General features: G+C 66.8%; 54 protein-coding genes and 1 tRNA gene (2 of these 55 cut by a window edge). 23 read left to right on the top strand and 32 right to left on the bottom strand.

The features are described 5' to 3' along the window. The 5 genes from ACG3SL_RS14480 to ACG3SL_RS14460 form a co-directional block, all read right to left on the bottom strand. A protein-coding gene (locus ACG3SL_RS14480) for a peptidylprolyl isomerase (RefSeq protein WP_448661878.1) crosses the window boundary here: on the bottom strand, positions 1-299 show its beginning. It extends 388 nt beyond the left edge of the window; only the first 299 of its 687 coding nucleotides appear in the window; its start codon is at positions 297-299; its stop codon lies off the left edge, out of view. An 81-nt stretch (positions 300-380) separates the two neighbouring features. After that, positions 381-881 (bottom strand): pantetheine-phosphate adenylyltransferase, encoded by a 501-nt coding sequence (gene coaD, locus ACG3SL_RS14475; protein WP_448665136.1) that lies wholly within the window; start codon positions 879-881, stop codon positions 381-383. 2 nt (positions 882-883) lie between these two features. After that, positions 884-1,234 (bottom strand): hypothetical protein, encoded by a 351-nt coding sequence (locus ACG3SL_RS14470; RefSeq protein WP_448661877.1) that lies wholly within the window; start codon positions 1,232-1,234, stop codon positions 884-886. Beyond that, positions 1,231-2,130 (bottom strand): polyprenyl synthetase family protein, encoded by a 900-nt coding sequence (locus ACG3SL_RS14465; protein WP_448661876.1) that lies wholly within the window; start codon positions 2,128-2,130, stop codon positions 1,231-1,233. The genes ACG3SL_RS14470 and ACG3SL_RS14465 overlap by 4 nt, the downstream gene beginning before the upstream one ends. A gap of 14 nt (positions 2,131-2,144) precedes the next feature. Next, positions 2,145-2,390, bottom strand: coding sequence for an exodeoxyribonuclease VII small subunit (locus tag ACG3SL_RS14460; protein ID WP_448661875.1), 246 nt, complete (start codon positions 2,388-2,390; stop codon positions 2,145-2,147). A 118-nt stretch (positions 2,391-2,508) separates the two neighbouring features. On the opposite strand from ACG3SL_RS14460, the gene ACG3SL_RS14455 reads away from it, so the two are divergent. Further along, positions 2,509-3,900 (top strand): NAD-dependent succinate-semialdehyde dehydrogenase, encoded by a 1,392-nt coding sequence (locus ACG3SL_RS14455; RefSeq protein WP_448661874.1) that lies wholly within the window; start codon positions 2,509-2,511, stop codon positions 3,898-3,900. 301 nt (positions 3,901-4,201) lie between these two features. Here the strand turns inward: ACG3SL_RS14455 and ACG3SL_RS14450 are convergent, their stop codons facing one another. The 5 genes from ACG3SL_RS14450 to ACG3SL_RS14430 form a co-directional block, all read right to left on the bottom strand. Next, positions 4,202-5,881, bottom strand: coding sequence for a long-chain-fatty-acid--CoA ligase (locus ACG3SL_RS14450; RefSeq protein WP_448661873.1), 1,680 nt, complete (start codon positions 5,879-5,881; stop codon positions 4,202-4,204). A gap of 31 nt (positions 5,882-5,912) precedes the next feature. Beyond that, positions 5,913-6,098 carry a hypothetical protein gene (locus ACG3SL_RS14445; protein WP_448661872.1) on the bottom strand — a complete coding sequence of 62 codons (186 nt, stop codon included), beginning with the start codon at positions 6,096-6,098 and terminating at the stop codon, positions 5,913-5,915. 77 nt (positions 6,099-6,175) lie between these two features. Continuing rightward, on the bottom strand, positions 6,176-7,864 hold the full coding sequence (locus ACG3SL_RS14440) for a sensor domain-containing diguanylate cyclase (RefSeq protein ID WP_448661871.1): 1,689 nt from the start codon (positions 7,862-7,864) through the stop codon (positions 6,176-6,178). Between the two features lie 175 nt (positions 7,865-8,039). After that, positions 8,040-10,367, bottom strand: coding sequence for an ATP-dependent Clp protease ATP-binding subunit ClpA (gene clpA, locus ACG3SL_RS14435; protein WP_448661870.1), 2,328 nt, complete (start codon positions 10,365-10,367; stop codon positions 8,040-8,042). 133 nt (positions 10,368-10,500) lie between these two features. Next, a complete protein-coding gene (locus ACG3SL_RS14430; RefSeq protein ID WP_448661869.1) occupies positions 10,501-10,698 on the bottom strand; it encodes a DUF1192 domain-containing protein in 198 nt (65 codons plus the stop codon). Between the two features lie 78 nt (positions 10,699-10,776). Here ACG3SL_RS14430 and ACG3SL_RS14425 point away from each other — a divergent pair, with 78 nt between their 5' ends. From ACG3SL_RS14425 to ACG3SL_RS14395, 7 genes are all read left to right on the top strand, one after another. Beyond that, positions 10,777-11,775, top strand: a complete 999-nt coding sequence (locus ACG3SL_RS14425; protein WP_448661868.1) for an NAD(P)H-quinone oxidoreductase — start codon at positions 10,777-10,779, stop codon at positions 11,773-11,775. Between the two features lie 28 nt (positions 11,776-11,803). Then, positions 11,804-12,427: a glutathione S-transferase family protein gene (locus tag ACG3SL_RS14420; RefSeq protein ID WP_448661867.1), complete on the top strand. Its 624-nt coding sequence runs from the start codon at positions 11,804-11,806 to the stop codon at positions 12,425-12,427. A gap of 86 nt (positions 12,428-12,513) precedes the next feature. After that, complete coding sequence (locus ACG3SL_RS14415; protein WP_448661866.1) at positions 12,514-13,389, top strand: UDP-2,3-diacylglucosamine diphosphatase; 876 nt, start codon at positions 12,514-12,516, stop codon at positions 13,387-13,389. A 23-nt stretch (positions 13,390-13,412) separates the two neighbouring features. Then, a complete protein-coding gene (locus ACG3SL_RS14410) occupies positions 13,413-14,435 on the top strand; it encodes a glycosyltransferase family 4 protein (protein ID WP_448661865.1) in 1,023 nt (340 codons plus the stop codon). A gap of 115 nt (positions 14,436-14,550) precedes the next feature. After that, positions 14,551-15,228 (top strand): DUF1013 domain-containing protein, encoded by a 678-nt coding sequence (locus ACG3SL_RS14405; protein ID WP_448661864.1) that lies wholly within the window; start codon positions 14,551-14,553, stop codon positions 15,226-15,228. Between the two features lie 100 nt (positions 15,229-15,328). Beyond that, positions 15,329-16,189, top strand: coding sequence for a dienelactone hydrolase family protein (locus ACG3SL_RS14400; protein ID WP_448661863.1), 861 nt, complete (start codon positions 15,329-15,331; stop codon positions 16,187-16,189). Positions 16,190-16,249: 60 nt separating this feature from the next. After that, positions 16,250-16,876, top strand: a complete 627-nt coding sequence (locus tag ACG3SL_RS14395; protein ID WP_448661862.1) for a glutathione S-transferase family protein — start codon at positions 16,250-16,252, stop codon at positions 16,874-16,876. A gap of 6 nt (positions 16,877-16,882) precedes the next feature. Here the strand turns inward: ACG3SL_RS14395 and ACG3SL_RS14390 are convergent, their stop codons facing one another. The 3 genes from ACG3SL_RS14390 to ACG3SL_RS14380 all read right to left on the bottom strand — a co-directional run bounded on the left by ACG3SL_RS14390 (position 16,883) and on the right by ACG3SL_RS14380 (position 19,384). Then, on the bottom strand, positions 16,883-17,098 hold the full coding sequence (locus ACG3SL_RS14390) for a DUF1289 domain-containing protein (protein WP_448661861.1): 216 nt from the start codon (positions 17,096-17,098) through the stop codon (positions 16,883-16,885). A 120-nt stretch (positions 17,099-17,218) separates the two neighbouring features. Continuing rightward, entirely contained in the window at positions 17,219-18,796 is a 1,578-nt protein-coding gene (locus ACG3SL_RS14385; protein ID WP_448661860.1) for a DEAD/DEAH box helicase, read from the bottom strand. A 132-nt stretch (positions 18,797-18,928) separates the two neighbouring features. After that, positions 18,929-19,384, bottom strand: a complete 456-nt coding sequence (locus ACG3SL_RS14380) for a hypothetical protein (RefSeq protein WP_448661859.1) — start codon at positions 19,382-19,384, stop codon at positions 18,929-18,931. A gap of 74 nt (positions 19,385-19,458) precedes the next feature. Here ACG3SL_RS14380 and ACG3SL_RS14375 point away from each other — a divergent pair, with 74 nt between their 5' ends. The 3 genes from ACG3SL_RS14375 (at position 19,459) to ACG3SL_RS14365 (ending at position 22,680) form a co-directional block, all read left to right on the top strand. Then, positions 19,459-20,907, top strand: coding sequence for an FAD-binding oxidoreductase (locus tag ACG3SL_RS14375; RefSeq protein ID WP_448661858.1), 1,449 nt, complete (start codon positions 19,459-19,461; stop codon positions 20,905-20,907). A gap of 47 nt (positions 20,908-20,954) precedes the next feature. Then, the gene (locus tag ACG3SL_RS14370; RefSeq protein ID WP_448661857.1) at positions 20,955-21,728 is read left to right on the top strand and encodes a SapC family protein; all 774 of its coding nucleotides are present in this window, start codon (positions 20,955-20,957) and stop codon (positions 21,726-21,728) included. 370 nt (positions 21,729-22,098) lie between these two features. Then, the gene (locus tag ACG3SL_RS14365; protein ID WP_448661856.1) at positions 22,099-22,680 is read left to right on the top strand and encodes a hypothetical protein; all 582 of its coding nucleotides are present in this window, start codon (positions 22,099-22,101) and stop codon (positions 22,678-22,680) included. 39 nt (positions 22,681-22,719) lie between these two features. On the opposite strand, the gene ACG3SL_RS14360 is transcribed toward ACG3SL_RS14365, so the two are convergent. Then, positions 22,720-23,565, bottom strand: a complete 846-nt coding sequence (locus ACG3SL_RS14360; protein ID WP_448661854.1) for an N-formylglutamate amidohydrolase — start codon at positions 23,563-23,565, stop codon at positions 22,720-22,722. A gap of 116 nt (positions 23,566-23,681) precedes the next feature. On the opposite strand from ACG3SL_RS14360, the gene cpdR reads away from it, so the two are divergent. From cpdR to ACG3SL_RS14340, 4 genes are all read left to right on the top strand, one after another. Beyond that, positions 23,682-24,056: a cell cycle two-component system response regulator CpdR gene (gene cpdR, locus ACG3SL_RS14355; RefSeq protein ID WP_448661853.1), complete on the top strand. Its 375-nt coding sequence runs from the start codon at positions 23,682-23,684 to the stop codon at positions 24,054-24,056. A gap of 61 nt (positions 24,057-24,117) precedes the next feature. After that, positions 24,118-24,192 (top strand) — tRNA-Val (locus ACG3SL_RS14350). A gap of 123 nt (positions 24,193-24,315) precedes the next feature. Next, positions 24,316-27,297, top strand: a complete 2,982-nt coding sequence (locus ACG3SL_RS14345; RefSeq protein WP_448661852.1) for a TonB-dependent receptor — start codon at positions 24,316-24,318, stop codon at positions 27,295-27,297. After that, complete coding sequence (locus ACG3SL_RS14340; protein WP_448661851.1) at positions 27,297-28,331, top strand: alginate lyase family protein; 1,035 nt, start codon at positions 27,297-27,299, stop codon at positions 28,329-28,331. The genes ACG3SL_RS14345 and ACG3SL_RS14340 overlap by 1 nt, the downstream gene beginning before the upstream one ends. On the opposite strand, the gene ACG3SL_RS14335 is transcribed toward ACG3SL_RS14340, so the two are convergent. Next, positions 28,328-29,752, bottom strand: a complete 1,425-nt coding sequence (locus ACG3SL_RS14335; RefSeq protein WP_448661850.1) for a hypothetical protein — start codon at positions 29,750-29,752, stop codon at positions 28,328-28,330. The genes ACG3SL_RS14340 and ACG3SL_RS14335 overlap by 4 nt on opposite strands. Positions 29,753-30,031: 279 nt before the next feature. Between ACG3SL_RS14335 and ACG3SL_RS14330 the strand changes: the two genes are divergently transcribed. Further along, positions 30,032-31,909: a methyl-accepting chemotaxis protein gene (locus ACG3SL_RS14330; RefSeq protein WP_448661849.1), complete on the top strand. Its 1,878-nt coding sequence runs from the start codon at positions 30,032-30,034 to the stop codon at positions 31,907-31,909. Between the two features lie 75 nt (positions 31,910-31,984). On the opposite strand, the gene lpdA is transcribed toward ACG3SL_RS14330, so the two are convergent. Genes lpdA through ACG3SL_RS14305 form a run of 5 tightly spaced genes read right to left on the bottom strand, consistent with a single transcriptional unit; the run spans position 31,985 to position 35,960 of the window. Continuing rightward, a complete protein-coding gene (gene lpdA, locus ACG3SL_RS14325) occupies positions 31,985-33,385 on the bottom strand; it encodes a dihydrolipoyl dehydrogenase (RefSeq protein WP_448661848.1) in 1,401 nt (466 codons plus the stop codon). A 6-nt stretch (positions 33,386-33,391) separates the two neighbouring features. Continuing rightward, on the bottom strand, positions 33,392-34,051 hold the full coding sequence (locus ACG3SL_RS14320; protein ID WP_448661847.1) for a hypothetical protein: 660 nt from the start codon (positions 34,049-34,051) through the stop codon (positions 33,392-33,394). Then, positions 34,044-34,433 carry an acyl-CoA thioesterase gene (locus ACG3SL_RS14315; protein ID WP_448661846.1) on the bottom strand — a complete coding sequence of 130 codons (390 nt, stop codon included), beginning with the start codon at positions 34,431-34,433 and terminating at the stop codon, positions 34,044-34,046. Before ACG3SL_RS14315 ends, ACG3SL_RS14320 begins: the two co-directional genes overlap by 8 nt. Next, positions 34,426-34,653 carry a hypothetical protein gene (locus tag ACG3SL_RS14310; RefSeq protein WP_448661844.1) on the bottom strand — a complete coding sequence of 76 codons (228 nt, stop codon included), beginning with the start codon at positions 34,651-34,653 and terminating at the stop codon, positions 34,426-34,428. The genes ACG3SL_RS14315 and ACG3SL_RS14310 overlap by 8 nt, the downstream gene beginning before the upstream one ends. A 14-nt stretch (positions 34,654-34,667) precedes the next feature. Next, positions 34,668-35,960 carry a pyruvate dehydrogenase complex dihydrolipoamide acetyltransferase gene (locus ACG3SL_RS14305; RefSeq protein WP_448661843.1) on the bottom strand — a complete coding sequence of 431 codons (1,293 nt, stop codon included), beginning with the start codon at positions 35,958-35,960 and terminating at the stop codon, positions 34,668-34,670. Positions 35,961-36,095: 135 nt separating this feature from the next. Between ACG3SL_RS14305 and ACG3SL_RS14300 the strand changes: the two genes are divergently transcribed. Continuing rightward, on the top strand, positions 36,096-36,551 hold the full coding sequence (locus ACG3SL_RS14300) for a universal stress protein (protein ID WP_448661842.1): 456 nt from the start codon (positions 36,096-36,098) through the stop codon (positions 36,549-36,551). A 115-nt stretch (positions 36,552-36,666) separates the two neighbouring features. On the opposite strand, the gene ACG3SL_RS14295 is transcribed toward ACG3SL_RS14300, so the two are convergent. From ACG3SL_RS14295 to ACG3SL_RS14270, 6 genes are all read right to left on the bottom strand, one after another. Beyond that, the gene (locus ACG3SL_RS14295; protein WP_448661841.1) at positions 36,667-37,584 is read right to left on the bottom strand and encodes an RcnB family protein; all 918 of its coding nucleotides are present in this window, start codon (positions 37,582-37,584) and stop codon (positions 36,667-36,669) included. A 109-nt stretch (positions 37,585-37,693) separates the two neighbouring features. After that, the gene (locus ACG3SL_RS14290) at positions 37,694-38,182 is read right to left on the bottom strand and encodes a GAF domain-containing protein (RefSeq protein ID WP_448665135.1); all 489 of its coding nucleotides are present in this window, start codon (positions 38,180-38,182) and stop codon (positions 37,694-37,696) included. 268 nt (positions 38,183-38,450) lie between these two features. Further along, positions 38,451-38,852 carry an alternative ribosome rescue aminoacyl-tRNA hydrolase ArfB gene (arfB, locus tag ACG3SL_RS14285; RefSeq protein ID WP_448661839.1) on the bottom strand — a complete coding sequence of 134 codons (402 nt, stop codon included), beginning with the start codon at positions 38,850-38,852 and terminating at the stop codon, positions 38,451-38,453. Next, a complete protein-coding gene (locus tag ACG3SL_RS14280) occupies positions 38,845-39,495 on the bottom strand; it encodes an RluA family pseudouridine synthase (RefSeq protein ID WP_448661837.1) in 651 nt (216 codons plus the stop codon). Before ACG3SL_RS14280 ends, arfB begins: the two co-directional genes overlap by 8 nt. A 240-nt stretch (positions 39,496-39,735) precedes the next feature. Continuing rightward, positions 39,736-40,338: an NAD(P)H:quinone oxidoreductase gene (wrbA, locus tag ACG3SL_RS14275; protein ID WP_448661836.1), complete on the bottom strand. Its 603-nt coding sequence runs from the start codon at positions 40,336-40,338 to the stop codon at positions 39,736-39,738. Positions 40,339-40,415: 77 nt separating this feature from the next. After that, positions 40,416-41,111 carry a pirin family protein gene (locus ACG3SL_RS14270; protein ID WP_448661834.1) on the bottom strand — a complete coding sequence of 232 codons (696 nt, stop codon included), beginning with the start codon at positions 41,109-41,111 and terminating at the stop codon, positions 40,416-40,418. Between the two features lie 119 nt (positions 41,112-41,230). Here ACG3SL_RS14270 and ACG3SL_RS14265 point away from each other — a divergent pair, with 119 nt between their 5' ends. The 3 genes from ACG3SL_RS14265 (at position 41,231) to ACG3SL_RS14255 (ending at position 44,096) form a co-directional block, all read left to right on the top strand. Next, entirely contained in the window at positions 41,231-42,175 is a 945-nt protein-coding gene (locus ACG3SL_RS14265; RefSeq protein ID WP_448661832.1) for a LysR family transcriptional regulator, read from the top strand. 220 nt (positions 42,176-42,395) lie between these two features. Then, positions 42,396-43,103: a response regulator transcription factor CtrA gene (gene ctrA, locus ACG3SL_RS14260; protein WP_448665134.1), complete on the top strand. Its 708-nt coding sequence runs from the start codon at positions 42,396-42,398 to the stop codon at positions 43,101-43,103. A 171-nt stretch (positions 43,104-43,274) separates the two neighbouring features. Further along, positions 43,275-44,096, top strand: a complete 822-nt coding sequence (locus tag ACG3SL_RS14255; RefSeq protein ID WP_448661831.1) for an SPOR domain-containing protein — start codon at positions 43,275-43,277, stop codon at positions 44,094-44,096. An 18-nt stretch (positions 44,097-44,114) separates the two neighbouring features. Here the strand turns inward: ACG3SL_RS14255 and ACG3SL_RS14250 are convergent, their stop codons facing one another. Beyond that, positions 44,115-45,776: an amidohydrolase gene (locus ACG3SL_RS14250; protein ID WP_448661830.1), complete on the bottom strand. Its 1,662-nt coding sequence runs from the start codon at positions 45,774-45,776 to the stop codon at positions 44,115-44,117. Between the two features lie 69 nt (positions 45,777-45,845). Here ACG3SL_RS14250 and ACG3SL_RS14245 point away from each other — a divergent pair, with 69 nt between their 5' ends. Both ACG3SL_RS14245 and ACG3SL_RS14240 read left to right on the top strand, forming a co-directional pair. Beyond that, on the top strand, positions 45,846-47,090 hold the full coding sequence (locus ACG3SL_RS14245) for a threonine ammonia-lyase (protein WP_448661829.1): 1,245 nt from the start codon (positions 45,846-45,848) through the stop codon (positions 47,088-47,090). A 316-nt stretch (positions 47,091-47,406) separates the two neighbouring features. Then, positions 47,407-48,192, top strand: coding sequence for an arginyltransferase (locus tag ACG3SL_RS14240; protein WP_448661828.1), 786 nt, complete (start codon positions 47,407-47,409; stop codon positions 48,190-48,192). A gap of 9 nt (positions 48,193-48,201) precedes the next feature. Here the strand turns inward: ACG3SL_RS14240 and ACG3SL_RS14235 are convergent, their stop codons facing one another. The 4 genes from ACG3SL_RS14235 to ACG3SL_RS14220 all read right to left on the bottom strand — a co-directional run bounded on the left by ACG3SL_RS14235 (position 48,202) and on the right by ACG3SL_RS14220 (position 53,565). Next, positions 48,202-49,011, bottom strand: coding sequence for a transglutaminase family protein (locus ACG3SL_RS14235; protein WP_448661827.1), 810 nt, complete (start codon positions 49,009-49,011; stop codon positions 48,202-48,204). Continuing rightward, entirely contained in the window at positions 49,011-49,946 is a 936-nt protein-coding gene (locus tag ACG3SL_RS14230; RefSeq protein ID WP_448665133.1) for an alpha-E domain-containing protein, read from the bottom strand. Before ACG3SL_RS14230 ends, ACG3SL_RS14235 begins: the two co-directional genes overlap by 1 nt. Positions 49,947-49,956: 10 nt before the next feature. After that, entirely contained in the window at positions 49,957-51,459 is a 1,503-nt protein-coding gene (locus tag ACG3SL_RS14225) for a circularly permuted type 2 ATP-grasp protein (protein WP_448661826.1), read from the bottom strand. Between the two features lie 102 nt (positions 51,460-51,561). Then, positions 51,562-53,565, bottom strand: coding sequence for a protein-disulfide reductase DsbD family protein (locus tag ACG3SL_RS14220; RefSeq protein ID WP_448661825.1), 2,004 nt, complete (start codon positions 53,563-53,565; stop codon positions 51,562-51,564). A 469-nt stretch (positions 53,566-54,034) separates the two neighbouring features. Here ACG3SL_RS14220 and ACG3SL_RS14215 point away from each other — a divergent pair, with 469 nt between their 5' ends. Next, entirely contained in the window at positions 54,035-55,687 is a 1,653-nt protein-coding gene (locus tag ACG3SL_RS14215; RefSeq protein ID WP_448661824.1) for an alkaline phosphatase family protein, read from the top strand. A 161-nt stretch (positions 55,688-55,848) separates the two neighbouring features. On the opposite strand, the gene ACG3SL_RS14210 is transcribed toward ACG3SL_RS14215, so the two are convergent. Continuing rightward, positions 55,849-56,141 carry the 3' end of a right-handed parallel beta-helix repeat-containing protein gene (locus ACG3SL_RS14210; RefSeq protein WP_448661823.1) on the bottom strand. Its footprint extends 634 nt past the window's final position, so the window shows 293 of its 927 coding nt (coding positions 635-927); its start codon lies off the right edge, out of view; the stop codon is at positions 55,849-55,851.

Genomic DNA, 56,141 nt, shown 5'->3' with positions numbered 1-56,141 from the left:
CCGTCGATCACGCGGTGAAACGCCAGCCCGTCATAGAATTTGCGGCGCGTGAGCGTCTTGACCTGCTCGACCATCTTGGGCGCGACATCGGGGCGCAGGCGAATGGTGACGCGCCCGCCGGTGCTGAGATCGAGGACCCAGGTGTTCTCCGGATCGGCTGCAACCTTTACCGGCACGATCGCTTCCTCGCCCGCAGCGACGCCCTTGAGCGGCTGAATCTCGGGCTTTGCCTTCTGGGCGACAGCGGGGGCGGCGACAAACATGGCAGCCATGGTGGCCAGAGCGGCAACGAAACGCATCAACATCCCCGATCGAGAAACGAAAACTTGGGTCTTGGCGGCGGGTCTAGAACAATCGCGCGGCGGCGGGAAGCCTGAGACTCAGCTGCCCTTGCGGCCGATCTGCGCAACGCGCGCGCTCACTTCGGCCTCGACGCGCTCGGGCACGAACTTGCGGATCGCGCCGCCATAGAGGGCGATTTCCTTGACCAGCCGGCTGGCGATCGGCTGGAGCGAGACATCGGCCATCAGGAAGACCGTTTCGATCCGGTCGTTCAGCTGCTGGTTCATGCCCGCCATCTGATACTCATATTCGAAATCGGCGACCGCGCGGAGCCCGCGCACGATCACGCTGGCACCCTGGCGCTCGGCAAAGTCCATGAGCAGCGAATCGAAGCTGACGACCTGGATGTCGCCTTCGATCCCCGCCGTCTCGCGGAGCACCATCGCCATGCGCTCCTCGACGGTGAACATCGGGTTCTTCGACGGATTGGTGGTCACGCCGATGACCAGCCGGTCGACCAGCTTCGCGCCGCGCCGGATGATGTCCATATGGCCGCGCGTGATCGGATCGAAGGTGCCGGGATAGACCCCGGTGCGAATGGTCATGTCAGCGACCACAGATAAACCACAGCTTTGTCGTTGGCGTGCATGGTAATGCTGCTCCCGCTATTGTCGTTGCCACATTGCATGGCGTTGGGCCCGTGCGTGCAGGAGCGCCGCATCGCCTTGGTCCATCGCGCCGCGCAGTCTTTGGTCAGGGATACCTCGACGGTGATGCCGCTGCCTTGCCAGCCGCCGCCCGCCGCGCGGGACACGAAACGCGGCATGGCAGCATCGCATCCGGGAAACGCCGCTTGCTCGCGGAGCATGGCCAGCATCGCGGGTTCGGACGGTTGATCGCTGCACCCGGTTGCCAGAAGCGCAAAGCCAGCCAGACCCGCCAGCGGCTTCACCGATCGCGTTCCAGCGTGAAACGGGCGATGTCGCGCAGCAGGTCTGCCTCTGCGCCATAGGAATGGAGGTGCTCGATCGCCTGATCGACCAGCAGCCGCGCCTGTGCGCGGGCGCGGTCGAGGCCGAGCAGAGTGAGGAAGGTTTCCTTGCCCTGGCCCACATCTTTGCGCAGCTTCTTGCCCGCCAGTTCCTCGTCGCCCTCGGCATCGAGGATGTCGTCGGCAATCTGGAACGCCAGCCCCACGTCGCGGGCATAGCCGCGCAGCCCGGTGCGTGCCTCGGGCGCGACCTTGCCCAGGATGGCGCCCGATTCGACCGCGCAGCTGATGAGCGCGCCGGTCTTGAGCGCCTGGAGCCGCGTGACCGTCTGGAGATCGAAGCTGGCGCGTTCGGCCTCCAGGTCCATCATCTGCCCGCCGGCCATCCCGGCGGGGCCCGAGGCGCGGGCGAGTTCGGCGATCAGCTCGACCCGCACGAACGGATCGGCATGCGTCGCCTCGTCCGCCAGGATCTGGAACGCCAGGTCGTGCAGGCAATCGCCCGCGAGGATCGCGGTGGCTTCGTCGAACGCCTTGTGCACCGTGGGCTTGCCCCGGCGCATGTCGTCATCGTCCATCGCCGGCAGATCGTCATGGATCAGCGAGTAAACGTGGATGCATTCCAGCGCCGTGGCGACGCGCGCCGCGCAGCTGCGGTCCACGCCGAACAGCCGCGCCGTGGAAAAGACCAGCAACGGGCGCAGCCGCTTGCCCCCGCCGATCGCGGCGTGGCGCATCGCGCGGTACAGCCCGGCGCGCGGATCGTCCGGCACCGCGAGCAGCTGGTCGAACTGGCGGTCGATCTCGACCGATACGTCGCGAAGTGCTGCCTGGAGCGGGAGGGACGCATCGGCCATCGTCGCCACGCCGATCAGGCTGCAGCGAAGGGCGTGGTGCCCGCCGCGCGGCCATCGGCATCGGTGCGAATCGCCTCGATCCGGGCCTGTGCCGCGTCGAGCCGCGCGGCGCATTGCCGGCGCAGCTGGTCGCCGCGCTCGTACAGGTCGATCGCCTCCTGGAGCGCGGCCTCGCCGCTCTCCAGCCGCCCCACGATCCGTTCCAGTTCCTTCAGCGCTTCCTCGAAGGAAAGCGCCGCGATGTCCGCTTGGTCTGCCATGGCCCTGCTATGCGGCAGGGCAGGGCGCGATGGCAACATACCCGCGTCTAATTTGCGCGGGCGGCATCGAAACCCTAGCTTTGGCGTTCAAGCGGCACCCCTTTCCAGGAGACGTCCCATGTTCACCAGCATCAACCCCGCCACCGGCGCGCCCGGCGAACCCATCCCGGAACTGGATGATGCGGGAGTCGAGCTGGCGCTGACGCGGGCGCAGACGGCGTTCCGGGCGTGGCGCGACAGTCCGCTCGATCGGCGCACCGCGCTGCTGCACGCCATCGCCGACCAGTGGCAGGCGAACCGGCAGCATCTGGCGGAGGTGGCCGTGCGTGAAATGGGCAAGACGCTGGCGAGCGCGCTGGCCGAGGTGGACAAGTGCGTCGCGGGCTTCCGCCATTATGCCGAGCATGGCCCCGGCTATCTGGAAACGCGGGAGGTCAGGACCGTGACGGGCCATGCCCAGGCGCGCTGGCTGCCGATGGGGCCGGTGCTGGCAGTGATGCCGTGGAACTTCCCCTATTGGCAGGTCGTGCGCTTCCTCGCCCCGACGATCATGGCGGGGAATGTCGGGCTGTTGAAGCACGCCTCCAGCGTGCAGGGCTGTGCCGCCCTGATCCAGCAGATGGCGACCGCCGGCGGCGCGCCCGACGGGCTGTTCCAGAATCTGGCGATCGGTTCGGACAAGGTGGCCGGGATCATTGCCGACAAGCGCGTGGTCGCCGTCACGCTGACCGGCAGCGAAGGCGCGGGTGCCAAGGTCGCGCAGGCGGCGGGCCGCGCGCTGAAGAAAGTGGTGCTGGAACTGGGCGGATCGGACCCGTTCATCGTCATGCCCTCCGCCGATCTGGACAAGGCCGCCAAGACCGCCGTGACTGCGCGCGTGCAGAATGCCGGGCAGAGCTGCATCTGTGCCAAGCGGATGATCGTCCATGCCGATGTGTATGATGCGTTCCTGGAGCGGTTCATGGCGGGGATGCGCGCGGTGAAGATCGGCGATCCCATGGCCAACGACACCGTGATGGGGCCGCTTTCCAGCGTGCAGCAGCGCGATACCGTGCTGGAGCAGGTGGAGCGTGCCGTCGCGGCGGGGGCAACGCTGGCGCTGGGCGGCGAGAAGATCGAGCGCGAGGGCGCGTGGATGACGCCCGGCGTGCTGACCGACCTCGACCCCGAAAGCGATGTGGCGAAGGAGGAAATCTTTGGACCCGTGGCGGCGGTGTACAAGGTGGCCGACATCGACGCGGCGATCGCGCTGGCGAACGACGTACCCTATGGCCTGGGCTCGTCGGTGTGGACGCAGGACGAGGCGGAGATCGACCGCTTCGCGCGCGATATCGACAGCGGGATGACCGTCGTCAACGCGCTGCTCGCGTCGACGCCGGAGGCGCCGTTCGGTGGCGTGAAGCTATCGGGCCATGGCCGCGAACTGGGGCCATGGGGAATGCACGAGTTCATGAACCTGAAGGCAGTGATGTTCACCGGCGAGGGCAAGGCACCGACGCCGGGGGATTGAGGGAGTCGCCGCGCATTGCATCCGTCGATTGGGCCCAAAGCGCGGCGAGCCGGAAATACTGGATGTCGATGATGTGAAGGGCCGACGCTCACACGGTCTGCCTGGGGCAACTACCCCTCCACCGGCTGCGCCGGTCCCCCTCCCCCTCCGGGGGAGGATTTGCGGGGATGCCGGAGATTGAGGGCGCCGGCGGGTCAGCTCGCGCAGGGAGGAGAGGGCATCGGCTTCTACCCCTCTCCCGCCTGCGGGAGAGGGAGGGAGGCGCGAAGCGCCGGAAGGGTGAGGGCGACTCGAGGCGAAATCACCGCTCGGCCCGCACCTCCGCCAACAAATCCTTGCGGCTGAGCTTGCCGATCATCGTCTTGGGAAGACTGTCGCGCACCACGACTTCGGCGACGCGCTCGTGCTTGCCGAGCTGGGCGTTGAGCCAGGTGGCGAGTTCCACCGGATCGGCTTCCTGCCCTTCGGCCAGCGTGACATAGGCGTGAGGCAGTTCGCCGTGATACGAGTCCGGCAGGCCGAGGACGAGCGCCTCCTTCACCGCAGGATGCTTGTACAGCACCGCTTCGATCTGGCTCGGGAACACCTTGAAGCCGCCGACGGCGATCATGTCCTTCAGTCGATCGACGATGCGGATATAGCCGTCCTCGTCGATCAGCCCGACATCGCCGGTGCGCAGCCAGTGGCCATCGACGAACACAGTCGAATCGGTATCCGGGCGGTTCCAGTATCCCTTCATGATCTGGGGGCCGGACACCACGATCTCGCCCGGCTCGCCCTCGGGCGGGGGGCGGGTGGGGTCTTCCTTGTCGACCAGCCGGACGCGGGTGCCGGCGATAGGCTGGCCGATCGTACCCGACTTGTTCAGCCCGACATAGGGATTGGCCGAGACGACGCCCGAAGTTTCGGACAGGCCATAGCCCTCGATCACGCGGGCGCCGGTCACTTTCTCGAACACCGTCTTGATCTGTTCGGGCAGCGGCGCACCGCCGGAAACGCAGAAGCGCAGGCTGCTGAAATCGTCGGGCTTCATGCCCGGCGCGTCGAGCAGCGCCTGGTACATCGTCGGCACGCCGGGTAGCGAGCGGGGGCGGGTGCGGCGCAACTCGGCCAGCGCCTGCTTCGCGTTGAAGCGCGGCAGCATCACGATCTCGCCGCCGGTCAGCGCGGTGCGGTTGAGCACGCAGGTGTTGGCGAAGACGTGGAAGAACGGCAGCACGCCCAGGATGCTGTCCGGCGCCTTGCCGAAATCGGGGTCGAGCCGGGCGACCTGGCGGGCATTGGCCGACAGGTTCTGGTGCGTCAGCATCGCGCCCTTGGGGACACCCGTCGTGCCGCCGGTATACTGGATCAGCGCCAGATCGTGCTCGGGGTCGATCGGCGGCGTGACGCACGCGCCATCGTTATGGATGAGCTGCGAAAAGGCGAGGATGCGCGGATCGTGCGGGCGCGGCGTGACCTCTGCGCTGCGGAACCAGCGATAGAAGAGCGACTTGGCCGGCGGCAGCGCGCCGGCGATCGACCCGACCACCAGCCGCTCCAGCGCGCTTTGCTCCAGCACCTTGAGCGCCGTCGGCAGCAGGGCGGAGGCGGACAGGGTGAACAGCAGGCGGGTGCCCGAATCGGCGACCTGCGCCATCAGCTCGTCCACCGAATAGAGCGGCGAGAAATTGACGACCGTCGCGCCCAGCTTGAGGACACCGTAATAGGCTGCGACATAGTGCGGCACGTTGGGCAGGAACAGGCCGATGCGGTCGCCCCGGCCGTACCCCAGCGCCGCCAGCCCGCACGCGACTCGCGCGGCACCGTCCAGCGTTTCGCCATAGCTGTACTTGCGGCCCATGAAATCGAGCAGCGGGGCATCGGGGTGCGCGCGCGCGCTGGCGTCGAACAGCTCGACCATGGAGAGGGGCGGGAAGCTGTCGTCCCATTTGCCCGGATGCTGATACGCGGTACGCCAGATGGCTTCAGGATCGATCATTTACAAAAGTGTAAGCAGCCTTACGTAAACGTCAATAGGCCAGCCGGCGGCTCCAGGTGACCAGCACCGAAACGGCGACCAGGCCCAGATCGACTGCCGCGCGAACCTGGCGCGGGGCGACGTCGTCGGGTTGATGCGTCAGGATTTCGATGTTGGCATGCGGGTGCTGCGCCGTCAGCGCGCCAATCCCCAGCACAATGGCGGCCGCCAATAGCATTGCACGATTGCGCCCTGGCATGCCCGGTTCCCTCATGGGCCGAAGGATAGGCGCGCAGGCCGGGCCACGCAAGGGCGTCAGGCGGCGCGGCGCAGCGCGGCGCGGGCGCGGTCGCGCCCGGCGGACTTGGCATCGAACAGCGCCGAATCCGCGCCCCGATACAGCGCCTTCCAGTCGACATCATTCTGGATCGGCCCCCGGCACACCCCGATGCTGGCGGTCACCTTGAGATCGAACGGCATGTGCGCCGCGCGGAGCCGGGCGAGCAGCAGATCGGGCTCCACGGTCTGTTCGGCGGTGGTGAGGATCGCGAACTCTTCGCCCCCCATGCGCGAGACCAGCGCCTGTGCGGGCACGGTGCTGCGCAGGATGCGGGCGAATACGCGCAGCACTTCGTCGCCGCCGTCATGCCCCAGCGTCTCGTTGACGCGCTTGAAATGGTCGAGATCGGCGATCAGCAGCACCTGCTCGCCGGGGCGCCCGATCGCACGGTCCAGGAACGCGCGGCGATTGAGCAGGCCGGTGAGCGGATCGGTATCGGCCAGGCGGCGGGCCATGACTTCGCTGGCGATCGCATCGTCGCGCTCGTCGCGGAGCAGGCGGATGCGATAGGCGATGGCGACCGCCGACATCAGCGCCTCTGTGGCGGAGGAAAGGATCGTCGAGTTGTCCAGCCAGAAGCTCCACGGCAGGACGTGCAGCGACGACAATGTGCGCAGCAAGGCCATCAGGATCGGCGCGCCCCACCCAAGCGCGAACAGCCACAGATAATTGCTCCGTCGCCGCCACGCGCGCCACAGCATGGGGCCGATCACGGTCGCCAGCCCGAGGAAGGAAAGCGTGAACAGCGCGTCGGGCACATTCACGTACAGCGGCGCTCCGACGAAGAACAGCACGCCTGATCCGAACATCGCCAGCGACACGCCCCGCGCGTAGCGATCCAGCCAGCCCGCGAAGATGCGCGGTTCGAAAAAGCTGCGCGCAAAGATCAGTGCCGACGCACCCGTGGCGCCGAGCAACAGATAGTTGAGACGCAGCCGATCATTGTTGGCGACTGCCGGAAACACCCAGGCCATCGCGCCGGACGACGTGAAGGCATAGGCCAGCAGGCACGCGACCATGACGCAATAGTGCAGCTGGAACGGGTGCCGCAACGCGGCCCACAGCGCGAGATTGTACATGATGAGCGCGATGCACAGCCCCGCGAACGCGGCGTACAGCGCCGCCATCTGGAGGTTGATGTCCGCGCTCTCCGCTGCGGTCGCCAGCCGGGGCCCGAGCAGGATACCGCGCACGTTCGCCGCGCCTTCGACATGCCACAGGACGCGTTCGACCGGCGCATCGCTGGTCGGCAAAGTCTGTTCGACAATCGCGCCCAGCTGAATCAACGGCGTCACGCCGGTTGAGCCGGTGGACGTGCTCTCCATTCTGCCGTCGGAATAAAGGATGTGCAGCGACAGCCGGTTGAGCCAGGTGCTCGACGTGCGCACGCTGAGCGGGCGGGTTGCACTCGATACTGCATCGATATCCGAGGAAATCACCCAGAAATCGCCATAGCCGAATCGGTATTGCGGCGAGGTGCAATCGAACCGTTCGGGGTGGTGGATCAGCAGCGCGGGGTTCATGCCGCCGGTATCGGGCAGGATACAGATGCCCAGCGGCTTTCCCGCCATGCCGGTCTGGGCGTGCGCCGATGGTCCTTGGAAAACGAGTATCAATCCGGCGATCAGCCAGAACAGCGAAAAGACCCTTGGGGTGCGAAACATGCCGTGTGCTAGGCCCGACATGACAAACAACCCGTAAAAATTGCGGGGGCGGTGGGAACTTTTTGCCGGGTTGTCGGTGCCTAGTGCGTGCGCGGTGGCTGTGGCCGCGCGCCATGCGAAACGGGCCCGGGGATCGCTCCCCGGGCCCGTTCACGGTTTCGGCAGGTCGCGGCGGTTACTTCGCCTTGACCGCTTCGGGCTTCTTGCCGCCCTTGCCCTTGGTCTTCTTGGGCGCGGCGGGGACGATCTGGAACACCAGCGCCTTGTCCTTGAGCTTCACGTTCACTTCGCCGCCATGGATCAGCTTCCCGAACAGCAGTTCCTCGGCCAGCGGCTGCTTGATCTTCTCCTGGATCAGGCGACCCATCGGACGTGCGCCGTACAGCTTGTCATAGCCGCGCTCGGTGAGCCACGCCTTGGACTCGTCGTCCAGCTGGATGTGGACGCCGCGATCCGCCAGCTGCAATTCGAGCTGGAGGATGAACTTGTCCACGACCCGGCCGACCACGGCGGTCGGCAGGTAATCGAACGGCACGATCGCATCGAGGCGGTTGCGGAATTCGGGGGTGAAGAGCTTCTTCACAGCCTCTTCCTGCACATCCTCGCGGTTGCCCATGTCGCCGAAACCGACCGATTCCCGCGCCATGTCGGACGCGCCGGCATTGGTGGTCATGATCAGGATGACGTTGCGGAAATCGACCGACTTGCCGTGCTGGTCGGTCAGCCGGCCATTGTCCATCACCTGGAGCAGGATGTTGAACAGGTCCGGATGCGCCTTCTCGATTTCGTCGAGCAGCAGCACCGAATGCGGGTTCTGATCGACTGCGTCGGTCAGCAGACCGCCCTGGTCGAACCCGACATAGCCCGGAGGCGCGCCGATCAGCCGCGAGACGCTGTGCCGCTCCATATATTCGGACATGTCGAACCGCTGGAGCGGGATGCCGAGCAGTTCGGACAGCTGCTTGGCGACTTCGGTCTTGCCGACGCCGGTGGGGCCGCTGAACAGATAGTTGCCGATCGGCTTGTCCGGATCGCGCAGGCCCGCACGGCTGAGCTTGATCGCCGAGGACAGCACCTCGATCGCCTTGTCCTGCCCGAACACGACCCGCTTCAGGTCGGTTTCCAGGTTCGCCAGCACCTTGGTATCGTCGGTCGAAACGGATTTCGGCGGGATGCGCGCCATCGTGGCGATCACCTGTTCGATTTCCTTGGTCGTGATGACCTTTTTCCGGCGGCTCGGCGGCACCAGCATCTGCATCGCGCCGACTTCGTCGATCACGTCGATCGCCTTGTCCGGCAGCTTGCGGTCGTTGATGTAGCGCGCCGACAGCTCGACCGCCGACTTGATCGCGTCGGGGGTGTACTTCACCGAATGATGCCCCTCGAACGCCGAGCGCAGGCCGGTGATGATCTTGATCGTGTCCTCGACCGAAGGCTCGTTCACGTCGATCTTCTGGAAGCGCCGGAGCAGCGCCCGGTCCTTTTCGAAGTGGTTGCGGAATTCCTTGTAGGTGGTCGAGCCGATGCAGCGGATCGAACCGCCCGACAGCGCCGGCTTGAGCAGGTTCGACGCATCCATCGCGCCGCCGCTGGTCGCGCCGGCACCGATGACGGTGTGGATCTCGTCGATGAACAGCACCGCGTGGGGCAGCTTTTCCAGCTCGGTCACGACCTGCTTAAGCCGCTCCTCGAAATCGCCGCGATAGCGGGTGCCGGCCAGCAACGCGCCCATGTCGAGCGAGTAGATCACGGCTTCCTTCAGCACTTCGGGCACCTGGCCCTCGACGATCTTGCGCGCCAGCCCCTCGGCAATCGCGGTCTTGCCGACGCCGGGATCGCCCACATAGAGCGGGTTGTTCTTGGAACGGCGGCACAGGATCTGGATCGTGCGATCCACTTCGGGGCCGCGACCGATCAGCGGATCGACCTTGCCGTTACGCGCCTTTTCATTGAGGTCGACCGTGAACTGCTTGAGCGCGCTTTCGCCCTTGCCGCCCTTGGCATCCTGTTTCGGGGCCTTGTCTTCCTCGACACCCTTGGGTGTGGCGGCCTCGACCGGGGGGGTGCCCTTACCGACGCCGTGGCTGATGAAGCTGACCGCATCCAGCCGGCTCATGTCCTGTTGTTGCAGGAAATAGACGGCATAGCTCTCGCGCTCGCTGAACAGCGCGACGAGGACGTTTGCCCCGGTCACTTCGTCGCGGCCCGAGGACTGGACGTGCAGGATGGCGCGCTGGACCACGCGCTGGAACCCGCTGGTCGGCGACGGATCGGTCGCGTTGTCGACCTTCAGCGCCTCCAGTTCGGTATCCAGATAATGGGCCACCGTATTTTTCAGTTCGCCCAGGTCGACGCCGCACGCGCTCATCACCTTCGAGGCGTGCTCGTCATCGACGAGCGCCAGCAGAAGATGCTCAAGCGTCGCATATTCGTGGCGGCGCGAAGAAGCGGCTTCGAGCGCCTTGTGCAGCGTGGATTCGAGAGCGGAGGCGAAACTTGGCATTTGACTACTCCAGTCGGGCCAGAGGGATACGCAGCCCGATTTCCCCGTATGTCGGGAGGGTTGCGCCTTGCATCAAGCGTTGGGGGTCCTCACCAGGCATTATAGGCGTTTCGCCGGGCCGGTGCGGCTCCGTTCATCGCCGGAACAAGGCGTCAGCGTTTGCGCGATGGTTGACGGCGCGTTGCATCCGCAGGCGGGTTCGTTCGATCTCGGCCTCCAGCAGCGCGATCCGCTCCTGCAGCTCCTCGACCGAATAGGGGTCGAGATCCTGCGTGCCCAGTCGAGCAAGCAGATCGTCCTTGCGACGTGGGAGATTCTCTTCGGCGTCCATCGCAAACCGAACGTTGACCCTGGGCAGGGCGATGTCAATAAGTCCCCGGGTTGTTGTGATAATGAAAGCGGTAAGCTGATGATCGTGCCTGCAAAAATGCTGGCGATCGACCCAGAGTCGCCGGGCGGACCCGAGGTTCTGGTGCCTGTCGAGAGGCCTGTTCCCGTGCCTGGAACGGGCGAAGTGCTGATTAAAATCGCCGCCGCCGGGGTAAACCGTCCCGAAATGATGCAACGCATGGGCCTGTATCCGCCACCGCCCGGCGCGCCGACGATTCTGGGCATGGAGCTGTCGGGCACCGTCGTGCAGCTGGGCGAGAATGTGCCCCCCGAAATGCTGGGGCAAAAGGTGTGTGCCCTCGTCACGGGCGGTTCCTATGCCGAATATGCGGTGGCGCCTGCCGGGCAGTGCCTGACGGTGCCGCCCGCGCTCAGCATGGTCGAGGCGGCAGCGATGCCCGAGACGCTGTTCACGGTGTGGACCAATGTGTTCGAGCGCGCCTATGCCAGCGAAGGCGACTGGATATTGGTGCATGGCGGCACCAGCGGCATCGGTACCATGGCGATCGCGCTGGCCCGGCTGTTCGGGCTGACGAGCATCATCACCGCCGGATCGGATGAGAAATGCGCCGCGGCGCGCGCGCTCGGCGCCGATCATGCGATCAACTACAAGACCGAGGATTTCGTCACGCGGGTGGCGGAGATCACCGGCGGGCGCGGCGTGGATATCGTGCTCGACATGGTCGGCGGCGATTATGTGCCACGCAACCTGAAATGCCTGGCCGAGGACGGGCGCCATGTCTCGATCGCGGCGCAGCGCGGGGGCGAGGCGACGATTCCGCTGTGGCCGGTGATGCGCAAGCGGCTGACGCTGACCGGATCGACCTTGCGGGCGCGCAGCGTGGAGTTCAAGACGCTGGTCGCCGACGAGCTGACGCGCACAGTGTGGCCGCTGGTGGTGGAGGGAAAGCTGAAGCCGGTGATCGACGCCACGTTCCCGCTCGATCAGGCCGCCGACGCGCATCGGCGGATGGAGGAGGGCGACCATGTCGGTAAGATCGTGCTGACGATCGGCTGATCGAAGATTGGTCCGAAAAGGATGTTGTATGTCGCAACTGGTGCTGCATGAATTCGCGCTGTCGGGAAACTGCTACAAGATCCGACTGACGGCGGCGCATGCGGGCATCCCGCTGGAGCGGCGCCAGTACGACATATTGAAGGGCGAGACGCGGACCGCGCAGTTCCTGGACGGGGTCAATCGCGACGGTCGCATCCCGGTGCTCCAGCTCGGCGACGATTTCCTGCCCGAAAGCAATGCCGCCTGCGTCTATCTGGCGCATGGCACGCCGTTGATCCCGATCGACCGGTTCGACCATGCCGACATGCTGCGCTGGATGTTCTGGGAGCAATATACCCACGAGCCCAATGTCGCGACGCCGCGCTTCTGGCGCCGCTGGGTCGGGGAGGCGAACCTGACCGATTTCCAGCGCGCGCTGCTGCCGGCCAAGATGGCGGCGGGCGAGGCGGCGCTGGCGCTGATGGATGCGCATCTGGAGCGGGCCGATTTCTTCGTCGGATCGCGGCTGAGACTCGCCGACATCGCGCTCTATGCCTATACCCATGTCGCCGACGAAGGCGGCTTCGATCTCCAGCGCTACCCGCATGTCCGCGCATGGATCGCCCGCGTTGCCGCAGAGCCCGGACATGTGCCGATCGATGCGACTTTGTGACAGCGGCATGAATTTCGAACGGTTCGATCTGTAACAAAGATTCGGCATCTGCCGTCCAGGCAATATGATTGCGGGGACATGGGCCGATGGCGACGATCACCAGGCTTCCGTTCGATACGGCGCAGATCGCGGACTTTCATTCGATTACACCGTCGATTCCGGAAAGGACCGTCGGCGGGCGCCGCCAGTATCGCACCGTCTGGATTTCCGACGTCCATCTGGGCACGCGCGGCTGCAACGCGGCGATGCTGATCGACTTCCTCGACCATGTCGACAGCGAGACCATGTACCTGGTCGGCGACATCATCGACGGCTGGGCGATGAAGAAGCGCTTCTACTGGCCCGCCGCACATAACGACATCGTGTGGCGCGTGCTGAAGCGGGCGAAGCGCAACACCCGCATCGTCTATATCCCCGGCAACCATGACGAGATGTTCCGCCAGTTTTCGGGGCTGAACTTCGGCGGCGTCGAAATTCGGCGCCAGGCGATTCACGAGACCGTCGACGGCCGCCGCCTGCTGGTGCTGCACGGCGACGAATTCGACGCGATCACCATGTCGCACCGCTGGCTCGCGCATCTGGGCGACGCCGCCTACGAAATGATGATGAGCCTGAACCGGTGGGTCAATCTGGTCCGCCGTGCGTTGAACCTGCCCTACTGGTCGCTCAGCAAATACGCCAAGCAGAAGGTCAAGAACGCCGTGTCCTTCATTTCCAAGTTCGAAGAGATCGTTGCGCACGAGGCGGCGCACCGCGGCATCGACGGCGTGATTGCCGGGCACATCCACAAGGCGGAGATGCGCACCATCGCCGGAATCGAATATTATAACGACGGCGATTGGGTGGAGGGTTGCACCGCGCTGGTCGAGCATTACGATGGCACGATGGAAATTCTCCATTGGGCCGAGGAAATTGCCGCACGGGATGCGGAATCGTCCGGGGTCAGACTGGCGGCGGCGTGACGGCAGCGGCGGAGGCCGAACCCGTGCGTATCGCAATCGTAACCGACGCCTGGGAGCCCCAGGTCAACGGCGTCGTCCGCACGCTCCAGTCCGTGCGCAACGTCCTGACGGCGCAGGGCCATGTGGTGAAAGTGATTTCGCCCGACCTGTTCTATTCGCTGCCATGCCCGACCTATCCCGAAATCCGGCTGGCGATCACGCGCACTGCCAGCGTCGGCGCGATGCTGGAGGAATTTCGCCCCAGCGCGGTCCACCTCGCGACCGAAGGGCCGCTGTGCGTTGCGGCGCGCCGCTGGTGCCTGCGCACCAAACGGCCGTTCACTACGGCCTATCACACCCAGTTCCCCGATTATGTATCGGCGCGCTCGGGCGTGCCTGCGGAGTGGATCTGGCGCTATATCCGCTGGTTCCACGCGCCTTCCTCGGCGATCCTCGCCTCCACGCCGTCGATCCGGGAATCGCTGGTCGCGCATGGGCTGAAGCAGGTGCGGCATTGGGGGCGGGGCGTGGACCTGCGCTATTTCCATCCCGGCATCGCCCCGCATCCGGCGATGGCGGCGCTGGAGGGGCCGGTGCAGCTCTATGTCGGGCGCGTCGCAGTCGAGAAGAATATCGAGGCGTTTCTCCAGACCAGCCACCCCGGCACCAAGGTGGTGGTGGGCGACGGTCCGGCGCGGGCCGCGCTCGAAGCTCGGTTCCCGGAGGCGCATTTCCTGGGGCCGATGTTCGGCGACGAACTCGCCTCCGCCTATGCCGCCGCCGATGTGTTCGTGTTTCCGAGCAAGACCGACACGTTCGGGCTGGTGATGATCGAGGCGCTGGCGTGTGGCACGCCCGTGGCGGGCTATCCGGTGACTGGCCCGATCGACGTGCTGACCGAAGCGACGGGCGCGACCGACGCGGACCTGGGCGTGGCGATCGCCCGCGCGCTGACCAAGGATCGCGCCGCCTGCGCCGAATATGGCCGCAGCTTCACCTGGGAGGCGAGCGCGCGCCAGTTCCTGAGCGCGTTGGTCTCGCTCGACGACGAGGATGTCGCGGCCTAGGGACAATCCCGGCCACCCTCTTACGACTTGCTCTCGCGGGCAAGGCGCACTAAGTCCGGGAGCATAGGCCGGCCGCCCGTGATGGGCGGCCCTTATTGTTTCTGGAGACTGCAACGTGGCCCAGCCGCTGATGCCGCATGCGACCGCTTCCTGGCTGGTCGACAACACTTCGCTCTCGTTCGAGCAGATCGCAGAGTTTTGCGGGCTGCACATCCTGGAAGTCCAGGCGATCGCCGACGACACCGCCGCCACCAAGCTGACCGGGCGCGATCCCGTGCGCGCGCATGAAGTGACGATGGACGAAATCGAGCGCGGTCAGGCGAACCCCGACTATCGGCTCAAGATGCAGAAGGGCCCCGAGCAGGTCCGCCGCACCAAGGGGCCGCGCTACACCCCCGTGTCGAAGCGCCAGGATAAGCCCGACGGCATCGCCTGGATCCTGCGCCACCACCCGGAAATTTCGGACGGCGCGATCGGCAAGCTGATCGGCACCACCCGCACCACGATCGCCGCGATCCGCGACCGCAGCCATTGGAACATCGCCAACATCGTGCCCAAGGACCCGGTGACGCTGGGCCTGACCACGCAGCGCGAGCTGGATGCGCTGGTATCGAAGGCGGCCAAGGCCGCCGGTATCGAAGCCCCGGTCGACAGCCGCCTGGAAGGCGATCGCGAGGCGCTGATCGAACAGCTCCGCGCCGAGCGCACCGCCCATGCCCGCGAAGCCGAACTTGGCGAGGGCCACAGCGACACGCCCGTCCAGCACACCGCCGAGACGCTGTTCCGGCATTGATCGCATCGCCGTCGCCCGCGCATGACGCGGGCGTGCGGTACGTGTAGCCTCTGCGCAACCGACTCGGGGACAAGCCGGGCGGCACTGCGCAGGAGGATGCATGTGTGACGATCTGACCGCCGCCGATAACGCGCAATTTCTGGCAGAGACGCTGTCCCGCCGCGCTTTCGGCGCCGCCGCAGCCGCGATCGGCATCGGCGTGCTGCTGCCCAGCCCGGCCAACGCCGTTGCGGTCAAGGGCCGCGATGTTACCGTCAAGACGCCCGATGGGACCGTCGACGCCTATTTCGTCGCGCCCACTACCGGCAAGCATCCCGCCGTGCTGGTGTGGCCCGACATTTACGGGCTGCGCCCCGCGTTCCGCCAGATGGCCGACCGGCTTGCCCAGTCCGGCTATGCGGTCCTGACGGTCAATCCCTTCTACCGCTCCGCAACGGCACCTGCGCTCGCCGCGAGCGGGGACCGCATCGCGATCCGCACCAAGGCGTTCGAGTATCGCAAGCTGCTGACTCCCGCCGCCACCATCACCGACGCGACTGCGCTGGTCGCTTTCCTCGACGCGCAGCGCGAAGTCGATACCCGGCGCGGGGTCGGCACCACCGGCTATTGCATGGGCGGGCCGCTGGTGGTGCGCACTGCTGCGGCGCTGCCCGGGCGGGTGCGTGCCGGGGGCAGCTTCCATGGCGCCGGGCTGGTCGGGCCGGGGGCGGACAGCCCGCATCTGCTGATTCCCGGCACCAAGGCCGCGTTCCTGATCGCGATTGCCGAGAATGACGATGCCCGTGCGCCGGGCGACAAGGATACGCTGCGCAAGGCGTTCGCGGAGGCGGGGCGTCCGGCCGAAGTCGAAGTCTATGCCGGCGCGATGCACGGCTGGTGCCCGCCCGACAGCGAAGTGTACAACCAGGCCCAGGCCGAGCGTGCGTGGGAGCGGCTGCTGCATCTGTTCGGCACGCTTTGACGGGTTGACGGCGGACTGCATCGTTCGCATTATGTTCTCGTTTTCACGAAGGGGCATGCGATGGCAGGCGATCTGATTCTCTACACCAATCCGCAGTCGCGCGGGCGTATCGCCCGGTGGATGCTGGAGGAAGTCGGCGCGCCCTACACGGTCGAGATCGTCGATTATGCAACGACGATGAAGGGCCAGGACTATCTGGAGATCAACCCGATGGGGAAGGTGCCTGCCATCGTCCATCGCGGCAAGGTGGTCACCGAATGCGCGGCGATCTGCGCCTATCTGGCGGAGGCGTTTCCCGAAGCGGGGCTAGCACCGCTGCCCGACGAGCGCGCCGATTATTATCGCTGGCTGTTCTTCGCGGCCGGGCCGCTGGAACAGGCAGTGACCAACAACCATGCCAAGTTCCAGCCGACGGCGGAGCAGGGCCGAATGTTCGGCTATGGCAATTACGACCTGACGGTGGACGTGCTGGAAAAGGCGGTGTCCGCGCATCCCTATATCGCGGGCGATCGCTTCACGGCGGCCGATGTCTATGTCGGGGCCGGAGTGATGTGGGGCACGATGTTCGGCACGCTGCCCAAGCGCGATGCCTTTACCGCTTATGTCGAGCGGCTGGCGTCGCGGGAAGCGCATCAGCGCGCATCGGCGCTGGACGATGCGGCGATGGTGGCCCCGGCGGACGCCTGAGCGGCGTCAGGCCGCCGTCGGCCCGACAGGAAGGCGGGCCATCCGCGCAGGCAGCGCGGCCATCACGGTCGCGCGGTCGGCGGCGGTGGTGGTGCCCCAGCGAACGATCTCATCGATCGTGCGGCCACAGCCGACGCACCAGCCGGTGGCATCGTCGATGCCGCAGCGTTTGACGCAGGGGCTGGCAATCGTGCCCGCAGGCAGAGGGGGATCGGATGCCACTGTGATCGCCTCAGCGCGCGGCTGCCAGACGGCACGTAGCACCGGCGCCGTGGCGCGGGCCAGCCGCCAGCGCGGCAACCGGCACGGCGACAGTCGCGCCGCGCCGGTAGTGCCGCGAAATCACGCGCCGAGCGTGTAGTTCAGGAAGTCCGGGAACGGGCCGTTCCAGCCATCGTCCGGGCCGTCATTCTGTGCCTGCTGGCGACGCGGCTCGGGGCGGGGGCGATCGTCTGCGCGGGCACGTTCCGGCTGGGCTGCCCGTTCCGGTGCGCGGGCGCGTTCGGGGGCGGGCGCACGCTCGGGCTTTGCCTCGCGGGTCGGCTTGGCTTCGCGGGCTTGCTTTGCTTCGCCGGCTGGGGCCTCGCGCGCAGGCGCTTCGCGGACTGCCTCGGCGCGCGGGGCGCCGCGCACGCGATCCTGGCGGGCGCGGGGCGCGCGGGGTGCCGACTCGGCCGCAACCTCGGGCTTCGGCGCCGTTTCCTGCGGTGCTTCCTTTGCACCCCGGCGGCGGCGCGGCGTGCGCTCGGGCTCTGCCTGGGCAGCGGTGTCGACGTCGCCCTCGGCCGGGCTCGCGCTCTTGGCGGTCGCCAGCCTGACGCGCTCTATCTTGTGGCCGGTCAGCTTCTCGATCTCGGCGATGTTCTCGGCGTCTTCGGGGGTCACCAGCGTGTAGGCGATGCCGGTCGCGCCGCCGCGCCCGGTGCGGCCGATGCGGTGGACATAATCGTCGGGGTGCCAGGGCGCGTCGTAGTTATAGACGTGGCTCACGCCCTTCACATCCAGCCCGCGTGCCGCGACGTCGGACGCGACGAGGATGTTCACGTCGCCGCGCTTGAAGCGTTCCAGCTCGGCGATCCGCTGCGACTGTTCCATGTCGCCATGGATCTCGGTCGAGCGGAAGCCGGACTTCTGGAGGCTCTTGTTGAGGTCGCGCACCGTCGTCTTGCGATTGCTGAAGACGATCGCGGTGGTCACTTCCTCGGCGCGGAGCAGGTCGCGCAGCGCCGCGCGCTTGTCGGCGGCGGCCACCTGGACCACGAACTGGCGGATATTGACGTTCGCCGATGCCGGGCGGGCCACTTCGATCCGCTTGGGATTGTCGAGGAACTTGTCGGCCAGCTTCTTAATGACGGGGGGCATGGTGGCGGAGAACAGCAGCGTCTGGCGCTGTTTCGGCAGCTTGGTGCAGATTTCCTCGATGTCGGGGATGAACCCCATGTCGAGCATCCGGTCCGCCTCGTCGATGACCAGCATCGAGCAGCCGGTGAGCAGGATCTTGCCGCGACCGAACAGGTCCATCAGCCGGCCCGGCGTGGCGATCAACACGTCGACGCCCTTTTCCAGCGCCTTGACCTGATCGCCCATCTGCACGCCGCCGATGAGCAGGGCCATGCTGAGCTTGTGGTGGGTGCCGTATTTCTCGAAATTCTCCGCCACCTGGGCGGCGAGTTCGCGCGTCGGCTCAAGGATCAGGCTGCGTGGCATCAGCGCGCGGGTGCGGCCTTCGCCCAGAATGTCGATCATGGGGAGGACGAAGGCGGCGGTCTTGCCGGTGCCGGTCTGGGCGATGCCGACCAGGTCCTTGCCCATCAGGACGGAGGGGATGGCCTGCTGCTGGATCGGAGTCGGCTCGGTATAGCCGGCATCGGTCACCGCGCGCAGAAGGTCGTCAGAAAGGCCGAGATCGGCAAAATTCATGCAAATGTCCGGAATTGGGCGTGAGGGCCCACGCCGCCAAAAGCCACCACGCGCTTGCGGATTTGCCCCGGAATGTCAAGCCGAACCATGCGCAAGGGCAGCAAATTGGCAGATAAAACGGCGAAAAGCCGTCTATTTCGCCGGAACCAGCGCCCTGAACTTCTGGATCGCGCAGGTGCGGCCCGATCGCGTGCGCAGCGCATCCCGCCCGGCGCAGATCTTCTTGTCGCGGGTCTGCTTTACATAAAAGCCCGAATAGAATCCGAGCGACGGGCAATCCGACCCCAGCTTCGCGCGCAGCAGCGATCCGTCGGCGAGCACCAGATCGACGCTGTCCGAACGATTGACGGTGAAGCCCGACAGCTTCTCGACCTTCACACAATCATTGGCCTTCTTCTCGACCAGCGCGGGCGCGCGCGATTCGCGCAGGATGATCGTCGTCGTGGAGACGGTGACGCGGGGCACGTGCACGGTCACATGCTGCTGCATCGCGGCAGCCGCCTTGGCCCAGTCGGGCGGCTCTGGCGCGGTTGCGGGCGCGGCGAGCAACAGGAGAAGGCCGGAGGCGGCAAACAGCGGGTTCAACATGGCAGGCGACGCTTCTAGGACAAAGTTTTGAACGGTGGATGAACTGGCGGGCGCCGTGCTAACCGATCCCCACCATGACTCCCGCGCAACGCCATCTCGTCAATAGCGTCCGCGAACGCTTCGGTCCCAAAACGGTCACTACCGATGCGGCGGACATCGCGCCGTGGCTGCGCGACTGGCGGGGCCGGTACGAGGGCGTGACGCCCGCGCTCCTTTCGCCCCAATCGACCGAACAGGTCGCCGCGATCGTCGCAATGGCGGCGGCGGGCGGCGTGCCGATCGTGCCGCAGGGAGGCAATACCGGCATGGTCGGCGGGGCGATTCCGCCGACGGATGGATCGGCGCTGCTCCTGTCGCTGCGCCGGATGCAGGCGATCCGCAGCATGGATGCAGCAAGCAATCTGGCGGTGGCGGAAGCCGGAGTGATCCTGGCGAATCTGCACGCCGCCGCCCATGCGGTCGGGCGTCGTTTCCCGCTGACGCTGGGGGCAAAGGGTAGTGCGACGATCGGCGGGCTGTGCTCGACCAATGCGGGCGGCACCCAGGTGTTGCGGTTCGGAACGATGCGCAGCCTGGTCGCCGGAATCGAAGCCGTGCTGCCCGACGGCACCGTCCATGACGGGCTTCGCCCGCTGAAGAAGGACAATCGCGGCTATGACCTGACGCAGTTGCTGGTCGGGGCGGAGGGGACGCTGGGCGTCATCACTGCCGCGACGCTGCGGCTGTTCCCCGCGATCGTCGAGCGTGCGGCGGCGTGGGTGGGGGTCGAAAGTCCGCCTCAGGCGCTGGCGCTGCTGCGCGCGATCGAGGCGCAGACCGACGCGATCGAGAGCTTCGAGATCATACCCGCCGACACGCTCACGCATGTGCTGTGGCATGTGCCCGGCACGCGCTCGCCGCTGGAGAGCGCGCCCGCCTGGCATGTGCTGGTTGAGGCGGTGGCGACCGATCCGGGTGCGGAGGCGCCGGCAGCGCTGCTCGAGCGCCTGCTCGCGCCCGCGCTGGAGTCGGGGCAGGTCGCCGATGCGGTGATTTCCACCAGCGAGGCGCAGGTCGAGGCATTCTGGACGCTGCGCGATTCGATCTCGGCGGCGGAGCGGGCGCTGGGCCCGGCGATGCAGCACGATATTTCGGTGCCCGTCGATGCGATGCCCGATTTCCTGATCGAGGGCGCGGCGGCGGCGGAGCGGCGCTTTCCGGGTACCCATGCCAGTGGCTTCGGGCATCTGGGCGACGGCAATGTCCATTTCCACGTGCGCGCGCCTCAGGGCGTCGATCCTGCGCGCTGGTATGCCGAGGAGGCGCCCGGCGTCAGCCGGTTCGTCCACGACATGGTCGTGGCTGCCGGCGGATCGATTTCGGCCGAACATGGCATCGGGCAAATGAAACGCGCCGAGCTGGAGCGGCTGAGCACCCCCGCGCGCATGGGTGTGTTGCGGGCCGTGAAGGGCGCGATCGACCCGCTCGGAATTCTCAATCCGGGCAAGCTGGTGACGCTTGCGCCCGAGCGCGGCACGCCATAGACCCGCGAGCATTCATTCCACCCTAGCGGTTTTTTCAGGAGAGTATGATGGCCAGCGCGCCACAGCAGGGACTTCCGTTGTTCTACAACCAGATCGAACCGCTCTCGAGCCAGGCGCACGGGGACTTCCGCGCGCGTTCGTTCGACAAGGCGACTTTCCTCGTAAACCAGCACGCCGTGCCGGTGACCGTCGAGGAATTCCCGATGGTGCAGCGTTTCATGCCGATCGTCTTCTCGGTCGGCGACGAGCCGGTGCCGCTGGGCCTGATGGGGCTGAACGAGGGCGTGAACGTGTTCTTCGACGACGAAGGCACGCTGCTCGAGCAGAATTTCTACGTCCCCGCCTATATCCGCCGCTATCCGTACCTGCTGGCGCGCCTGCGCCCGGACACCGACGAGCTGTCGCTGTGCTTCGATCCCACGGCGGGCACGATCGGCGCGTTCGAGGACGGCACCCCGCTGTTCGAGAATGGCGAGCCGAGCGCGATGATCAAGGACGTGCTCCAGTTCAACGAATCGTTCGAACAGGCCGGTGCCCGCACGGGCGCGTTCATGAAGGACCTGAAGGACCTGGGCCTGCTGATCGACGGCGAAGTCTCGATCCAGCCCGATGGTTCGGACCAGCCCTTCGTCTATCGCGGCTTCATGATGGTCGACGAGGCCAAGCTCAACGAACTGCGCGGCGACCAGCTGCGCAAGATCGTCCAGAACGGCATGCTGCCGCTGATCTACGCCCATCTGTTCTCGCTGGCGCTGATGCGCGACATCTTTGGCCGCCAGATGCGTCTGGGCAAGGTGCCGCAGCCGCAGCTCGTCAGCTAAACGGCAACGCCTTTCACGGCGCGCGACAAGGGGCGCGGCGGATGACCTGAACGGGCGTCCGCCGCGCCCTTTTTCGTTGGCGGGAGCGGCGGTGGGGCGTTGTTTTCGCACGATTAAAAGATCGCTTTGCGGCCCCTTGAAGTCGCGGGACCGGCGCCTATATTCGTGTGGTACGGCTTCGTGTTCCCCCCCTTTCGCGGGGTCGTATGACACGCTTTCAGCGTGTCTCCTCCCTGAACCTTGGCCACCTCGTGCTTCGTGCACGGGGTGGTTTTTTTATGGCGGTCCGGGGGCGCTGCGCGTCGAGCACGCCGTCGGCCGGCAATCGGCGCAAATTGCGGAGCCTTGCAATATCGTGCACCCTCCGGGGATGCGGCGTTTTCTGCCTGCTCTGGCGCTATTCGTTTCCCTGGGCGCGGGAGGTGTTGCCGCGCCCGCCGAAACGACCGAGCGCGCCAGCAATTTTGGTGCGATCACGGTGGTCGAGGAAGTCCGCACCCGTGATCCGGGAGCGCCGCCTGTCATGCACGTGGCCACCGAATGGACTCGCCTGCATTTGCGATGGCAGACCCAAGACCGCCGGCTCTCCGTGACGTTGCGCGATGACGGCGAAATGCTGGATATCGATGTCAGCGCTGGCGACTGCCTTCTTTTCGCGCGGTATCAGAGGTTCGAGCCCGCAAAGGGCGAGCCCGCATTGTGGCGCAGTATGATCGCCGCCGTCCGCACGCAGCTTCAGCGTTGCGCCGGGATAAAACCATCAGCGGCGACATCCTATCAGGCCGAAATGCGCAGGGCGGACAGCGACTTTGCGCTGGCTGTGGAGGCGATGAAAGATCGCTCGCGCGTCGTTTTCGGTCCCAATCTCAAGCGATGCCGCCCCTTTTGCCACAAGCCGGGGCAGCCGGCCTTCTTCGAGCCGTTTCAAAACAGGTGTGATGGCAGGTGGTGAGCGGTGTTGCCGGGCCCGCCGCGGACGGCGGGGAAGCGGCTATTCCGCAGCGAGGGCCGTCGGTACGGCTTCTTCGGTGACGGCGTCGATGATCGCCCGCAACAGCGCCACTGTCGGCGCGAGGCCTTCGCCTGTCTCCGCCAGCGCGGGATCGAGATACAGCGTGCGATCGAATTCCAGCTGGAGCGCGTGGATGCCCCGTCGCGGATCGCCGTGCTGTGCCAGGATATGGCCCCCGGCATAGGGTGTGTTGCACGCCATCGCCACGCCATGCGCGCGCGCGACGCCCTCGATCCGGCCTGCGAACCGGCTGCCCGCCGATTTGCCGAACCGGTCGCCCAGCACGAGCCGGGGCGAGGTGTCTGCGGGGCCGAGCGGCGGCATCGAATGGATGTCGAGCAGCACTGCGATGCCGAACCGGGCATGCGCCGCCGCCAGCGCGCCGGACAGCGCGGCGTGATAGGGGCGGTGGTCGGCCGCGATCCGCAGCGCCACTTCGTCCGCGCCCAGCCGCCGCCGCCAGATATCGCCCGAAGCCCCCACCCGGCGGGGGACGAGCCCCAGCCCGCTGCGCAGCTTTGCCGACATCGGTACGCCCATTGAGGATGCGCCGTCGTCGATCCGGGGATCGCGCTCCTGCTCGCTGCGGTTCAGGTCGATCCAGGCGCGCGCGCGCTGCGCCACGAACAGCGTTTCGGTCCGCCGGGCGGCAAGTGCGATCGCATCGGCATGCCGGTCCTCCAGCCCGCGCAGCGCCGCCAGCGGCACGCGCAGCGCCGCGCACAGCGACGGGGGATAGTCGCGTCCGGCATGCGGCACGGAGAGCACGACCGGGCTGAGCGGCTCCGGCGGCCCGTGGCGCTCGAAGGAAACGGCGTGCGTCACGCGTCCATGATTAGGGCAGGTGGGGCACATCGGGCAATGGCACCGCGCACGGACAGTGGAAAATGTTGCGCGCTTCGCGCATAGCTGCCGGCCATCTGTTGCAACTGGGGTTCACGATGATCCGGATTCTGCTGGCCGAGGACGATCGCGTGATGCGCGAATACCTCACCCGCGCGCTTGAGCGGTCGGGCTATGCGGTCAGCGCGGTCGATCGCGGCACGGCGGCGATCCCCTTGCTCGAAAACGAGCATTTCGATTTGCTGCTGACCGATATCGTGATGCCCGAAATGGACGGAATCGAGCTGGCCCAGCGCGCGAGCGAGCAGGCGCCCGACATGCGCGTGATGTTCATCACCGGATTCGCGGCGGTCACGCTGAAGGCCGGAAAACAGGTTCCGCAGGCGCGAATCCTGTCCAAGCCGTTCCACCTGCGCGACCTCGTGCTCGAGGTGGACCGGCTGTTTCAGACGGAGAATGCAGGGCTGAATTAAAATAGTGAAATCGGGTGTTGCGCACTCCGCGAAGCCCCGCTATTGGCCCCCCTCTCCTTGGGGGCGTGTAGCTCAGTGGTAGAGCACTGTGTTGACATCGCAGGGGTCGCAAGTTCAATCCTTGCCACGCCCACCATTTCTAAAAGCCCGTCGGCTCCGCAGAGCCGGCGGGTTTTTTCACGTTCCGGCTGAGGCACGCGGCGTCGGCGTTGTCGCGCGCCGCAAGGTCGATTAGGCTGCCCCCTTGGGGGGAGGCGCCATGGCTCGGGGAAGCGCGGTGTCGCGGCTGCTTATTTCCGCAAGCGGGCTGACGTGCGCACTGGTGGCGCCGCACCCCGCGCATGCCCAATCGACTGCGGCCCCATTTACCGAGCCTGCGGAGGATCAGGCCGCGTCGGGCGAGATCGTCGTCACCGGCTTTCGCCAGAGCTATGCCGACGAAGTGCGCAGCAAACGCGCGGCGATCGAAGTCAGCGATGGCATTTCGTCCGACGATCTTGGCCGCATTCCCGACCTGAACATCGGCGAGGCGTTGCAGCGCGTGCCCGGCATCCAGCTCAACCGCGAGGCGGAGGGGCGCGAGGCGACGATCAACCTGCGCGGCCTGCCGGGCGAATATGCCCGCACCACGCTGAACGGCGTGGCCTTTGCCGAGCCGATCCTGCAATCCTCGACGCCGCTGGGCGCGTTCGCATCCGACATTTTCAGTGCGGTGCGCGTGCAGAAATCGCCGATGGCCGATGCCCAGTCGGGTGGGCTTTCGGGTATCATCGACCTGCAGATCGCACCCGCTTTGTCGCGCAAGGACGGGGTGCGCGTGAAGCTCGCGCTCGATTACAACGAATTGGGCGAGCAGGACGAGCCTGGTGCGACCCTTGGCATCAACCGGCATCTGGCGGAGAATTTCGCGGTGTTCGGCATCGTTGCGGTCAAGCACGAGCGGTTTCGCCGCGATTCGATCCTGTTCAACAGCTATGGCGTGCTGTCGGCCGCGACGACGCCGGATTTTGCGGCGCGCTATGCCGATTATTATGCGCCCGCCGGCAGCTGTGCCACGACCAACGCCAGCGTCGTCGGCTGTGTCGCGGCGGCGGGGGGCACCGGCGCCAAGGGGCTGACGGGCGTGCAATATGTCTCGCAGAACCGCCAATATGTCCGCCGCAACGAAGGCGATCAGGTCTCGGGCGCAGCGGGCGCGGAATGGCAGGTGGGGGAGCGGGCGAAGATCGGCGTGACCGGCCTGTACACCGATCGGCGGCAGGGCGAGACGGTGCAGAACCTGCAACTGCTCAACTTCAGCGGCACCGGCGCGGTGATCGACCCGACCGGCGCGGTGCAAGAGGGGGCGAACGGCGCGCATTTCGTCGAGCGCTTCAATTTTTCGAACATCGGCGTCATCAACGATTCGCGGCTGTTCCCGCAGGTGCAGCGGGCATGGGGCATCAACCCGGTGCTGACCTATGAAGGCGGCCGGCTGCGCGCGACGACCACGGGCACCGTCTCCCGCGCGTCGAACAGCGCGGTCGAGATTTTCGCCGAGTTCATCACCGGCCAGCAGGCGGGGCGATCGAACGGCGTGACCGGCAGCTTCGACAGCGGCGGCGGCGATTACTCGCGCTATTTGCTAACGCTGGCGCCGAACCCGGTGTCGAGCGGTACGCCGCGCGTCGGCTGGACCTGGGCGGGGCCGGCGGACCAGCAGAGCTGGTACGATTCGCCCGGTGGCACCCCGGGCCGCAACCGTTTCAACCTCGCCGGCACCCAAAGCTATGCGACGAGCAGGGTTATCGCGATCCAGCAGGACCTGGCGGTCAGCCTCGACACGGGGCCGCTTTCGGCGATTCAGGTCGGCGCGCGGTTCGAGCGGAACGGCTATCGCTCGCAGGGCTATCGCACCAATGCGGCGGGCGTGCAGGGCGGCAATATCGACAGTGGCTTTTTGCGGCTCAATCCCGACAATGGCGATTTCTTCCAGGGCACGCTGCCGGGGTTCAACCGCAACTGGCAGGTGCTGGACATGGCGCGGGTGGTGGCGGCGCTGACGCCGGTTACGCCCTATAACGGTGCGGCGCTGGCGCCGGTCGGGTTCAACATCAATTATACCGACAACGGCTATGCGCTGTACAACTTCACCAACGATACCGACGTCCTGTCCGGCTATGCTGAGGCGAAATATCGTGCCGCGCTGTTATCGGTTCCGGTGCGCGGCGTAGTGGGCCTGCGCTACGAGCACGCGCGCAACGAGGTGCACGCGCTCAATCGCATCCGCCCGGCGTCGAGCGGCCTTGGCCTTGCGAGCGACTATGCGTTCCAGCGGTTCGACAACGACTATGGGCAGTGGCTGCCCTCGGCGATCGCGGTGTTCGACGTGACCGACCGGCTGGTCGTCCGGCTGGCGGGCTATCGCACCTATGTCCGCCCGCATCCGCGCCAGTTCACGCCGGTCACGCTGGTCGGGGCGCCGAGCACGACCAATGTGATCCCGGTCACGCTCGGCAATCCGGACCTGCGGCCGTATAGCGCCACGTCGTTCGACGGCACAATCGAATGGTATAACCGCGCGAACGGGCTGATCGCGCTCAGCCTGTTCTCGAAGCGGCTGACGGGCGTGGTCCAGCAGGTGCGCGGCGCGCGGCTGCTGTGCCCGGCCGATGGCGGCACGCTGGGGCTGGGGCCACTGCGGATCGAGGGGGACCAGTGCTTCACCAGCGCGCCTGCCGACAGCAACGGCAATCTCCAGACGCTGAGCCTGACCGGCTTCGTCAATTCGGACACGCCGTACACGGTGCGCGGAATCGAGTTCAACGTGCAGCAGAACCTGGATTTCCTGCCCGGCGCGCTGCGCAACCTGGGGGGCGGGTTCAACTATGCCTATACGACGATCCGCGGCACCAACAGCGATGGCACCGCCGCCACGCTACCCGGCATATCGAAGCACAATCTCAACGTCGTCGGCTATTATGAAAGCGCGCTGGTCGGCCTTCGCCTGAGCTACAATTATCGCAGCCGGTACGACCTGTCCGCCACCGGCACCTTTTCCGGCGCGGCGCGGCAGGTGATGTCGCGCGGACAGCTGGATGCGTCGGCATCGCTCAATTTCGCGCCGGGGTTGAGCCTGTCGCTCAATGCGTTCAATCTCACCAATGCAGTACGCAAGGAGTATCAGGGCGTGGAGGCACAGGCGCGGCGGATCGACTATGACGGGCGCACTTATCGCCTGGCGATCAACGCGCGGTATTGATGCGCGCGCTGTTCCTCCTCGCGGCGTTGACGTGGGCGCAGCCCGCTTCCGCGCAGTTTGCGGTTTTCGCACCCGGCACGCCAAGCGACGCAGCCGACCTGCAATCCCCGGTGAAGCGCGCCACCGCCGCGCTCGATCGCTCCCCCGGCGCGATCCCGCGCCTGCATACCGAGGGGACGCTGCCCGGCCAGGGCATCCGCGAGATCAGCATCGTGGCGAAGCGCGACCAGCCCCTGACGCTCGATTTCGCGCTTGCGTGGAGACAGACCGGCGACCGCCGCTTTCTGGCGCAGGCCGAGCGGTATCTGACGGCCTGGGCCGACACCTATCGCCTGTCGTTCAATCCGATCGACGAGACCGGGTTCGACGTGATGCTGATGGCGACCGACCTGGTCGCGGCGGACCTGTCGGTGCCTGCGCGCGCGGCGGTCGATGCGTTCTGGCGCAGGATGGCGCAGGGCTATCTGCGGGCGATGGAGCGCCCCCGGGGCCACGCAATCACCAACTGGCAGAGCCATCGGGTGAAACTGGCGACGCTGGCCGCCTATCGCACCGGCGACGCCCGGCTGATCGCCCGCGCCCGCGCCGCCTATCGCGCGCAGATCGCCGCCAATCTGCGCGCCGACGGTTCGACTTTCGACTTCGAGGAACGCGATGCGCTGCATTATGTGACGTACAGCCTCGACCCGCTGATGACGGCGGCGCTGGCCGCGCGCGCGCATGGCGAGGACTGGTTCGGCTGGGGCGCCCCCTCGGGCGCCAGCCTGCCGCGCTCGCTCGACTGGCTGGCGGCATTCGCGCGCGGGGAGCGGACGCATATCGAGTTCGTCCGATCGACCATCGCCTTTGATCGCGAGCGCGCGGCGGCGGGGCAGAAGGAATATGCGCCGCATCCGTGGAGCCCCGGCGGTAGCGTCAACAGCTTCGCGATCGCCGCCGCGCTCGACCCGCGTTTTGGGCCGCTCGCGACCGAGCTCGCGGCCCGGTACAATCGGCGCCCGCCGGACTGGCTGCGGGCGTATCAGGCGCGTTAGCGCGCGTAGGGCGCCCAGGTGAGTGTCGCCTGATACTCGTCGGGCGCGGCGGGCAGGATCAGCCGCCCTGCGGTGCCGACCGCAAGCACCACCACCAGCAGCGCGATCCCGGCGCGCGGTAGCCGGGTGCCCTTGCGCGCCAGCAATATCGCCGCCAGCGCCGTCGCGAGCATCGACCACAGGTGATAGCGCAGGTCCGACGAAATGCTGATGAGCGCGAAGCTGGCCTCCAGCGTCAGCGCGGATGCCAGCAGCGCCTGTGCCAGCCGCGCCGCCGCATCCTGCCCCCGGAACGCCGCCGGGAGCAGCAGCAGCGCGACGACGATGTAGCAGACCGGCCAGCCGAGCGGCGACAGCACCAGCGGCGTGGACAGCGCCTGCACGTGCCGCGCGGCGGCGCCCGGATCGGCCAGGCCCACCATATTGGGCTCGCTGCCCTGCGGCAGCGCGGCGAGCGGCCAGTTCCAGCTGACGAACAGCCGGTTGGTCGAATTGAGATGCGCCAGCCGGTGCGCGGCATAGGCGATCGGGTGGTGCAGGATCGCGCGCACCCAGTCGCGCGACATTGTCCCCATCGGCGCGTTCTGCAAGGCCTTCAGGTCGCTGTCGCAGCGCGTGTCGTCGCCCAGCGGGTCCCAGAAAAAGGGCGAATAGCAGTGCTTAGCCGCGATTGCCGCGACGGCGGGGGCGGGCAGGGCGTCGGTGCCGCCGAAATGGGCGATTCCCGCACGGTCGTACAGCGGCTGGGTGCGCGTCACCCCTGTCTCGCGCGCACCGAGCAGGCGGTGGTTGACCAGCGGCGTCAGCGCGATCGTCAGGACGATCCCCGCCAGCGCCGCGCCCGTGCGCCAGCGCCAGCCGGGACGATCGACCAGCAGCACCAGCAGCGGCGCCGTTGCGAACACGGCATTGCTGCGCACCAGCGTGGCATAGAGCAGCAGCAGCGCGACCCCGGCCCAGCCGGGCGCGGACACGGCACGCCCCGCCAGCCGATACGCCGCGACGATGCCAAAGCCGGCGACCAGCGCAGCCACCATCTGCGCATCCTTCAGGATCGCGACCTGCCAGCCGAGGAAAGTGGGGCACGCGCCCAGCACCAGCACGACGGCGGCGGCGCGGGGGCGCCCCATCCGTGCCAGCGCCTGCGCGATCAGCCCCAGCCCCAGCCAGTAAAGCCCCAACTGCACCACGAACATCGGCGCCGCGCCGCCGCCGACCGCGCGCCTTAGCACGTCCCACAGCCGCGCCATGATCGGCGGATGCCAATCCTCGAACCGGCCGTTCAGCCCCTGCATATATTGCTGGACGCTGTCGTACAGCGCGTAGCCCGGCCAATAGAGCGCGAGCGATCCCGCGAGCAGCATCGCCGCCGCCGCGACCGGCAGCGTTGCGGCGATCCGGTGGCGGGTAATGTGCTGCACGAAAAGTGGGCCCGCCTGCATTCGCCGATACCTCCCACGGGCCAACCTGCCCCCGTGCGGCGTGGCTAGGACAAAGCGTGCGCGACGTCCAATCGGCGGCAGCGTGCTTCGGTCACCGTCTCGCCCAGCGACGGGGTACGGCGCCAGATCATGCTCCGTAAAAGCACAGTAAACCGGGGGATTCACGATTCGAATCAGCGGGAAATGGCATGCGGTGCGGATCAGCGTTCTAGAATGGAAACCGATAGGCGAATTAGCTTCTCTCAAGAGGTCTGGACTATGGAACAAGCACTAGGCCGGGTGGCGATCCCGGTGAAGATCATCGCGGTGTTGCTGTTGCTCGGCTTGGTGACACTGGGTGTCGCCTTTTCGGGGTCGCGCGCGCTGTCGAAAGTCGACTCGCAATACTCCGAGCTTACCGATCACCGTTTGCCGGTGACGACGCTCCTTGCCCGCGTTAACCGTCTTGCGGTTTCCATGGTGTATGCGGGCTATCGCACGATGGCGTATGACGGTTCTTCTGCGCAGGCAAAGGCCGCCGAGGCCGAAGAAAAGACCTCGTACGAGAAGGCGCTGGGATTTCTCGACCAGATCGAGACACTCGATCCATCGGCCAAGTCGGACGTCGCGGAACTCCGCGAACGGATGAAGACCATCCATACGGCGACGTCCAAGGCGGTTTCCCATGGCATGGTCAATGACAACGCAGGCGCCGCTCTGGCGCTGCAGCCGGTAGACGCTGAAATTATTGCCCTGTCCAAGGACATCGCCACGATCAACGATGGCCGGATCGCCGAGGCTAAGAAGCTCTCGGACGAACTGAGCAGCTCCGTTGCGTCGACGTCCACGTCGATGCTCGTCATCAGCTTCCTCGCGACGCTGGCGGGGCTTGGCCTCGGCTATTGCGTGGCACGCTTCGGCATCACCGGCCCGATCAACCAGATGCAGGAAACGATGCGCACGCTTGCCGCTGGCAACAATGCCATCGACGTTCCCGGTCTCGATCGCCGCGACGAACTGGCCGCGATGGCGCAGTCGGTGCTCGTGTTCCGCGACAATGCAGTGGCGATGGAAGCGCAGCAAAAGGCCAAGGCGATTGCCGACGCCGAGCAGAAGAAGATCGTCGACGCGCTCGAAGGCAATCTGGGCAAGCTCGCCGAAGGCGACCTGACCGTATCGATCTCCGTTGCGGTTGCCCCCGAATATGAATCGGTGAAGCAGAACTTCAACACTGCCGTCGGCGCGCTGTGCGACCTGATCGGGACCGTCGCGGAAAGCGCGAACTCGATCAGCACCGGATCGGTCGAGATCGCCCAGGCATCGGAAGACCTGGCGCGCCGCACCGAAGCCAACGCCGCCAGCCTGGAAGAAACCTCGGCCGCCGTGACCGAGATGGACCAGCGGCTGAAGGCGACGGCGGAATCGGCCAAGCGCACGGTTGCCCGTGCCGATGGCGCGATTTCCACCGTGCAGGGCGGCCGTTCGATCGCCGACGAAGCAGTGCAGGCGATGACTCGCGTCGCCGACAGCGCCAAGGGCATCGACAGCGTGATCGAAGGCCTCGACAAGATCGCGTTCCAGACGCGCGTTCTGGCAATGAACGCCGCGGTCGAGGCGGGCCGTGCGGGTGAGGCGGGCCGTGGCTTCGCGGTCGTCGCAGACCTCGTCTCCGCACTGGCGATGCGCGCCGAAGAGGAAGCGGGTCGTGCCCGCGACCAGCTGACCGCGACCCAGACCGACATCGTCGCGGCTGTGGAAATGGTGCAGAAGGTGGACGGGGCGCTGGCGAACATCACTGGCGACGTCGGCGAAGTCCATTCGCTGCTCGGCCAGATGGCGACCGACAACCAGGCGCAGTCGACCGCGATCAGCCAGATCAGCACCGCGATCGGCACGATGGACCAGGCCACGCAGCAGAATGCCGCGATGGTCGAGGAAACCTCCGCCGCCGCGCGCAACCTGAAGGCCGAAGTCGGTTCGATGACCGAGCAGGCCGCGCGCTTCAACATCGGCGGCAACATCCGCCCGGCAGCACGCAGCGCGGCCCCGGCGCGCGCGGCGAGCAAGCCCAAGACCAGCGGCTATGTGTCGCCGGTCAAGGCGCTCCCGGTCGCGGCGATGGCGGCCCCCAGCGGGGACGACTGGGCCTCCTTCTGAGGTCTCCCGCAGGCAAAAAAGAAGGCGTCCGGGTCACCCCGGGCGCCTTCTTTGCTTTTGGTCGGGGACGCGCGATCAGATGTGGAGCGCGCGGCCATAGGCGGCGAGGACGGCCTCGTGCATCGTCTCGCTGATCGTCGGGTGCGGGAACACCGTTTCCATCAGCTCCGCTTCGGTCGTCTCCAGCGTCTTGCCGACGGTGTAGCCCTGGATCAGTTCGGTCACTTCGGCACCGATCATGTGGGCGCCCAGCAGTTCGCCGGTCTTGGCGTCGAACACCGTCTTCACGAAGCCGTCGGCCTCGCCCAGCGCGATCGCCTTGCCGTTGCCGATGAAGGGGAAGGTGCCGACCTTGACTTCATAGCCCGCTTCCTTCGCCTTGGCTTCGGTCAGGCCGACGCTGGCGATCTGGGGGTGGCAATAGGTGCAGCCCGGGATGTTGCGCGGGTCCATCGCATGCGGGTGGCCGCCCGCAATGGCTTCGGCGGCGATCACGCCTTCATGGCTGGCCTTGTGCGCGAGCCAGGGCGGCGCGGTGATGTCGCCGATGGCGTAGAGGCCGTCGACATTGGTCTTGCAGGTCGGATCGGTCTTGAGGAACCCGCGCTCGTCCACTGCGACGCCCAGTTCCTTCAGGCCGATGTCGGCGGTGTTGGGGACGATGCCGATCGCGACGATGACATGGCTGAACTCGCTCGTCGTCGCCTTGCCCGCCTTGTCCACGATCGTCGCGGTCACGGCCTTGTCGGTCGCGGCGATCTTGTCGATCTTCGCGCTGGTGAGGATGGTCATGCCCTGCTTCTTCAGGGCCTTTTCCAGGTGGGCGGAGATGTCGGCGTCCTCGACGGGGACGATGCGGTCCATCATCTCGACGACCGTGACGTCGGCGCCCATGTCCTTGTAGAAGCTGGCGAATTCGATGCCGATCGCGCCCGATCCGATGACCAGCAGCTTGGTCGGCATCTCGCCCGGCGTCATTGCGTGGCGATAGGTCCACACGCGCTTGCCGTCGGCGGGCAGCCCCGGCAGGTCGCGTGCGCGGGCGCCGGTGGCGACGATGATGTTCTTCGCGGTCAGCTCGGTCTTCTTGCCGTCCGCCGCCGTGACGGTCAGCGCGCCTTTGCCGGTCAGCACGCCCGTGCCCATGTGCACGGCGATCTTGTTCTTCTTCATCAGGTGCGTGACGCCCTGGTTGAGCTGCTTCGCCACGCCGCGCGAGCGCTTGACCACTGCGTCGATGTCGGCGCTGATCTTCTCCGCCGCGAGGCCGTAGTCCTTGGCGTGCTGCATATAGTGGAAGATCTCCGCCGAGCGCAGCAGCGCCTTGGTCGGGATGCAGCCCCAGTTGAGGCAGATGCCGCCCAACAGCTCGCGCTCGACGATCGCGGTCTTCAAGCCCAGCTGCGACGCGCGGATCGCGGCGACATAGCCGCCGGGTCCGGAGCCAAGGACGATGAGGTCGTAGGATTCAGCCATTTACTACTACGCCTTTTTTGACAGATTAAACTTAGACGCCGCCTCGACGTCAATGTGCTCGGCTAGGCTGCTCAAATACTTCTGAGCGCACAGGGGCTTGTATACGTTTACTTTCTTGCCAAGTCGGTCAGATTTTGAACGAGACTTGTGCAAGTACAATTCATTCACAATGCCTCTGTTGTGAGTTATTATATTCCTCATCTGAATGTATCTGTTCAATCGCTTTCGTGATAGCCAGTGGTTGAGTGTCTTTATGCCGAAATTTGAATCCAGCATTTTAGAAAGCTCATCAATATTCTGATAACCTAAATCAAGAACAAATCTATCTATCACTGATTTCTGCAAACTGCGCATATCTGGTGCGCTGAACAATAGATCAGCCGGAAATTTCTTTCCAAAAATTGGACGAGGATCAGTTAGTAGTATTTCGTATACCAATTCAGTCAAATATGTCTGGAAATTGTCAACCGCGTTGGCAAATAAAAGCATGTTTAAAACATTGTAAGCCTTGTTGCCGTCTTCTTGGCATTGTTCGATCGGTTCGTTGCTGCTTTTGCCGGCGCTGTAATCCATAACGCCGCTAATGATAACTATACCACAGGTGGCGAAATTTATGCTGGCTTGGTTGTAATTGAGCCTTGCTTTCGACCAGAGATATTCAGCCATTGGCCTGCACCACCGGCCGCGGCTGGCGGTGTTCGTCGATCGCGACGAACACGAACTGCGCCTGGGTGACGAGGCAGCTTTCCTCGGTATGCCGGCCACGGCGCCAAGCGGCGACGTCGATCGTCATCGAGGTGCGGCCGACCTTGACCATGTCGGCATAGACGGTGACTTCGTCGCCGACCGCGACGGGGGCGTGGAACTTCATCCCCTCCACTGCGATCGTCACGGCCCGGCCCTTGGCATAGCGCGAAGCGGTGAGCCCCGCCGCCATGTCCATCTGGCTCATCAACCAGCCGCCGAAGATGTCGCCATAGGGATTGGCGTCGGCGGGCATCGTCGTGACGCGGATCGCCGGGCGCTTGTCGGGAGGGCCGTCAGCCATGCTGTTCTTCTTTCGTGGGACGCCCCAGCCGGGCGCGGTCGATGGCATAGGCGCGGCGGACGGGGCCGATGCCCATCGCCACCACCGCTACCATCGCGACATAGGTGACCAGCCAGATGTCGCTGGTCGCGCGTGGATAGGACCAGGCGGCGGCGGATGCGATCAGCACCGCCGCGACCAGCCCGATGGCGATGTGGATCACTTCGATCAGGACACGCATCGCCATCCCTCCGTTCAGGCGATCATGCCCATCGGCGATTCGACCAGCGCCTTGAACAGCTTCATCAGCTCGGCGCCGTCGGCCCCGTCGATCGCGCGGTGATCGAAGCTGCCGGTGGCGCTCATCACGGTCGCGACGCCCAGCGCGTCATCGACGATGTACGGACGCTTCTCGCCCGCGCCGATCGCCATGATCATGCCCTGGGGCGGGTTGATGACCGCTTCGAACTGCTTGATGCCGTACATGCCCATGTTCGACAGGCTGGCGGTGCCGCCCTGATATTCCGCCGGCTGGAGCTTGCCCTCACGCGCGCGCGCGGCGAGGTCCTTCATCTCGGTCGAAATGGCCGAGGGGCTCTTGTTCGCGGCATCGCGCACGATCGGCGTGATGAGGCCGGTGGGCGTCGACACGGCGACCGACACGTCGGCGCGGCTGTACTTGATGAGCTGGTCGCCGGTGTAGGTGACGTTGCACTTCGGCGTCTGGATCAGCGCGACGCCCAGCGCCTTGATGAGCAGGTCGTTGACCGACAGCTTCACGCCGCGCGGCTCCAGCGCCTTGTTCAGGTCGCCGCGCAGCTTGAGCAGCGCGTCGAGGCGGATGTCCACCGTCAGGTAGATGTGCGGAACGGTCTGCTTCGATTCGGTCAGGCGGCGCGCGATCGTCTTGCGGATGTTGGACAGCTTTTCCGCCTCGTGCGGGATGCTGTCGTCGAACCAGACGGCCTTGTGCTCGGGTGCCGAGGCGGCAGGGGCCGGCGCGGGCGTGCTGGCAGTGGGCGCCGGTGCGGCAGCGGCAGGCGCAGCGGCCTTCGCGCCTTCCAGATCGGCCTTGACGATGCGGCCATTGGGGCCGGAGCCGGTCAGGCTGGCAAGGTCGACGCCCTTCTGCGCGGCAATGCGCTTGGCGAGCGGGCTCGCCTTGATGCGGTCGCCGCTGGCAGTGGGAGCCGGTGCAGCAGCCGCGGCGGGGGCGGGAGCCGGTGCAGGCGTGGGGGCGGGCGCGGCCTCTGCCTTGGCGGCGGGCGCGGGGGCCGGAGTCGGGGCGGGCGTCGATGCGTCCTCGCCTTCGGCCAGGATCGTCGCGATCACGGTGCCGACCTTCACATTGTCGGTACCCTCGGCGATCAGGATCTTGCCGATCACGCCTTCGTCGACGGCTTCGAATTCCATCGTCGCCTTGTCGGTTTCGATTTCGGCGAGGAGGTCGCCCGATTTGACGGTATCGCCTTCCTTTACCAGCCACTTGGCGAGGGTGCCCTCTTCCATCGTGGGGGAAAGCGCGGGCATCTTGATTTCAATCGACATGCAATTTCCTGTCACTGGTCCAGGGGAGGTGAGGCGTGGCCCCTCCATTGCCGTGCCTTTCCCTAGGGTCAAGCCCTTGGGCTTGCGTCGCGTGCAATCGCGCGCCACCTATCGCGGGAGTCAGGGGGACAGGCCATGCGTACCTATCTGGTCGTGATCGACGACAGCCCGGAAGCGGAAATCGCGCTGCGCTTTGCGGCGCGGCGTGCCGTGAAGACGGGCGGCAGCGTGGAAATTCTGGCGCTTATCCCGCCGCTGGAGTTCGTCCAGTGGGGCGGCGTGATGGCGACGCTGGAAGAGGAAGCGCGCGAACGCGCCGAGGCGCTGGTGACGCGCGCGGCGGGCACGTTGTTCACCGAGTCGGGGCTGAGCCCGTCGATCACCGTGCGCGAGGGCGACGGCGCCAAGGTGGTGCGCGAGATGATCGCGGCGAACGAAGACGTGGCGGCGCTGGTGCTGGGCGCGGCGGCAAGCGGCCCGCCGGGCAAGCTGGTGTCGCATTTCACTGGCGCGGACGCGGGGACGCTGAGCGTGCCGGTGATGATCATTCCGGGATCGCTGGACATTGCCGCGATCGACCGGCTGAGCTGAACCCGAGAAAAGAGAGAAGGGCCGGGGCACGTATAGGCGCGCTCCCCGGCCCCTCTGCCCCGTGCCCGACCCTGGACGGAGGGGACTTTTCGGAAGGCTGGGCGCTATTCGCGCCTCAGCGGCAGACGCATTTGCAGCAGACCGGCTTCTTGTAGCGCACCGGCGCGCGGCGGACGACGCGGCGCGGGGCGGCGCGGACATAGCTGGTGCGCACCACTTCTTCCTGCACCACTTCCTCGGTCACGGTCGTCGTGGTGACGACCGGGGCGGGGGTGATGATGACGGTGGTGGTGCCACCGCCCGCCGCATAGCCATAGCTGCTCGCATAGGCCGCACCCTGGTACGCGCTGCCGCCATAGAAGGTGCCGCCCTGATAGGCGGGGCCGCATGTCTGCACGCACGGCGCGGGATAGGTCTGGACCTGCACCGGCGGGGGCGGCGGCGGGTAGCCACCTGCATAGGGCGCGGGCGCGCGGTCGTCGCGGCGCGCGTCATAGCCATAGGTCGGTGCGTCGTAATAGACGTTCGGATCGACCGGCTCGATCCGGGGCGGGCCATAGCCGGCGCCGACGGACGCGCTGGAATAGCTTTGCGACGCGGCATAGCTGTCGCCATAGCCGGCCGCACCGGCACTGCCCCAGAACGCGCCGACCGAATCCCAGATCCGGCCCGAATCATCGACCAGCACCGCGTCGTCATAATAGCGGATCCAGGCATAGCCGCGCGGCGGGGCAGCCAGTCCGAAGCGCAGATAATCGTCGATGCGGAAGTCCGACCGGCGCCAATAGCCGGGCAGCGTCGCCCCGCGACCCAGCCGGCGATAGGCGTTCCAGCCGCCCGGCGCACGGTGGCCGGCTTCCCAGCGGCCATCGGCGGCGGAGGCCCAGCGGCGCGTATCGTCGCGCGCGGCGGAGGCGTGGCCCTGTTGCGGCAGCACGACCCAGCGGCCGTTCTGCCAGACGCGCTGCGCGGTGGCCGGAGTCGCTAGCGCGAGTCCCGACACGGCGGCGGCGATCCAAATGCTGCGCTTCACCCTGTTACTCCCGTTTCGACGCCATGCGCCTTAACGAACGAGTAACCTTTCGGTCTGGCAGGTGAAATTGCGAGTCATGCTTAACGGCGTCCCGATCCGGGGCAGGCGTTCAATCCTGGACCAGCCGGGGCGCCAATATCCGCATCAGCGCCTCGCATCCCGCCGCGTCGCCCGCGTCGAAGCGCGCGGGCAGCGGGCTGTCGAGGTCGAGCACGCCGAGCAGCTCGCCCTGGTGCACGATCGGCACGACCAGTTCGGACCGGCTGGCGGCGTCGCAGGCGATATGGCCGGGAAAGGCGTGGACATCCTCGACCAGCTGGGTTTCCCGCGTCGCGGCGGCGGCGCCGCATACGCCCTTGCCGAACGGGATGCGGATGCACGCCGCCTTGCCCTGGAACGGGCCGAGCACGAGCTCGTCGTTCACGTTGCGATAGAAGCCCGACCAGTTGAGATCGGGCAGATACTGGCCGATCAGCGCCGACACGTTCGCCATGTTGGCGATCGCGTCGGGTTCATCGGCAGTGAGCGAATCGAGCGCGGCGGCGAGATCGCGGTACAGCTCGGCCTTGGTCTCGGCGGTGATGGTGAAATCGTACATGGCGCGCATGTAGGGGATCGCGGGGCGGATGGGGAGGGGGCGGCCCATCCCAGTATCGTGCTGGTGCAAACACGGGAGCATAGAGCGGCAGGCGATCCGTTTTGGTCCCTGGGCCCCCGCTTTCGCGGGGGAGCGGGTATGGAGGCGGGGGCGCACCACCCACAAAACCGTCACCCCGGGCTCGACCCGGGGTCCCGCTTCTTCGGGACTGGGGTAGACAGAAGAAGCTGGGCCCCGGGTCAAGCCCGGGGTGACGAGGGGGGCGGGTTCAGTCGAGCGAAACCTTGCCGCGTCCGGCCTTGATCGCGCTGCGGCCTTTTTTCTCGTCCACGCGGCGGGCCTTGGCGCCCTTGCTCGGTTTGGTTTTCACGCGGCGCGCCTGGCGTTCGAGTGCCTTGTCGAGCAGTTCGACCACGCGTTCGCGCGCGTCGGTGCGGTTGGCGTCCTGGGTACGGAATTTGCGTGCGGTGATGACCAGCTCGCCCGCTGACGTCAGCTTGGTCCCCGCCAGCACCTTGAGCTGCTGGTAGGCATAGGGTGGCAGGCCGAGGCGGAACACGTCGATGCGCAGCTGCACCGCGGTCGCCACCTTGTTGACGTTCTGGCCGCCGGGCCCGGATGCGGCGAGGAATTTCTCCTCGATGATCGCATCCTCGGGCAGCTCAGCCACGCCCGAACCCCAGATTGTGGAACCGCACCGGCAGCGGGGCATGGCCGTGGACATCGTCCTTGCCCTCGCGCGGCACGGTCAGCTCGGCCGCGTGGAGCATCACGGCGGGGCCGCCGCTGCCATAGACGGGATCGCCGACGATCGGCAGCCCCAGCCCCTCGGCGGCGTGGACGCGGATCTGGTGGGTGCGGCCGGTTTCGGGATAGAAGCTGACGAGGCTGCGGCCGTTCTTTTCCTCGAGCAGCTTCCAGCGGGTACGCGCGGGCTTGCCCGCCGGATCGCCGTGCATCCGCCAGCCGTCCTCGACAGTGGAGATCTTGGCCAGCGGCAAGTCGATCATGCCGTCCTGTCCCTCGGGCACGCCCTCGAGGATCGCCATGTAGCGCTTGAGCACGGTCCCCGCCTCGAACGCCTGGCCGAAGCGCTTGTGCGCCTTGGGATTGCGCGCGAGCAACAGGCAGCCGCTGGTGTCGCGGTCGAGCCGGTGGACCGGCTGGGGCAGGCGCTGGAAGCCGAAGGTCAGGTGATCGAGCAGATCCTCCAGGCTTTGCGAGCGATCGCGCGGGCGATCGACCGGCAGGCCGGCGGGCTTGTCGAGCACGATGGCTTCGCCGTCGATGAAGAGGATGCGGTCCTTGAACATGGCCCGTCCTATACAGGCTGGCGCCCGGACCGCCAGTGGCCGGCCCCGGAACGACGTACGGCGCCGTGCCCGGGCGGGGGCGGCGGCGCCGTACAGTTTCCTTATAGGGCGATCATTGTGTGTCGGGTGTGTCCGGCACGCATTTTTTTGCCCCCGAAACGGAGTGCGCCGCCGCCCCAGGGGAAAGGGGGCGGCGGCGCGCGATGCCGTCCGTGGGGGAAGCGGACGGCCTCGGGGAGATCAGCCGGCGATCTTGTTCGCCAGCTCGGCCACGCGGCGGCCCTGGTAACGCGCACCTTCCAGCTCGACTGCGCTTGGCAGGCGGCTGCCGTCGCCATCGGCGATGGTCGTCGCGCCATAGGGCGAGCCGCCCTTGACTTCATCGACGCCGGCCTGGCCCTGGAAGCCGTAGTCGAGGCCCACGATCGTCATGCCGAAGTGGAGCAGGTTGGTCAGGATCGAGAACAGCGTCGTTTCCTGGCCGCCATGCTGCGAGGCAGTGGACGTGAACGCCGCGCCGACCTTGCCGTTCAGCTGGCCCTGGAACCACACGCCGCCGGCCTTGTCCCAGAACGCCGCCATCTGGCTGGCCATGCGGCCGAAGCGGGTGGGGGTGCCGACGATGATGCCGTCATATTTGGCGAGTTCATTGACGTCGTCGAGCACCGGATGGCTTTCATCTACGCGGAAACCGGCGGCCTGCGCGACTTCGAACGGCGCGGTCTCGGCGACGCGGCGCACATCGACGGTTGCGCCGGCGCTGCGCGCACCCTCGGCCACGGCATCGGCCATCGTCGCGAGGTGGCCATAGGACGAATAATAGAGAACCAGGATCTTGGACATGGTGGCTTCCTTTTGAAGGAGTCCCCCTCCCGCCGGGGCGGGAGGGGAGGGTTGGAAAACAGGAATGGGGTGCGGGATTACTCGGCGTCGACCAGGACGATCTCGGCATCTTCCAGCGCCATGATAGTGTAGGTGCCGCCCGACAATGCTGCACCGTCGCGGGCATCGACGCGATCACCATTAAGTGTGATCGAACCCACCGCAGGGACGAGATAGGCATGCCGTCCGTCGCCGACGATGTGCTCCACACTCTCGCCGGCCTTCAGCGTCGCGCCCAGCACGCGGGCATCGGCGCGGATCGGCAGCGCGTCGTCATCCCCGGCAAAGCCCGAGGCCAGCGTCACGAACTTGCCCGAACGATCGCCCTTGGGGAAAGGCTTGGCGCCCCAGCTGGGCTGGCCACCGCGTTCGCGGGGCAGGATCCAGATCTGGAAGATCGTAGTGGTCTCCGGCTCCAGATTGTACTCCGAATGGCGCACGCCGTTGCCGGCGCTCATCACCTGGACATCGCCGGCCACGGTGCGGCCCTTGTTGCCCATCGAGTCCTGATGCGTGATCGCACCCTTTCGGACATAGGTGATGATCTCCATATCCTGGTGCGGATGCGGCGGGAAACCGCTGTTCGCGGCGATTTCGTCGTCGTTCCACACGCGGATGGAACCCCAGCCCATGCGGGCCGGATCATAATAGTTGGCGAAGCTGAAATGGTGCTTCGCGTTGAGCCAGCCATGGTTCGCTGCGCCCAGGCTATCGAAACTGCGTTTGTCGATCACGGTGGATCTCCCTTGTTCTGTTGCCGCCAAGATAGGGGTTTGGATTGCGACGTAAATGGAAACCTTGGAAACCGATCGTTTCCTGATATACGTTGCGGGCAACCGAGGGGGAGTGCCGCATGAAGCTGCCTGATTTCGAAGCCTGGGCGATATTCGCGAGCGTGGTCGAGCAGCGCTCGTTCAGTGGCGCAGCGACGGCGCTGGCGGTATCCAAGGCCACCGTGTCCAAGGCGATCACCCGGCTGGAGGCGAAGCTGGGTACCACGCTGTTCCACCGCACCTCGCGCCGGCTGACGCTGACCGACAGCGGGCGGGCGCTGGCCGAGCATGCCCAGCGCATCCTGGCCGAGGGCGAGGCGGCGGAAGAGGCGGCGTTCGAATCCGCGACCGCGCCGGCCGGGCTGGTGCGGCTGGCGGCGCCGCTGACCTTCGGTATCCGCCATCTCGCGCCGGTGCTCGCCGAGTTCATGGCGCTGCACCCCGGCATCCGCGTCGACCTGCGGCTGTCCGACGCATTCGTCGACATCGTGGGCGAGGGCATCGACGTCGCGATCCGCATCGCCGAACTGCCCGACAGCTCGCTGCGTGCGCGGCGGCTGGGGCCGGTGACGGCGCATGTCATCGGCGCGCCGGGCTATTTCGACCGGATGGGTCGCCCGCGCCATCCCGCCGACCTCGCCCACCATGCCTGCTTCGTCTACACCAACATGGCCAATCCCGACCTGTGGCGGTTCCGCCGCGCGGGCGGCGAAGAGGCGGCGGTCCGCATCGACGGGCCGATCCGCACCGACAATGGCGATGCGATGATCCCCGCGCTGCTCGCCGGGCTGGGCGTCGCGCGCCTGCCGGGCTTCCTGGTGGACGAGGAAATCGCGGCCGGGCGGCTGGAATCGGTGCTGACCGACTGGTCGAGCGGGGCGGCGGGGCTCCACCTGCTGACGCCGCCGGGCACGCTGCGGCCCGCGCGCGTCGAGGCGCTGATCGACTTCCTGAGCGAGCGGATGAAGCGGATGTGCGCGGGCCAGGCGATCGCCACCGATACTGTAGGAAGCCTTCCCGTATAGTGCCGGGATAGGCGCGGGCCACTGACAAGGTTAATCGCAGAGAGTGTCTCGACACCGCAACGTTTTCGATTCTGCGTCTTACGTAGTTTCCGAGCGACTCGCGGAGTCGGGCGGGTTAGGGTGAAATTAACCTTTTGCCTTCAGATGTGCTTAGGTTAATGAATCGCTCAGAATGTGTGTTCGTTCGGGACACGCATGGCAGGGCAAGGGGAAACTGACGATGCGCGTGCTGCTGATCGAGGACGAGCCTAGCACTGCCAAGGCGATCGAGCTGATGCTGGGGGCCGAGGGGTTCAACGTCTATACGACCGATCTCGGCGAAGAGGGCTTGGACCTCGCCAAGCTGTATGATTACGACATCATCCTGCTCGACCTGAACCTGCCCGACATGCACGGCTATGACGTGCTGAAGAAGGTCCGCGTCGCCCGCGTGCAGACGCCCGTCCTGATCCTGTCCGGCATCAACGAAATGGATTCGAAGGTGCGCAGCTTCGGCTTCGGCGCCGACGATTACGTGACCAAGCCGTTCCACCGCGAAGAGCTGATCGCGCGCATCCACGCCGTTGTCCGCCGTTCCAAGGGGCATAGCCAGTCGGTGATCCGCACCGGCAAGCTGGCCGTGAACCTGGACGCCAAGACCGTGGAAGTCGACAGCGCCCGCGTCCACCTGACCGGCAAGGAATATGCGATGCTGGAGCTGCTCTCGCTCCGCAAGGGCACGACGCTGACCAAGGAAATGTTCCTCAACCACCTGTATGGCGGGATGGACGAGCCCGAGCTCAAGATCATCGACGTCTTCATCTGCAAGCTGCGCAAGAAGCTGAGCATGGCGACCGAGGGCGAGAATTATATCGAGACCGTCTGGGGGCGCGGCTATGTGCTGCGCGAGCCCGATGGCGGCGAAGAGGCGGTTACCCAGGTCGCCTGAACCCGATTTTCGGCGGGGATTGAAAAGGCTGCGGCTCCCGGATGGGCGTCGCGGCCTTTTTGCTGCATGGGGAAGCCGCAGGGCCGACAGGTGCCGCCAAGCAATAGTTGACGAGTGACAAAGTAACGGTTGCGTGCGATCATCCTCTCGCGAATCTTCCGGGGGGAAAGAATGAGCCTGGTATTGTCGCCTGTCGGCGCGCTGGACCGCCTGTTCAAGATAGACCGTAAGATCGCGCTACCGCTGGTCGCCGGAATGGCGGTGATCGCGGCGGTTACGGTGATCCGCACCTGGGACGTGTCTTTTTCCAGCTTCGGGACCACCGCGCTGGTCGGTGTCTATATTATCGGGCTTGGTCTGTTGCTTACGGTCATTGCCTCGGTGATTCAGGATAAATGGCTGAAGCAGATACTGGGCGTCGTGCTGGTGTTGATGATCCTGTGCGTGACCTTTTCGTTCTTCCTCGCGGTGTTCTTCCGGCCGCCCTGGATCCAGCCGCCCTGGTGCCTGTCCAAATTCTGGATACCGTGTTCGGCGGTGGAGGCGGAGCTGTTGCGGACAAACGGCGCGCAGATCACGGCCCGCGCCGATGTGCCGAGCGAGATTCCGGCAGTGGCGGCGGACGTGCCCGCGACGCAATCGGGGGCTGGGCCGGGTGAGAACGCCAGTGGGGCGATCGAGTCGCCGGCCTCCGCGATCACTGCGCCGCCCCGTATCTTCATCCAGTTCGCCGGGTTGATAACGCGCGACAGCGTCAAGCAACTCAACGCCGCGCTCCGCCAGGGCGGGTGGGACGTGCAAGGCGGCAGCGGCGAGCGGACTCCCGTTGCGGCCGGGCTCAACGAAGTGCGCTATGCGGGCCCTGACGACGAGGCGCAGGCGCGCGCGCTGGCCGAGGCCGTGACCAAGACCGGCATGACGGCGACGACCGTAGTGGCGCGACAGGTGGATATCCTGAAGCCCGGCACGCTGGAGCTGTGGATTTCCAACTGACCGGCGCTGGGTGGCTGCCTATTTGTGCTGCCACGCCCGGTTGCCGCCGACCCAGGTCTCCAGCACCTGCGTGCCGCGCAGATCGGTGGGCGAGGCGAGCAGGGGGTCGCGGTCGAGGATCAGGAAATCGGCCTGGAGACCGGGGGCGAGGCGGCCGACCTTTTCGTCGGCGAACCCGGCATAGGCAGCACCCGTGGTGAACCCGGCCCATGCCTGTTCGCGGGTCAGCACCTCTTCGGGGCGCCATCCGCCGAACGGCTGGCCCTCGGCATCCATCCGCGTGAAGGCGGTGGCCCAGCCGGCCCAGGGATCGGGGCTCTCGACCGGATAGTCGGACCCGAACGCCAGCTTCGCCCCGTTCTGGAGCATCGAGCGCCACGCATAGGCACCCTTCAGCCGCTCCGCCCCCAGCCGCGCTTCGGCCATCGTCCGGTCGCTGGTCTGGTGGACCGGCTGCATCGATGCGATCGTGCCGAACTTGCCGAAGCGGGGCAGGTCCTTGGGATCGACGATCTGGGCGTGTTCGATCCGCCAGCGGCGATCGCCCTTGTACGTGTCGGACAGGACTTCGATCGCGTCGAGCACCTGGCTGTTGGCGCGGTCTCCGATCGCGTGGACGGCGATCTGGAAATTGTCCATCGCTCCGCGGATCATCATGTTGAGCAGCTGGTCGTCGGCAAGGAAGCCCAGCCCCTTCTGCCCCGGCGCATCGGCATAATCGGCCTTGAGCCACGCCCCGCGCGAACCCAGCGCGCCATCGGCATAGAGCTTGATCCCGCCCATCCGCAGCCTGTCGCCGTACAGCCATGGTGTCGGGCCCTGGCCGGCGATGGTCAGCGCCGCCTCAACACCGCCGGCATAGCCCAGGATGCGGACCTTGAGCAGATCGATGTCGCCCATCCGGCGATAGGTCAGCCAGTCCTCGACACTGGTGCCCATATCGGCCGTGGTGGTGATGCCGAGCGACAGCAGCCGCTCCTGCGCCGCGAGAAAGGCGGAGTTGCGCTCGCGCGGGGTGGGGTTGGGAATCGCCTTGGTCAGCAGCGCCATCGCGCCGTCGACCAGCACGCCCTGCGGCACGCCCTTGGCGTCGCGTTCAATCCGGCCGCCATTGGGCTCCTTGGTCGAAGGCGTGATCCCGGCGAGGTTCAGCGCGCGGCTGTTCGCCCAGCCGGCATGACCGTCGACCCGCTCCAGCCACACCGGACGGTCGCTGACCGCGCGGTCGAGTTCGGCGGCGGTCGGGAAGCGGCCCAGCTTCCACTTCTCCTGGTTCCAGCCGCCACCCAGCACCCATTTGGTGGGGTTCGCATCGGCATAGGCCTTGATCTTGGCCAGCGCCGCGTCGAGCGAAGTCGTGTCCGACAGATCGAGCATCAGCAATTGCTGGCCCAGCCCCATGAAATGGCCATGGCCATCGATCATGCCGGGCACCAGCGTCTTGCCGCCCATGTCGATCTTCCACTCCGGCTTTTTCGGGCGCTTGTCCTCGCGGCCGAGCAGCTGGGTGATCTTGCCGTCGCGGGTGAACAGGATGCCGGTGAAGCGCACCACCTGTCCCTTGTCGTCCAGCGTCATGCCGTTGACATTGTCGACCAGCCCGTCGGCCAGCGCCACGGGAGCGAGGAACAGCGCGGCGGCCGCAATCAGCGGGGCCAGCAGGCGGGCGAGCGGGTGCATTCCGGGCATAGCCTATAGCGCATAGGGCCTGTTCCCCCGCCGCGCCAGATAGTCTAGGCGGGGCGCATCATGGCTACCAAAGCAGCATCGGCGAACGCGCCGCTTCCCGTTTCGATCGACGACATCCGTGCCGCGCAGGCGCGCATTGCCAGTTCGATCGTGCGGACGCCGACGCTGCACAGCCGGACGCTGTCCAAGCTGACCGGCGCGGACGTCTATCTGAAGTTCGAGAACCTGCAATTCACCGCCGCCTACAAGGAACGCGGCGCGCTCAACACGCTGTTGCTGCTGGACGAGGCGGCGCGGGCCAAGGGCGTGATCGCGGCGTCGGCGGGCAACCACGCCCAGGGGCTGGCCTATCACGCGACGCGGCTGGGCATCCCCAGCACGATCGTGATGCCCAAGAGCACGCCGACGATCAAGGTGACCCAGACCGAGGGCCATGGCGCGACCGTGATCCTGCACGGCGAGACCTATGACGCCGCCTATGCCCATTCGCGCGAGCTGGAGGCCGAGCGCGGCTTTACCTTCATCCACCCGTTCGACGATCCCCGCGTGATCGCCGGGCAGGGGACGGTCGCGCTGGAAATGCTGGAGGATGTGCCGGCGATCGACATGCTGGTCGTGCCGATCGGCGGCGGCGGGCTGATCTCGGGCAGCGCGACGGTCGCCAAGTCGGAGGGGCGCAGCGTCGACGTGATCGGCGTGCAGGCCGAGCTGTACCCGTCGATGTACAACCATATCCACCATACCGACATGCCCTGCGCCGGCGACACGCTGGCCGAGGGTATCGCGGTCAAGCAGCCCGGCGGAATCACGTCGAAGATCGTCGAGGCGCTGGTCGACGACATCGTGCTGGTGAGCGAGCGGCGGCTGGAGGAATCGGTCAGCCTGATGCTCCAGATCGAAAAGACCGTGGTCGAGGGCGCGGGTGCGGCGGGCCTCGCCGCGCTGCTGACCGAGCCGGAGCGGTTTCGCGGGCGCACCGTCGGCACGATCCTGTGCGGCGGCAATATCGATACGCGGCTGCTCGCCAACGTGCTGCTGCGCGATCTGGCGCGCGGCGGGCGGCTGGCACGGCTGCGCATCCGGTTGCAGGACCGGCCGGGCGCGCTGTTCAACGTGGCCAAGATTTTCCAGGAACAGGGCGTCAACATCCTGGAATTGTACCACCAGCGCATCTTCACCACGCTGCCCGCCAAGGGGCTGACGCTCGACGTCGAGTGCGAGACGCGCGGGCGCGACCATCTCGACCGGCTGATGACCGCGCTGCGCCGCGCGCAGTACGAAGTTAGCCCGGTCGAACTGGCCTGAGCGAGACGAAGCCAATCGGGGATGCGGTAGGCCGAGCGGGCGCGGGATTTGCGCGCGCGGGCGGCTCCGCTATCATGCGTAGCGCAGCGTGGATTCGGCGCGCGAGGGGCGTGTCGTTCGGCGCCGCACCAATGGTTAAGAACTCCCGCAGATGTGCCAGTGCGGGGCGAAGAAAACCGCAGTTTTCCTAGACGCTTCCAACCATCCCTTTATTAACTCTCTTTGGTGGTAAAGCGGCTTTTCATCATGCTGCGACCGCTTCATAGTCATGTCCGAAGGCCCGATTGGGGGGGCTTGCACAAGGGGCTTATACGCGGTGACTGCACTTTCCCGTTTCCCTCGGTTTTTTGTGACGAGCCCCAGCCCCTGCCCCTATCTGCCGGGGCGGCAGGAGCGGAAGATCTTTACCGAGCTTTCGGGGCAGCATGCCGGTGAACTGAACGACGCGCTGGGCCGCATCGGTTTCCGGCGCAGTCAGTCAGTTGCCTATCGCCCGAGCTGCGCGGGCTGCACGGCGTGCGTATCGGTGCGTGTGGTCGCCAACCAGTTTCGGCCCAACGCGTCGCAGCGCAAGCTGCTCAAGCGGCATTCCGACCTGGAAGTCACGGCGTGCAAGCCCTGGGCGACCGAGGAACAGTTCGCGCTGCTCCATCGCTATCTGCAGGCGCGGCATCCCGGCGGCGGCATGGCGGCGATGGACGAGACCGATTATGCCGACATGGTCGAGCAGTCGCCGGTCAATTCCTTCGTATTCGAGTATCGCGAACCCTCGGTCGACGGGCGGCCCGGCCGGCTGGTGGGCGCGTGCATCACCGACCAGCAGGCCGATGGGCTGTCGATGATCTACAGCTTCTTCGTCGCCGATGACGAGAGCCGCCCGGGCCTTGGCACCTTCATCATCCTCGACCACATCCTGCGCTCGCGCACTGCCGCGCTGCCCTATGTCTATCTCGGCTATTGGGTGAAGGGGTCGGAGCGGATGGCGTACAAGACCCGCTATCGCCCGCTGGAAGTGCTGGGGCCGAACGGCTGGTCGGTGCTGACCGACGAGGATGCCGATATCGCGATGCCGATGCCCGCGCGGGCGCGCGAACTGGCCTGAACGCCGGCGCTATTCCTCGCCGCCCAGCCGATCCACGTTGAGGTCGACGTCGAGCGCTTCGTCGCCATGGCCGATGCGGGTGCCGACGATCGACGCCGCCCCCGCCGCGTCCAGCCCCACCGCGACGCGGACATAGCCCGCATCGGGCGACAGGCCGGTGACCGAATCGAAGCCGATCCAGCCGATCCCCGCGACATGTGCCTCCGCCCAGGCATGCGGCGCGACATGCGTTCCGCCGGCCAGATGATAGCCCGACACATAGCGCGCCGGCACGTCCAGGCTGCGCGCGGCGGCGATGAACATCTGGGCGACGTCGCGCGATGTCGCCGCCTCGCCCGCGAACGCCTGCGCCGCCGAGGTGCCGGTGTCCGGCGCATCGGGCAGGCAGGGGAAGCGCGCGTGCAGCGCGGCGTTCAGCCGGTGCACGCGGTCCAGCAGACTCGTGGCGGCACCCGTCGCATCGGCGGCGAAGTCGCGCAGCGCCGCATTCGGCGCCGTGCGCGGGGTCTCGCGCAGGAACAGCATCGGCGGCAGCGGTTCGGGTGCGCCGCGCACGATGCCGCTGGTGTCGCCGGTCAGCACTTCGCCGGTCACCGTCACGTCGATCGCGTCGAGCGGTCCTTCGGCATAGAGCATCGTCACGGCATTGCCGAAGCCGTCCACCGCATCGCGCATCCGGGCATCGCAATCGACGCCGACCATCCAGCTCACCACGGTCTGGCTCGCGGTGTCGCACGGGGTCAGCCGCATCACCTGGACCAGCCGCGCCTGTGGCTCGGTGAAGCGATAGCGGGTGCGGTGTTCGATCGCGATCCGCATCAGATGAACCGGAATTGCCGGGCGATGGCGGCGTCGAGCAAGGCATTGTCCTCGATAAAGGCTTCCAGATATTCGTGAAGGCCGCTGACGATGATGTCCGACGTGCGGCTTTTCTGGATGCGGGCCATGCGCGCGCGGGCCATGCGATCGGCCTCGCCCTGCAATCCGGTGCGCTTGGCCAGCTGGCTGAGCAGCCCCACTGCCTCCTCGACGCACGCGGCCAGGCTGCGCGGCAGCTCGGCGCGGCTGAGCAACAGGTCGATCACGTTGGTCGGCTGCAACCCGTCGCTGTAGATCCAGCGATAGGCGGTGACGGCGGACACGGTCTGGAGGATCGTCGTCCACTGGTCGCGGTCCACCACGCCGCCTACGCTTTCGCCGGCGGGCAGGAGGATGTGGTATTTCACGTCCACCAGCCGCGCGGTGTTGTCCGCACGCTCGACGGCGGCGCCGAGCTGGATCAGCAACGTCGCTTCGTTGCGCATCATCCGGTGGATCGCGCCTTCGAAGCCGCGCGTCTCGCCCTTGACCTGTTCGACCAGGTTCAGCGTCTGGGTGGCGCCGCCGGTGCTGGCGCGGTTCTGGAACAGCCACCAGGCGCGGTTGATCGCGGTCCACGCCTCGCGCGTCAGCGCAGTGCGGACGGCGCGGGCATTGTTGCGCGCTTTCTCCAGGCACGACACGATCGAGCCGGGGTTGGTGGCGTCCAACGTCAGGTAGCGCGCGACATTGGCCTGGTTCACGGCCAGCCCGGTCGCGGCGAACGTCTCGTCGGTATAGCTGACCGTCAGCGCGCTCTGCCATGCGGCCTCGCCGGCGGGGCGGGCGGACAGCGCATCCAGCCGCACCGTCGCCTCGACCAGCCGGGCGATGAAATCGGCGCGTTCCAGATAACGGCCGAGCCAATAGAGCGCAGCGGCGGTGCGGGAGAGCATCAGCATCCGCTCAGCCTCCCTGACGCTGGGACTGGGCACCCCGCAGCGTCTGCGTCTGGAATTGCGACGGTATCGGCGTGCCGTCGCTTTCCATCAGCACGAAACTGTCCTTGGTCCCGCCGCCCTGGCTGGAATTGACCACCAGCGATCCTTCGCGCAGCGCGACGCGGGTGAGCCCGCCGGGCACCACGCGCACGCCGTCGCTGCCGGTCAGGACAAAGGGGCGGAAATCGACATGGCGCGGGGCGAGCCCCGCATCGACCAGCGTCGGCACCGTGGACAGCGCCAGCGTCGGCTGCGCGATGTAGCGATGCGGCTCGGCGATCAGCGCGGCGCGAAAATCCTCGATCTGGCCCTTGGTCGCGGTGGGGCCGACCAGCATCCCGTAGCCGCCGGACCCGTCCACCAGCTTGACCACCAGCTCGGGCAGGTGATCGAGGACATATTTCAGCGCCTGCGGTTCGCGGCAGCGATAGGTCTCGACATTGGGCAGCTTCGCCTCGGCACCCGTATAGAAGCGCACGATTTCCGGCATGTAGCTGTATATCGCCTTGTCGTCGGCAATGCCGTTGCCCGGCGCGTTGACCAGCGCGACATTGCCCGCGCGATACGCGGCGATCAGGCCGGGTACGCCCAGCAGCGAATCCGGGCGGAAGGTGAGGGGGTCGAGATAATCGTCGTCGATCCGGCGATAGATCACGTCGACCTTCACTCGGCCCGCGATCGTCTGGACCCAGACGATATCGTCGTCGACCACCAGATCGGCCGCCTCGACCAGCTCGACGCCCATCGAATCGGCGAGGAAGCTGTGTTCGTAATAGGCCGAGTTGAAATGCCCCGGCGTGAGGACGACGCACATCGGGCGCGGATTGTTGCCCGGCGCGACCGAACGCATCGTGGCGAGCAGCATGTCCGGGTAACTGTCCACCGGCGCGACGTGGAAATCGCGGAACAGCTCTGGGCACAGCCGGATCATCGCCTCACGGTTTTCCAGCATGTACGACACGCCGGAGGGCGTGCGCGCATTGTCCTCGAGCACATAGAAGTCGTCGGGCCCGGTGCGGACCAGGTCGATGCCGCAGATATGCGCCCACACCCCGTGCGGCGGGCGAATGCCGGCGACTTCGGGGCGGAATTGTTCGTTGTGATAGATCAGCTCGGGCGGGATGATCCCTTCGGCCAGGATGCGGCGCTCACCATAAATGTCCTCAAGGAAGGCGTTGATCGCCTGAACCCGCTGGACCAGCCCCTCGCTCAGCTTGTTCCATTCGCGTTGCAGGAACACGCGGGGCACGATGTCGAACGGAATGATCCGTTCGGCCGCGTCGCTGTCGCCATAAACGGCAAAGGTGATGCCCAGTTGTCGGAACGCCGCTTCGGCGGATTGCTGCCGCCGTTGCAGTTCGCTCGCGGGCGTGTCGGCCACCCACTGCGCCAATGCGGTGAATTCGGGGCGCGGCGCGTCTGGCCCACCCTCTCCCCAGATTTCGTCGAACGCCCCGTCAGATGCCATCAAGGCTCCCAAGCGCCGGAGGACCCGGCGGAGTTCCATGCTGCAACGCTTTATTGCGTCGCACAAGAGGCTGTTTGCGACCGAACTGGACTTGGGCGAACCTCAGTTGCGGGCGAGATCGACCAGCATCGACTGCGACAGGATCTGCGGCAGGACTTGCGGGGCGGAGGTGCCGGGCTTGTACCACAGGTACAGCGGCACGCCCGCGCGATTGTGCGCTTCGATGAAGCGGCCCAGCGCCGGATCGCCATTGGTCCAGTCGCCGACCAGCACCGCGACTTTGCCGTCGGCCAGCGCCTGCGTGACCGCCTGCGTCTCGATCACGGCCTTTTCGTTGACCTTGCAGGTCAGGCACCAGTCGGCGGTGAAATAGGCGAAGACCGGGCGCCCCTGTGCGGTCAGCTGGGCGAGGCGGGCCTCGCTGAACGGCTCGGTCCCGGCGGGCGTTGCGCGGGCGGTTTCGGCGGCCTGCGGGTGGACCAGCGCGAGGGCGGCCAGCGCGGCGACGACCAGCGGCAGCGCGGGCAGCCAGGCGCGGCTGCGCCCCCGCCGCTGGCGCGCACCGCCCCACCACAGGCCAAGCGCGAGCAGCATCGCGGCGCCGAGGCCGGTCGCCATGCCGTCCACGCCGGCCTGCTGCCCCAGCACCCAGGCGAGCGCGAGGCCGGTCGCGAACATTGGCACTGCCAGGATGTGGCGCAGCGTCGCCATCCACGCGCCCGGCTTCGGCAGGCGACGGCGCAGCGCGGGGACGAAGCCGAGCAGCAGGAAGGGCAGGGCGATACCCAGCCCCAACCCCCCGAACACCGCCAGCGCGGCGGGCCAGGGCAACACCAGCGCCGCCCCCAGCGCACCCGCCATGAACGGCCCGGCGCACGGCGTCGCAATGAACGCCGCCAGCGCGCCGGTGGCAAAGGCGCCGCCGGTGCCCCGCGCGGCGGCGCGATTGACGACGCCGGGGGCGTTGATCTCGAACAGCCCCGCGAGGTTGAAGGCGATCGCGGCGACGAGCAGCAGCAGCAACAGGATCACGCGCGGGTCCTGCAACTGGAACGCCCAGCCCACTGTCGCCCCGCCTGCGCGCAGGCCCAGCAGGATGCCGCCCAGCGCCAGGCACACCAGCACCACGCCCGCAGTATAGGCCAGCGCCTCGCCGCGCGGGCGGGCATCGGCATGGTTGGACTTGGCGAGGCTCAGCGCCTTGAGGCTCAGGATCGGGAAGACACAGGGCATGATGTTGAGGATCACCCCGCCCAGCACCGCGCCGAGAAACGCGATCAACGTGGCCATCCAGACCGACTCGGGCGCGGCAGGCGCGGCCACGGCGCCGGGGGTGGCGTGGACGGTGAAGCCCTGCTTGCCGATCGCGAGCACGCCGTCGATCGTAGCGGGGGTGCCCTTGGCGGCGGTTTCGATGACGATCCGGTCGCCGTCGCGCGCGATCGTCTGCGGCGCGGCATAGTCGATCGCGCCTTGCGTGAGCGGATAGAAATAGGCGTCGGCCAGCGGAGCGGCGGCCGGATAGGGCACGCCGATGCGGATGCGGCCGTCGGCGGCCTGGAACTGCGCCTGTGCGTTGAGCGGGCGGGGCATGGCTGCGCGCCAGGTATCGAACTGCGCGCGCCGTTCCGCGCCGGGCGTGCCGATGCGAAGTTCGGTCGCCAGCTCGGCCTTTTCGGGGACACACAGCGAATCGGTGCACACCAGATAGTCGAGCTTTACGCGCACCGGGATCGCCGTGCCGGGGGCGGCGTCGGGCAGCTTCAGCGTGACGAGTAGCGCGTAGGGGCCCTCGTACACATAGTTCATCAGCCCCGCGATGGTCAGCCGTTGCGGTACCGGATAGCGGATCGGCCCGGCCTGTGCGCCGGGGGGCAGGGTCCATGCTGCACGCGCGGACAACCCGGCATCGCCCGGATTTTCCCAATAGGCGTGCCAGCCCGGCTGGGGCGTCGCGTCGATCGCCAGTGTCACCTCGCTGCCCGGCGCGGGCGTCGCGGTTTCGGCGACCAGCGTCATGCGGACATGCGGCCCCGCGCCCGGCTGGGCGGCGGCGGGAGCGACCCAAAGGGCCAGGGAAAGCAGCGCAGCGAGCCAGCGGATCATCCCCGCTCTGTGCGACTGCGCGGGGGCGTTGGCAATCCCGTGGGTAGCCACGCGGTGATGGCATTGAGAACGCCCGGTCTAGCACCGCCGCTCCCCTGCGGAGGCAGGGGGCCAGAGTCGCGGGCGATGCGCTTTGGGCCCTGGGCCCCTGCTTGCGCAGGGGAACAGCCTTGTTGTGGGAGAACCGCGCCAGCCGTTCCCGCTCCCCTGCGGAGGCAGGGGGCCAGAGTCGCGGGCGATGCGCTTTGGGCCCTGGGCCCCTGCTTGCGCAGGGGAACGGCCTTGGTGTCGGAAAACCGCGCCAGCTGTTCCCGCTCCCCTGCGAAAGCAGGGGCCCAGAGTCGCAAGCGACGCGGCTTGGGTTCGCGCCGCCCCCAAACTCTGCAATTGCGCGCTCCACCCGCCACCGGGTAGGGGCGCGCCATGCTCGCTGCGGCGGGCGCCGGAGTCGCTAGTGGAGCTTGCCGCCATGAAGGTTTTTCGTTCGACCGCCCTTGCGCTGGGACTGCTCGCCGCCGGGCCGCTCGCCGCGCAGGATGCCGCGCCCGTTCCCGCCGCCGCGCCCGCGCCGGCCAAGCCCCCCAAACTGCTCGTCGTCGTTTCGGTAGACCAGTTCTCCGCCGATCTGTTCGCCGAATATCGCGGCCAGTTTACCGCCGGCATCGCGCGGCTGATGACCGGCGCGGTTTTTCCCTCGGGCTATCAGAGCCATGCCGCGACCGAGACGTGCCCCGGCCATTCCACTATCCTGACCGGGGACCACCCGTCGCGCACCGGGATCGTCGCCAACGACTGGATCGATTTCAAGGCGCCGCGCGACGACAAGACCGTCTATTGCGCCGAGGATGAAAGCGTCCCCGGCAGCAGCTCGGGCCGCTATACCGTGTCGGACAAGCATCTGAAGGTGCCGACGCTGGGCGAATGGATGAAGCTCGCCGACCCGCAATCGCGCGTCGTGTCGGTCGCGGGCAAGGATCGCGCCGCCGTGATGATGGGCGGCCACAAGGTCGACGAGCTTTGGTGGTGGGACGGCAAGGCCTTCGTATCCTATGCCGGGCGCGCGATGCCCGCCGTGGTCGCGCGGATGAACGCCGGCACTGCCGAGCGCATCGCCGAGGCGCAGACGCCGATGGACCTGCCGCCCTTCTGCCAGGCACGCAGCCGGGCGATCGCGCTCGACAAGGGGCGCAGCGTCGGCGCCGGGCGCTTTGCCCGCGCGGCGGGTGATGCCCGCGCCTTCCGCGCCTCGCCCGAGTTCGACGAAGCCGTGCTGGCGCTGGGCGCGGGCCTGGCGAACGACATGAAGCTGGGGCAGGGCGACCATACCGACCTGCTGATCGTCGGCGCCTCCGCGACCGATTATGTCGGCCACACGCTGGGCACCGAAGGCAGCGAGATGTGCCTCCAGCTGCTGACGCTCGACCAGAATCTGGGCAAGCTGTTCGCGGTGCTCGACCGCACCGGCGTGGACTATGCGGTCGCGCTGACCGCCGACCATGGCGGCCACGACCTGCCCGAGCGCAACCGTGACCATGCCATTTCCGAAGCCGCGCGCGTCGATCCGGCGCTGAACGCGACGGCCATCGGCAAGCAGGTCGGCGCGAAGCTGAAGCTCGCCGGGCCGGTGCTGGTCGGCGGCGTGTTCGGCGACATCTATATCGATCCCAAGCTGACCAAGGCGCAGCACGACGCCGTGCAGGCTGAGGCGATCCGTCTCTATACCGCGCACCCGCAGGTGCAGGCGGTGTACACCCGCGCCCAGATCGCCGCGACGCCGCGTCCCAAATCGCCGCCCGAGACGTGGTCGATGCTGGAGCGCGCGCGCGAATCCTATGTCCCCGAACATAGCGGCGACTTCGTCGTGGCGCTCAAGCCGCGCATCACCCCGATCGCATCGACGGGTGGCGGCAATGTCGCGACGCATGGCAGCTTCTGGGACTATGACCGCCGCGTGCCGATGCTGTTCTGGCGCAAGGGAATGGTCGGGTTCGAGCAGCCGCTGTCGGTGGAAACGGTGGACATCGCCCCCACGCTCGCCGCGCTGATCGGCGTGCCGGTGCCGGTGCAGGTCGATGGCCGCTGCCTGGATCTGGACGCGGGGCCGGCGACGACGTGTAAGTAAGGCGCGGTTTCTCTGCACGGGCAGGGACCGGAGCCGGTATCGACTCGCCTACTACCCTGGACCCCTGCTTTCGCAGGGGAACATCGCCATCCCGCAACTTCTTGTTCCCCTGCAAAAGCAGGGGCCCAGGATCACAGGCGAGCCGCTTCGCGCTTAAGGCCTTACCGCCGCCGCTCGAACGGCCGGATGCCCGGTCCCAGCTGGTTCGCGCCCAGCGCCAGCTGCTGCCCGCTGAGGTCGGCGACGAAGGCGGGGTTGCCCGTGGCGCCCGGCGCCATCGTTGCGCTGTTGCCCTCGATCCGCAGCCCCGTCGCCGGATAGGTCCGCCCCTCCGCCGCGACGGCGATCAGCGCCGAGCTGTTTTCCTTGGCCCGCCCCTGGACAAAGACATTGCCGGTGATCGTGCCCGTGCCGCCTTCGGACAGGTCGATCATATAGTTGGTTTTCCGCCCCT

This window comes from Sphingomonas degradans (assembly GCF_053502645.1).
The sequence above is the reverse complement of the archived record's forward strand: the minus strand, read 5'-3'. Positions and strand labels throughout refer to the sequence as shown.

Coding starts and splice junctions, on each gene's coding strand:
- ACG3SL_RS14290 (WP_448665135.1), bottom strand. CDS start 38,182: ATGTACGATTTCACCATCACCGCCGAGACCAAGGCCGAGCTGTACCGC.
- ACG3SL_RS14320 (WP_448661847.1), bottom strand. CDS start 34,051: ATGGCTGAATATCTCTGGTCGAAAGCAAGGCTCAATTACAACCAAGCC.
- ACG3SL_RS14305 (WP_448661843.1), bottom strand. CDS start 35,960: ATGTCGATTGAAATCAAGATGCCCGCGCTTTCCCCCACGATGGAAGAG.
- ACG3SL_RS14370 (WP_448661857.1), top strand. CDS start 20,955: ATGGCCAGCGCGCCACAGCAGGGACTTCCGTTGTTCTACAACCAGATC.
- ACG3SL_RS14220 (WP_448661825.1), bottom strand. CDS start 53,565: ATGATCCGCTGGCTCGCTGCGCTGCTTTCCCTGGCCCTTTGGGTCGCT.
- ACG3SL_RS14310 (WP_448661844.1), bottom strand. CDS start 34,653: ATGCGTGTCCTGATCGAAGTGATCCACATCGCCATCGGGCTGGTCGCG.
- ACG3SL_RS14430 (WP_448661869.1), bottom strand. CDS start 10,698: ATGGACGCCGAAGAGAATCTCCCACGTCGCAAGGACGATCTGCTTGCT.
- ACG3SL_RS14420 (WP_448661867.1), top strand. CDS start 11,804: ATGTCGCAACTGGTGCTGCATGAATTCGCGCTGTCGGGAAACTGCTAC.
- ACG3SL_RS14365 (WP_448661856.1), top strand. CDS start 22,099: ATGCGGCGTTTTCTGCCTGCTCTGGCGCTATTCGTTTCCCTGGGCGCG.
- ACG3SL_RS14440 (WP_448661871.1), bottom strand. CDS start 7,864: ATGTTTCGCACCCCAAGGGTCTTTTCGCTGTTCTGGCTGATCGCCGGA.
- ACG3SL_RS14415 (WP_448661866.1), top strand. CDS start 12,514: ATGGCGACGATCACCAGGCTTCCGTTCGATACGGCGCAGATCGCGGAC.
- ACG3SL_RS14385 (WP_448661860.1), bottom strand. CDS start 18,796: ATGAATTTTGCCGATCTCGGCCTTTCTGACGACCTTCTGCGCGCGGTG.
- ACG3SL_RS14445 (WP_448661872.1), bottom strand. CDS start 6,098: ATGCTATTGGCGGCCGCCATTGTGCTGGGGATTGGCGCGCTGACGGCG.
- ctrA (WP_448665134.1), top strand. CDS start 42,396: ATGCGCGTGCTGCTGATCGAGGACGAGCCTAGCACTGCCAAGGCGATC.
- ACG3SL_RS14245 (WP_448661829.1), top strand. CDS start 45,846: ATGGCTACCAAAGCAGCATCGGCGAACGCGCCGCTTCCCGTTTCGATC.
- ACG3SL_RS14380 (WP_448661859.1), bottom strand. CDS start 19,384: ATGTTGAACCCGCTGTTTGCCGCCTCCGGCCTTCTCCTGTTGCTCGCC.
- wrbA (WP_448661836.1), bottom strand. CDS start 40,338: ATGTCCAAGATCCTGGTTCTCTATTATTCGTCCTATGGCCACCTCGCG.
- ACG3SL_RS14235 (WP_448661827.1), bottom strand. CDS start 49,011: ATGCGGATCGCGATCGAACACCGCACCCGCTATCGCTTCACCGAGCCA.
- ACG3SL_RS14460 (WP_448661875.1), bottom strand. CDS start 2,390: ATGGCAGACCAAGCGGACATCGCGGCGCTTTCCTTCGAGGAAGCGCTG.
- ACG3SL_RS14315 (WP_448661846.1), bottom strand. CDS start 34,433: ATGGCTGACGGCCCTCCCGACAAGCGCCCGGCGATCCGCGTCACGACG.
- ACG3SL_RS14395 (WP_448661862.1), top strand. CDS start 16,250: ATGGCAGGCGATCTGATTCTCTACACCAATCCGCAGTCGCGCGGGCGT.
- ACG3SL_RS14345 (WP_448661852.1), top strand. CDS start 24,316: ATGGCTCGGGGAAGCGCGGTGTCGCGGCTGCTTATTTCCGCAAGCGGG.
- ACG3SL_RS14450 (WP_448661873.1), bottom strand. CDS start 5,881: ATGATCGATCCTGAAGCCATCTGGCGTACCGCGTATCAGCATCCGGGC.
- ACG3SL_RS14340 (WP_448661851.1), top strand. CDS start 27,297: ATGCGCGCGCTGTTCCTCCTCGCGGCGTTGACGTGGGCGCAGCCCGCT.
- ACG3SL_RS14225 (WP_448661826.1), bottom strand. CDS start 51,459: ATGGCATCTGACGGGGCGTTCGACGAAATCTGGGGAGAGGGTGGGCCA.
- ACG3SL_RS14375 (WP_448661858.1), top strand. CDS start 19,459: ATGACTCCCGCGCAACGCCATCTCGTCAATAGCGTCCGCGAACGCTTC.
- ACG3SL_RS14230 (WP_448665133.1), bottom strand. CDS start 49,946: ATGCTCTCCCGCACCGCCGCTGCGCTCTATTGGCTCGGCCGTTATCTG.
- ACG3SL_RS14255 (WP_448661831.1), top strand. CDS start 43,275: ATGAGCCTGGTATTGTCGCCTGTCGGCGCGCTGGACCGCCTGTTCAAG.
- ACG3SL_RS14400 (WP_448661863.1), top strand. CDS start 15,329: ATGTGTGACGATCTGACCGCCGCCGATAACGCGCAATTTCTGGCAGAG.
- ACG3SL_RS14300 (WP_448661842.1), top strand. CDS start 36,096: ATGCGTACCTATCTGGTCGTGATCGACGACAGCCCGGAAGCGGAAATC.
- ACG3SL_RS14250 (WP_448661830.1), bottom strand. CDS start 45,776: ATGCACCCGCTCGCCCGCCTGCTGGCCCCGCTGATTGCGGCCGCCGCG.
- ACG3SL_RS14265 (WP_448661832.1), top strand. CDS start 41,231: ATGAAGCTGCCTGATTTCGAAGCCTGGGCGATATTCGCGAGCGTGGTC.
- ACG3SL_RS14465 (WP_448661876.1), bottom strand. CDS start 2,130: ATGGCCGATGCGTCCCTCCCGCTCCAGGCAGCACTTCGCGACGTATCG.
- ACG3SL_RS14455 (WP_448661874.1), top strand. CDS start 2,509: ATGTTCACCAGCATCAACCCCGCCACCGGCGCGCCCGGCGAACCCATC.
- ACG3SL_RS14215 (WP_448661824.1), top strand. CDS start 54,035: ATGAAGGTTTTTCGTTCGACCGCCCTTGCGCTGGGACTGCTCGCCGCC.
- ACG3SL_RS14425 (WP_448661868.1), top strand. CDS start 10,777: ATGATCGTGCCTGCAAAAATGCTGGCGATCGACCCAGAGTCGCCGGGC.
- lpdA (WP_448661848.1), bottom strand. CDS start 33,385: ATGGCTGAATCCTACGACCTCATCGTCCTTGGCTCCGGACCCGGCGGC.
- cpdR (WP_448661853.1), top strand. CDS start 23,682: ATGATCCGGATTCTGCTGGCCGAGGACGATCGCGTGATGCGCGAATAC.
- ACG3SL_RS14280 (WP_448661837.1), bottom strand. CDS start 39,495: ATGTTCAAGGACCGCATCCTCTTCATCGACGGCGAAGCCATCGTGCTC.
- ACG3SL_RS14330 (WP_448661849.1), top strand. CDS start 30,032: ATGGAACAAGCACTAGGCCGGGTGGCGATCCCGGTGAAGATCATCGCG.
- clpA (WP_448661870.1), bottom strand. CDS start 10,367: ATGCCAAGTTTCGCCTCCGCTCTCGAATCCACGCTGCACAAGGCGCTC.